A 57,671-nucleotide genomic window follows, 5' to 3' on the forward strand; every position below is an offset into this window, starting at 1 on the left:
TACCGTTTAACGACATTCCCGACTGGAGGGGAATTTTGCGTCCCTTGCTGTTGAGGTACTGTTGGTCAAGGGTGACTGTGGCGGGGAAGGTGTAGTATGGCTGAAGTTGGGTTGGGGGTAGGGTATCAGAACCAATCCAGGTTAAAGTACCTTTGATGTCTCCAAATTCGCTATAGGGAAAGGAATCAATGCGGACATCAACGTGCATTCCTTCTCTGATAAAGCCAATATCTTTGTTGGTGATGGAGACTTTTGCTACTAAGTCGGTTTGGGGAACGATTTTCAGCACAGGTTCGGTGGATCTAGCGACAAAACCGGGGGCGTTGGCTTTGAGGTCAAAGACTACTCCATCTACAGGCGATCGCACTACACTATATCTTAATGCTTGATTTGTTTGACTCAGTTGACTATCAATTTCGGCAATGCGTTTTTTGTTATCAATCACTGCTCTTGTCAATTGACTATCAATTTCGGCGATTCTTTGGCTATTATTGCCAATGCGGGTAGTTAAGTCTCTTCTGTCAATAGCTTTGGTATTTTTGACTTTAGCTTGAGCTTGAGCCATTGCAGCTTGTAATCGGATTTTTTCTTCTTGCAATTGTGCAATTTCTGCACGAATGGAATCTACTTCCTGCTGCTGGTTGAGGTATTGAATGCGGGAAATTCCCCCCTCTTCAGCTAATTGGGAAATATCTTCCAGAATCTTTTCATTAACGATTAATTTTTTTTCGTTGGATGCGAGTCTAATTTCTGCTTGGCTATATTGCTTTTGCAATTGCTCAATTTCTAACTCAGCCCCTGTAACTCGTGATGTCAACTCTTCCATCTCAGATGTTACTCTTTGTTGCTGTTGGGCAGTCAAAGTCATAGAGTCGGTGTTACCATCCATTTGCGCCTGAAACATTCGATTTTCGGCAATTAATACCGCCCGACTTCTGGTTAAGCTGAGAAATTGAGTTGGAATGGATACTGTGGGAAAAGTATCTTCATTACCACTTAATTGTGCTTGGTAAAATTGATTTTCTTGTTCTAAAGCTGTGCGAACTGTTTGCAGATAATTTTCTTGGGCTTGGGAAACGGTAGGATCAAGGCTCAGGAGTAAATCCCCTGCTTTGACTTTGTTTCCGTCTTTAACGTGAATAACTTTGACCACACCTTCAATAGGGATTTGTACCTCATTGACGTTATCTTGAGGTTCTAGTTTACCTTGAGCCGGAACCGCTTCTTCAATTTTGGCGACACTAGCCCAAAATACCGTCACTGTTGATACCAGCATCAAAGTCCATAAAATCCCCCTTGACCATACAGAGGATTGTTTGACCATCAGGGGATGTTGAAAAGAAGAAGCATGAATATTGGCTGTCTGTGGTTGTGTGGGGGTGATTTGAATATCTTCTGGTAGTGTTTTGACTCGACCGTTATTAGGACTCATAGTATTTGGGGATGGGAAAGGTAAAGTTTTTAGCGTTGCTGATTTTAAGTATGAATTAGTTTCACGCATCAGCGAAGCGAAGCACGAAGTGCGTTAGGCGCAAAGGCGCAAAGGTAGGAAGAAAAAGATAGAACTTACGCATAATCTACGTTTTCTTGGCGTTCTTGGCGGCTTGGCGGTTCAATAAATCAAGATTTTTGGCAATTGTTGCGTAAGTCCTGAAAGAAAGGTAATTTTGAGATTTCATATCTTAGTTCAGTAAGTCCAAGCTTTTAGCGATATTTTGATTTAGGACTTAAAACTCAAGCAACTACAGCTTCTTGCTGGCGATATAAGCAGTAATAAAGTCCTCTCATGGCCATTAATTCGTCGTGAGTGCCTTTTTCAGCAATTCGACCGTTCTCCATCATCAGGATGACATCGGCGTGACGAATAGTACCTAAGCGATGGGTAATGAAAAATACTGTACGTCCTTTGAGTGTTTGTTGGAGATTTTGACATACTTGGCGTTCACTGTTGTAGTCCAGGGCGCTGGTGGCTTCATCCATAATTAGTAGTTGGGGGTTTTGGAGGACGGTGCGGGCGATCGCAATTCTTTGTCTTTGTCCTCCAGAAAGCGCTGAACCCCGTTCCCCAACACGGGTGTTATAACCCATTGGCAGGCTCATAATAAAGTCATGAGCATAGGCTACACGGGCGGCGGCAATAATTTCTTCAGAGGTGGCTTCTGGGTTGTTGAGGGCGATATTTTCTTTCACTGTGGTATCAAACAAAAGCGTATCTTGTAATACCATGCCGATTTGTCGCCGCAGAGAATAAAGTTCAACTTTGTGGATGTCGTAGCCGTCAATCAAAATCCTTCCAGCTTCGGGATCATACAGACGAGTTAAAAGTTTGGTGAGGGTGCTTTTACCAGCGCCACTTTGTCCCACTACGCCCACAAATGTATTGGGAGGAATTTCTAAGCTAATATTATCGAGCTGCGGGCTGGGGCTTTGGGTGAAGCGGAAGGTGATATTCTCGTATTTAACTGCTCCTTGAATCGCTGGTAAAGGAATATCTTGAGGGACTGATTCCTCCTGGGGTGTGTCTAAAATATCACTCAATCTTTCTAAAGATAATGCTGTTGCTTGGAAGTTTTGCCACAATTGCACTAGCCGCAGTAGAGGACTTGTAGTATATCCTGCGATGATGCGGAAGGCGATTAATTGCCCCAGTGTGAGGGTTCCTTGTAATACTAAAAAGGCTCCGACCCACAGTAGTAATAACCCTGAAAGTTGGTTGAGAAATTTACTAATTGAACCCGCAGTTGTAGAAGTGATGGCATTTTTAAAGCTGTCAGCGACATACTTAGCATAACGGTCTTGCCATTGCCAACGCGATCGCAGTTCAATATTTTGAGCTTTGACTGTCTGAATACCAGAAACAACTTCTACCAAATAAGATTGGGTCGCGGCGTTGCTTTCGGCGCGGTTGCGGGTTTGTTGGCGAATGATTGGGGCAACAATTAAACCTAAAAGGGCAAATAATGGTACTGTAGCTAAAGCTACCAAAGTCAATAGCCAACTGTAGTAAACCATGACTACAATGTAGATCACGGAAAAGATGGAGTCTAAGACTACTGTTAAAGCTGTACCAGTCAGAAATTGCCGAATATTCTCTAGCTCATTAATCCGAGTTGAGAGTTCACCCACAGGACGCTTTTCAAAGTACCCTAGAGGTAGACGCAACAGGTGGTCAATGACTTCCGACCCCAGCGCCATGTCGATGCGGTTGGTAGTTTCTACGAATAAATTTGTCCTCAGAGTCGTCAGAATTGCTTCAAATACTGCGGTAACAACTAATAAAGTTCCTAAAACATTCAACGTTGAGGGTGAATTTTGAATTAATACTTTATCAATGATGACTTGGGTAATCAAAGGGTTCGCCAAGCCGAACAACTGCACAAAGAAGGAAGAAATTAAAACCTCACTCAAAACTCGGCGATACTGGGAAACAAAAGGCAAAAACCAACTTAAACCAAAGCGTTTACGGGGAGTTTGCTGGGTTTTTTGTAGCAGTAGAATTTCTCCTTCCTGTCCCCAAGTTGCGACAAATTCTGGGGTTTTGTACCGTTGTATGCCTTTTCCTGGTACAGCTAACACCAGTTCCCTCTCAGTAGCTTTGTAAAGCACAGCAAAGCGATTTTGCCATTGCAGCATTACTGGGGTTTCTAAGCGACTGATGGCGACGGCGGGAACCATTGCTAATTGCGCCCGTAAACCTAACATTTCTGCTAAAGAACCGCATAATTGTAAGGAAACACTACCTAATCTTTGTTGCTGATTTTGCAAAACTCGACGCACGACATCCCGACGAAAGGGCATATCCCAATATTGGCTCACCATTTGGAAACAAGCCAGGGTTTCATTTAATACGCCATTTCCACTCACGTAAGGATATTTGATGCGTTCAGCTTTGCTAGGTTCTAGGGCTGGGGGTCGTTCTGAGGCGTAGGGAATATCCTCTGTTTCTGGTTCTGTAACTATAACTGTGGGTGTAATCGGGGTAGGTTGAAAAGATACTGGGGGAATCCCTATTAACCGGGCTGTGCCGCTTTCTACCTTGAGGATTTGTTTGTCTGGGGATGGTTCTAAGCGATCGCCTATGGCGAAATTAGTATTACCACTACTTAACAACCAAAGACGATGGGGATCTAGTTGACTTAGAGGCGTTTTCCCTTTGGGTGCATCAAAAACAATGGTTTGGGGGAGAATTTCCGATACTAAGGCTGCGATGTCTATTTCTCCCAAAGCCCGACGCTGAATTTCTAAACTTAACAATTCAAATAATTCTGGGGTAGCGCAGCGTTTTGTCAGCGCTTCCTTAAAGGCTGGTTCTTTTGCCAGTAATGTCTGAAAATCAACAGAGGGAATAGTTAGGCATACTGATTCTATAGAGGCGATCGCAGTTTCACAAGCAACTCCCCGCAATAAACTTACCCAACCCAGAATTGCCCCTGGCTGGAGCAATTCTAAGGTGTCAGGTACAGCCGAATTATAAGTATATCCAATTAGCCGGGCTTGTCCCTCGTAAAGAATTGCTACATGAGCAGGCATTGTTTCCTTAACAACGATTGTGTGTCCCATACGGTAACGCAATAGTTGTGCTTTTTGTGTCAGTTGCTCAAGGGCAGAAGTAGATAGGAGGTTGAAGGGTGGCGTTGTCTTTAAGAACTGGGAAATAGCAGGTGTAGAAGTAGTAGTCATATTGGGTCTGTGGGAAAGACTTATGATTCAGGACACAGGGGAGTATCCCAGGGTTTAATTTTTTAACGCAAAGTAGCGCAGAGGTTCACGCAAAGGAAGACGGAGTGAGTTTTTTTGAAGCTTGATTGAGGGTTTGTTGTAAGGATTCTTGTAGCCATTGCTGAAATAAATCATTGAGCAATTTTTTTCTGGTAGAATCATCTAATTTGGCGTAAATCATCTGTTCTAACCGGACAATGACAATCCATTCTCCTAAACGTGTAGGAGGCATGATTTGTCCTGGTTGACTAGCCCGGAGTTTGGCTGCTAGTTGGGGGTGGGGTTGACTTAAAGGCATTGGTCCAATTAATCCCCCTGTTTGGGCTTCTGGCCCTTGGGAATATTTCCGAGCGATGTCAGCAAAGCTTTGTTCTTTGGCTTTAATCCGAAAGTATAGCTCCTGAGCGATCGCCATGTCACGAGTTCGCAGCAGAGAATAAGTCACCTGATCCAGTTGGGATTTTTGCGTGAGAAAATAAGACTCTAATTTATGTCCCCAAGTTGCCAATTTATATTTTTCCAGCCGCAATTTTCTAGTTGCTATTCCCTGTAGTTGCTCTGGGGCAATATTATTTAACCGTAGCCAGTTTTCTAGCTGTTGGGGATCAGTAATACTATGGGCAGTATAAAATTCCTGTTGTGCCTGTTCTACCTCTTCAGGGCTACATTCAATACAGGCGATCGCTTGGTCAACTAACAACTCACGATAAATCTGGGGCAGCATCTGATAACCTGCTAACAGAGATATCAACTCTGGCGCAGTGATGGTTTGCTCAGACAACTTTTCTAGACAAGAATCATTCATTGCAAAATCAAATTGACGATGGGTGTAATGTTTAAAACAAATAATCTATGATGCAAATTGATTGACCGAAAAGATTAGGCTGCAAGCTTGATCATTCAAACTCAAATTAATAATACTGCACATTACCGTAATTTTATCGAGAATCTTTATTAAAAACAATATACATTAAATTAGAGCAGTTAAATTATCAAAAAATTATGTTCTCATTAGTTCAGCCCATTTTTAACAAAAAAATCGCCACCAAGTACAGTATCTGCGCTAATTCATATGTAAACTTGAATACAATTTTTTACAGTTACTAACTATCTTATTGTCTGGACAGTTAATTTTTCGGGCTTTGACCAAGAAAAAATCCCTGTATCAACTTCTAGTAAAATCATCAATAATCAGTTATACTCAAATCCAGTGAAATTATTGTCAACCAAATTCTCTAAATACAGCAGTTTTCATGTATTTAGACCAAACTCTTGATTCCTCTCTGCGCCTCTGCGTGAGACAAAAATTTAGTTCATTTACGCGAAAAGCGCTGTAATTTAACTGCCCAGAAGCCCAGTTAAAAAGTGCAAATTTTTCACAAACCCTTTTAGCTAATTTTATTCCCCAAGGCGAATTAGTGCAGAATGATTAACCGCCAACGAGAAAGATTCTCAACAGAAACACATCAAGCTGTCACACTTGTAGATGTGTTACTCAGATGGACGCAACAAAAAGGTAACTCTGTCGGCTTTTCTTTTTTGCAAGATGACAAACAGGAAAATTTTACCTACGCGGAGTTAGACCAAAAAGCACGCGCAATAGCAGCGCATTTACAGACGATGCACTGGCAGGGAGAACGGGTACTATTAATGTATCCGCCGGGTTTAGAATTAATAGCGGCAATTATGGGTTGCTTTTATGCGGGTGTGGTAGCAGTTCCAGTTTATCCACCGCGTCGCAATCAAAACATGACTAGGCTATTAGCAATTACCCAAGATGCTGAAGCTAAGGGAATATTGACCACCGTATCCTTAGATGATTTATTAAAACAAGTAGCTAAAAATACAGTAATAGCAGAATTAAATAAAATTGCCACAGATAGTATGCTTTTATCTGTAGGCGAGGCTTGGCAAACTCCTCAATTAACAAAAGATAGCCTGGCTTTACTACAATATACTTCCGGTTCCACTGGCACACCAAAGGGAGTGATGCTCAGTCATGGTAATTTATTGCATAACTTGGCACAAATATATCAACGCTTTGGACATTCATCTAGTACCCAGGTTGTGAGTTGGTTGCCACCTTACCATGACATGGGTTTGATTGGAGGAATTTTCCAGCCCTTGTATGGTGGTTTTCCAGTGACGCTCATGTCTCCTGTGGCTTTTCTGCAAAAACCGCTTCGTTGGTTGCAAGCAATTTCTCAAACTCATGCTACCACTAGCGGCGCTCCTAATTTTGCATACGAGATGTGTGTCCGCAAGATTCGTCTGGAGGAATGCCAAGATTTGGATTTGAGTAGTTGGGATTTAGCATTTACGGGTGCAGAACCAATTCGTCAGGAGACACTAGAAAGATTTGCTACAGTTTTTGCACCTTATGGATTTCGACAAGCAGCTTTTTATCCTTGCTATGGTTTAGCAGAAGCGACTTTGTTTGTGAGTGGTAAAAATCAGGAAAATTTAGGATTAGATCATACTTCTCAAGGTTTAGTCAGTTGTGGTATTCCCAGTCATGACCAAACTCTAGTTATAGTTAATCCAGAATCTCAACAACTTTGTGCAGCTGGGGAAGAGGGAGAAATTTGGGTCAAAGGTGAGAGTGTAGCTCAAGGTTATTGGCAACGTTTTCAGGAAACAGCAGCAAGTTTTCGCGCCTCCTTAGCTTCGGGAGAAGGTGGTTTTTTACGGACAGGAGATTTAGGTTATTTACGTTCTGGTGAATTATATGTCACGGGTAGGATCAAAGATGTTATTATAATCAGAGGGCAGAATTATTACCCCCACGATATTGAAGCGACTGTTTCCCAATGTCATCCAGGTTTGAGTGCTTACTGGGGTGCAGCTTTTAGTGTGGAAGTCTCCGGGGAAGAACGGCTAGTGGTTGTTCAGGAGGTGGAGCGTAATGGTTGGCGCACGCTGGATCAAGATGCGGTAATTACAGCGATTCGGGCTGCTGTTTCTCTTGAGTTTGGTTTGCAGGTGTATGGGATATGTCTGTTGAAGCCTGGGAGTATTCCTAAGACTTCTAGTGGGAAGGTGCAGCGTTTCGTTTGTCGGGAGGGGTTTGTTGGTTCGGGGTTGGATGTGGTTTGTCGGTGGGAGTTGTCGGAGAATTTTTTTCGCGCAAAGGCGCAAAGTCGCAAAGAAGAGAAGGTTGTGGATGGTTTGATTGCTTGGTTACGGGTTTATGCTCGTGATCATGTTAATTCGCGGTTGATGGATGAACGGCGTTGTATTTCTCCCCATATTGTTTTGGATTTTGGGAATAAGGGTTTGTTGGGGATGCAGGTTCCTTGTTGTTATGGTGGTTTGGGTTTGGGATATACGGACACCATCAGGATTATACAACAGCTTGGGGCGATTGATCCGACTTTGGCTTTGTTTGTGGGGTTGAATAATGTGTTGGGGGTGCGTCCTATATTAATGTATGGGACGGATGCTTTAAAGGCGGAACTTTTACCTATTCTGGCTACGGGACGGGAATTGGCGGCTTTTGCTCTGACGGAAACGGGTGCTGGTGCTAATCCTCAAGCTATACAGTCTCAGGCTATTAGTGATGGTGATGGTTGGCGATTGCGGGGGGAAAAGATTTGGAGTGGTTCGGCTGCTTGGGCTGGTGTGATTAATGTGTTTGTTAAACATGAGTCGGGTATTAGCGGCTTTGTGGTGCGTCGGGGGACTCCTGGTTTGCGTCAAGGTGCGGAAGCGCTGACGATGGGAATGCGGGGAATGGTGCAGAATACGGTTTATTTGGAAGATATTCCGGTGACATCTGCGGATTTATTGGGTGAAGTTGGAGCAGGGATGAATGTTGCTCAAGATGCGATGATGTATGGGAGGTTAGCGATCGCAGCTGCTTGTGTGGGTGGAATGCAGCGTTGTGTACAATTAATGTGGCGTTATAGTGGACGGCGACAAATTGCTACAGGTAAATTACTCGATCATCCTGTGGTTTTATATCGTCTTCAAGAATTAACCAATGCCATTACTGCTGTCAATAGCTTGGTGATGCGGGTTGGAAAATTACTTGATCAAGGAGATACTGTACCCGCCGAAGTATATACAGCGTGTAAAATTTCTGCCCCGGAATTTTATTGGCAAGCAGCAGATTTACTGGTACAAACTTTGGGGGGAAGGGGTTATATAGAAAGTAATATTGCACCGCAAATTTTGCGAGATGCAAGGGTTTTACGGATATTTGAAGGACCAACAGAAACATTATGCGGCTTTTTGGGTGCGCGTGTTCTCAAACAAGGACAGACACTACAAAATTTTCTTTGTCAAACTTTGGGTGCTGTGGAAGTTGGAGAAAAGTTAGCTGATGCTGTAGAGCAAATTAGCGATCGCCTGTTTAATCACTCTAACATCAACTTCCAGCGTTGGATCTACCATCAACTAGGACAACTGACAACAGAAGCGATACTATGGGCAGTATTAGATGATCAATCAGCAATTGCTTGGGTAAAAAATCGGTTTAATCAACAACTCCAGCAAATCCTGACATTTAATCCCGACAACTTACTACATCTCAATTCCCAAAGCCTAGAAAATCACCTCAATCAATATACACAAAGCATCGGTGATATTGAACAAAATTTAGCAGGGGAAGAACAGCAATTAGATGAATTATTGCGTCAGTCTGTAGATAATTCCCAGACAGCAGCAAAAACTTCAGACTCCAACCCCCAACCCGAAGATTTCCCAGTGCAAAATACATCCGTCTCCCAAATCAGCAGTTGGTTAAAAACTTGGATAGCAAAAAAACTGCACATATCAACTTCCGCCATAGATACCAATAAAGCCTTCGCCGACTACGGGATAGATTCCATCACCGCCGTAGAACTAACCCAAGACTTGCAACAATGGTTAAATATATCCCAACCCTTAGATGCAACCATAGCGTGGAACTTCCCCACAATTACCGCCCTAGCCACCCACCTAGAAAAACTCACCACCGCCGAGACAAACAACTTAGACAACTTATCCACCATAGATATAGCACAACTACTAAGCCAAGAAATAGCGATCGCTCGTGATCGAAAACCTCAAAATAAATAATCACACAAACCCGCCAAATTTTTACTTAGATCATCTGCGTTCATCTGCGTTCATCTGCGTTTAAAAAATCCCATGACTCACTCACCCAACTACCAAAAATTGCTCACAGACGCACTCCTAGAAATGCGACACCTACGAGCCGAACTAACAACCTTAGAAGCAGAAAAAACCGAACCCATTGCTATAATTGGCATGGCGTGCCGTTTTCCTGGTAGCGCGAACAACCCCGAAGCATTTTGGCAATTGTTGCGAGATGGAGTCAATGCAGTTAGTGAAATTCCTTCCCCACGTTGGGATGTAGCGAACTACTACGATGAAAATCCCGATACTCCAGGAAAAATGTACACTCGCTACGGTCATTTTATCGACCGAGTAGAGGAATTTGATCCTCAGTTTTTTGGAATTTCCCCCCGTGAAGCCGTAGCAATGGACCCCCAACAACGGCTATTGTTAGAAGTTAGTCACGAAGCCTTAGAACGGGCTGGACAATCAACCCAAAAACTTAAAGGTAGTAAGACATCTATATATATAGGACTATGTTTTGATGACTACGCCAAATATAGCGTTTCGCATCCCACACAAATTGATGCTTTCAGCAGTTTAGGTAACACTCGCAGTATCGCCGCCGGACGCATTGCCTACGTGTTAGGATTGCAAGGAACAGTCATGCAACTAGATACCACCTGTTCTTCCTCCTTGCTGGGAGTACATTTAGCCTGTCAAAGTCTCCGTAATGGTGAGTCTGACATGGCTTTAGCGGGAGGAGTCAACTTAATTTTAGCCCCAGAAGCAATGATAGGCTTTTGTAAGTTGAAAGCCTTAGCAGTGGATGGACGTTGTAAAACCTTAGATGCGGCGGCTGACGGTTACGGACGAGGTGAGGGATGTGGTATTGTGGTGTTGAAAAAATTGCGAGATGCGATCGCTAACCATGATCCCATTTTAGCAGTGATTCGTGGTTCCGCAGTCAATCACGACGGCAGCAGCAACGGTTTAACCGCCCCCAACGGTACAGCCCAAGCAGCCGTAATTCGCCAAGCTTTAGAAAACGCCCAAGTAGAACCCCAACAAGTCCAGTATAGTGAACTCCACGGCACAGGTACAGTTCTCGGCGATCCCATCGAAGTTTTAGCACTAGCTCAGGTACTAGGTGAAGGTAGAAGTAAAAATCAACCCTTGTCCATTGGTTCTGTGAAAACCAACATTGGACATTTAGAAAGTGCAGCAGGAGTAGCGGGATTAATCAAAGTAATTCTAGCATTGCAAAATCAACAAATTCCTGCCCATGTCAACTTACAACAACCAAACCCCTATATTCCGTGGCAGAAATTACCTGTCACCGTCCCGACTCAGTTAACTCCTTGGCAAAGTGAAAACGGTAAACGCATTGCTGGTATTAGTTCTTTCGGGATGAGTGGGACAAATGTGCATCTGGTTTTAGAAGATTTTACCCCCGTTCAAAATTCCCAGAGGGGAGAGGCATATCATCTACTTACCATCTCTGCTAAAACACCCCAAGCACTGGGGGAACTTGTAGGAGAATACATCAAATACTTTGATTCACAGCCAGATAATAACTTTGCTGATATTTGCTTTACTTCCAACGTCGGGCGATCGCACTTTCCCTACCGTTTAGCGATGCCCGCCAATTCTTATAGTACAGCTTATGAAAAATTATTTAATTACTCAAAATCTACCCCAGAAATATTTTCTAGTCAAGTAGTTATCCCAAATTTGCCCAAAATTGCTTTTCTCTTCACCGGACAAGGTTCACAATACCTCAACATGGGTAGAGAACTCTACCAAACCCAACCTTATTTTCGCCAACAAATCGACAAATGTTGTGAGTTATTGCATCCCCACTTAGACATAGATTTACATTCAATTTTATTTGAGGAAAAGGCGAATCAGCAATTACTTTCCCAAACTATTTACACCCAACCAGCATTATTTGTTTTAGAATACGCCATAACTCAACTGTGGCTACACTGGGGAATTACACCTGATTTTCTCATGGGACATAGCCTGGGGGAATATGTAGCCGCTTGTATTGCAGGTGTTTTCAGTTTATCAGACGCACTGAAATTAATTGCTAACCGCGCCCGTTTGATGCAAGAATTTCCTGAGAATGGAAAAATGTTAGCTGTTGCCGCATCAGTTGCAGACATTACTAAATATATTCAACCATATGCTCAGAAAATTGCCATAGCCGCCATCAATTCCCCAAATAATACAGTTATTTCCGGTGAAAAAACAGCAATTGAGGAACTTGCAGAAATCCTCGCAAATCAGGGAATTAAAAATACTCCCTTATCAGTTTCCCATGCCTTTCATTCTCCATTAATGGAGTCAATCTTAGCAGAATTTAGACAAGTAGCTGAAAGTATTAGATTTCATCCACCCAAAACCCCAATAATTTCCAACATTACAGGTAAAATCATTAATACACAAATAGCTCAAGCTGAGTATTGGTGTAATCACATTTTACAACCTGTGCAATTTGCACTAGGGATGGAAACATTAGCCACAGAAAACTGCGAAATCTTCCTAGAAATTGGGGCAAAACCAACCTTATTGAGTATAGGTCAAACCTGTTTAAACTCAGCCGAAAAATATTCCTGGTTGCCCAGTTTACGCCCAGGACAAAATGATGTCCAAACAATATTATCCAGTCTAGCATCATTATATATGCAAGGTGTAGATATCAACTGGGAAAACTTCAACGGAGATGAACCAAATCAAAGAGTAAATTTACCAACCTACTCATTTCAACGCCAGAGATATTGGGTAGAAAACCTCAACTCACCCAAACCAACCCAAACATCTAACCTCCACCCATTATTAGGAGAAAGGTTACAACTAGCGAAAACAGAAAACATATATTTCCAAAATCCAATTTCTCAAAATTACCCAGACTACTTACATCAACATCAAATTCTTGGTAAAATAATCATGCCGGCTGCGGCTTATGTAGAAATAGCAATTGCAGCCGCAGAAAAAATATTTAAATCTAACTCCTACCAAATTCAAAATATAGAAATTCTCCAAGCCTTAGCAGAAACGACAGATATCACCTTACAAATAACTTTCACCCCCTTAGAAAACCAAACTTATAGATTTGAAATCCTCTCCTTCCATTCTCCTTCCCTTTGCGCCTTTGCGCCTTTGCGCGAACCAAAAACCCACACCACCGGAATCATCCAAAAATCACCCCCATCCTCACCCCCATCTCCAGACATTACCCAAATACAAAAAACGTGCAACCAAGAAATTAACGTAAATACCTACTACCAAACCTGCAAACAAGTAGGAATAGAATATGGAAAATTATTCCAAGCCATTCAAAAACTTTGGCGAGGAGAAAAACAAGCATTAGGACAAATAAAACTATCCCCAGAAATAGACATATCCCCTTATAAAATTCATCCTATATTATTAGATGCTTGTTTACAGGTAATGGGAGCAATTTTACTCGACTTCCAAACATCTACAGCTTACCTACCTGTAGCCATAGAAAAAGTGTCTTGGTATGACGAAAACTCAACATCCTCTCACATCTGGAGTCATGTACAACTGCGAGACACATCTGATTATATTGCTGATATACAAATCTTCCATCCAGATGGCAAATTAATTGCAATCATCAACGGGTTAAAAATTCAACCAGTCAGACAATTAAACAACTGGCATGATTGGTTATATAATATTGAATGGCAAGCAGAACCAATTCTGAGCGATCGCTTACTCACTCCCACTGCAATCAGTAACTCAAAATTACAACTATTACAGCAGTCAGATTTACAAAACTACATATCCTTATCATCCCAACTAGAAAAGCTGAGTTTTGATTGTATATTACAGACATTTCAACAACTGCAACTACCATTAACACTTGGCGAAGAGTTCTCTGCAACAGAAACAATGCAGAAAATGGGTATAACAAGCCAATATAAAAAATTGTATCAGCATTTATTACACATTCTCCAAAGCCAAGGAATATTACAACCCCAAGGAGAAAACTGGCGAGTCATAAAAACACCGCCCAGCATAACAACCGCCTCAGTTTTTCCCCAATTGCGTCAAGGATATCCCAACGCCACATCAGAATTAAATCTACTCCAACGCTGTACTAGCAATTTAGCAGCAGTTTTACTGGGAAAAACCGATTCATTAGAGTTATTGTTTCCAGGTGGAGACTTGATCGACTTAACCCAACTTTACCAAAATTCACCCATTGCTCAAATGATGAATAATTTGGTAAAACAAGCCATTATCACAGCCATAGCTGAAATACCATCAGAAAAACCCCTGAAAATTCTAGAAATAGGTGCGGGAACAGGGGGAACTACAGCACATCTGTTACCTGAATTGGCGCAAAGAGAAATTGAATATTACTTCACCGACGTTTCACCATTATTCTTGAGCAAAGCACAGCAACAATTCTCAGATTATTCTTGTGTAAAATACCAATTATTTGATGTAGAAAAATCGCCCTCTGCTCAAGGCTTCACAGAAAATAATTTTGATATTATCATAGCTGCTAACGTTCTCCACGCCACCCAAGATTTACAGAAAACTGTAATACACCTTAAGCAGTTATTGTCAAGGGGAGGCTTACTGTTTTTATTAGAAGGAGTGCATACTGTCTGGTGGCTAGATTTAATCTTTGGCTTAACTGAAGGCTGGTGGCGTTTCCAAGACTATGGCTTACGTCCCCATCATCCCCTGATTTCCAGCAGACAATGGCAAAAATTACTCACACAAGAAGGTTTTGAATCTCCCACGCTATTAAATGAAATTATCGGAAATCAGGCGCTAATTGTGGCGCAAGCTGCAATTACACCAGATAAATGGGTAATATTAGCAGATAAACAGGGAGTAGGACAAAAAATTGCCAGTCATCTCCAAGCCCAAGGCGCAACTTGCGAGTTAATTTTTGCTGACTCAGAACTTTCCACCCTTCCCACTCCAGCATCACACCTAATTAACCTCTGGGGTTTAGATGTACCTCTCCCCAACGAATTAACTACAGAACAATTGATGGAAACACAACAGACACTCTGCGAAAGTCTGTTGTATTGGCTACATAATAACGTAAAACATCAGCAATTATCGCAATTGTGGCTAGTAACTCAAGGAGCAGTAAATACAGGAAAAGATGCCTCCATAAAAGGACTTGCAGCCGCATCATTGTGGGGAATAAATAAAGTAATACAGTTAGAACATCCAGAACTAAACTGTCGCTGTTTAGACCTAGACCCAAACCGTACCCCCACAGAACAAACAGACATTATCCTCAAAGAACTCCTCACAAATTCCCCAGAAACAGAAATTGCGTGGCGTAACCAAACCCGATATGCTGCAAGACTCACTCAAACTCCTCTCCGCGCCTCCGCGCCTCTGCGTGAAAATCACCGTCTAACCATCAAACAAAGAGGAACATTAGAAAACCTCTCCTTCCAAACAGTTAATCGCCCTTCCCCAGAACCAGGAGAAATAGAAATCTGCGTTCAAGCAACAGGCTTAAACTTCCGCGATGTCTTAAACGCCTTAGACTTGTACCCAGGTGAACCCGGAATGTTAGGCTGTGAGTGCGTTGGGGAAATAGTAGCCATTGGTACAGGGGTAAAACACCTGCAAGTCGGACAAAGAGTCATGGCCTTAGCCAGTGGGAGTTTTAGCCAGTATGTCACTGTGAATGAGGCGATCGCAATCCCCCTACCCCAACATCTAAGTATAATTGATGGCGCAACCATACCCGCCGCCTTTCTCACCGCCTTTTATACCTTGCACCACTTAGCAAAAATTCGCCCTGGTGACAGAGTTCTCATCCATGTAGCTGCGGGTGGTGTCGGACAAGCAGCCATCCAAATAGCCCAACTAGCAGGGGCAGAAATATTTGCTACCGCTAGTCCCCAGAAGTGGGAAACTTTGCAAAACTTAGGCGTAAAGCAGATTTTCAACTCTCGCACCTTAGATTTTGCTGAAGAAATTCTCGCCCAAACTCAAGGAGAAGGTGTAGATATTATCCTCAATTCCCTCAGTGGAGATTTTATTACTGAGAGTTTAGCTATTCTCAAACCCCAAGGAAGGTTTGTAGAAATTGGCAAAATTGATGTGTGGACAGAGGAACAGGTAAAACAAATTAAACCAGATGCAAGTTATTTCTTGGTAGATTTATTTGATTTGTGCCACCAGCAACCAAAGCTTGTACAGAGTATGTTACAGCAATTGGTGCAGGAATTTGAGCAACATCGCTTAAAACCCCTAGCTGCGAAAGTATTTCCCATTACTCAAATAGTAGATGCTTTTCGGTATATGCAACAGGGTAAGCATACTGGAAAAGTAGCTGTGGACTGGGGACTGGGAAATTCTCCCTATCCTCTGAAAGAGAATTGCACTTATTTAATTACTGGTGGTTTAGGCGGTTTGGGGTTATTGGTGGCGGAATGGCTGGTAAAAATGGGTGCGAATCATCTCCTCTTACTGGGACGCAATGCACCTACACCTGATGCAGTTTCACGGATTCAGAAGTTAGAAGCTACTGGAGTGAGGATTGCGATCGCACAAATAGATGTATCCCAAACCCCAGCTTTAAGCAACATCTTGACAGAAATAGAAAAATCTGCATATCCCCTAGCTGGAATCATCCATGCGGCGGGAGTATTAGATGATGGAGCGCTGTTACAAATGAACTGGGAACGCTTTCAAAAAGTGATGGCGGCGAAAGTCATGGGGGCTTGGAACCTCCATACCTTAACCCAACACCAACCCTTAGATTTCTTCGTTTTATTCTCCTCAGCTACCGCCTTATTCGGTTCACCGGGACAAGCAAACCACGTGGCTGCAAATACCTTCCTAGATACCCTAGCCCATTATCGACAAACCCAAGGCTTACCCGCACAGAGTATTAACTGGGGAATTTGGTCTGAAATTGGTTCAGCTACCCAAGCTACCAACCAAATGCAGCAAAGAGGAATTGAAGCGATCGCACCATCAGATGGTATTCAAATTTTACAACATCTCATCACCCAACCCCTCACCCAAATAGGAGTAATACCCATAGATTGGCGAAAATTTGCCCAACAGGGAATTACCTCCAAATTCTTCCAGCATTTTTACACCACAAAAAACCGAGAAAATACCCAAAACACCCCCAATCAAACAGCCACCGCCAACTTACTAGAAAAATTATCCCAACTAGAAAAAGCAGCAGGTGATGAACTACTACAAACCTATATCAGTGAACAAATAGCAAAAATATTAGGTTTTACAGCCAATGAAATTAACCCACAAACCGGATTTTTCGACTTAGGAATGGACTCACTCACAGCCATTGAACTCAAAAATCGCCTCCAAACCGACCTCAAACTCACCCTCCCATCAACAATAGCCTTCGACTATCCCAACATACAAACATTAGCCCACCACCTCAACAACGAACTACAAAAAACCCCAGAACTCTCCACAGCAGAAATCGCCGAATTACTAGCCCAAGAACTCAACTCTTAACACTCTTTCCCTTTGCGCCTTTGCGCCTTTGCGTGAAAAAAAACACCATGACACAAGACTACCGCACCCTAATGCAAAACGCCCTCAAGCAAATCCAAGACTTGAAAGGCCAACTCAAAACTCAAAACGAACCCATAGCCATAGTAGGAATGGGCTGTCGCCTTCCTGGTGGTGCAGACACCCCAGAGGCATTGTGGCAATTAGTACGCAACGGACATGATGCAATTACAGAGATTCCAAGCGATCGCTGGAACATCAACACCCTTTACCACAACAATCCCAGCACACCTGGAAAAATGTCCACCCGTCACGGTGGTTTTATTAAACACCTCCAAGAATTTGACGCAGACTTCTTCAACATAGCACCGCGAGAAGCCATATCTCTAGATCCCCAACAAAGGCTATTATTAGAGATCACATGGGAAGCCCTAGAAAACACAGGCATCTTACCCGAACAACTTATAGGTAGTCAAACAGGAGTATTTATTGGCATCAGTAGCAATGATTACTCCACCCACTTATTGCAACGTCCCATTACAGACATTGATGCCTACCTAGCAACTGGTAATTCCCACAGTACAGCATCTGGTCGTATTTCTTACATATTAGGATTCACCGGCCCCTCCCTAGCAGTAGATACCGCTTGTTCCTCCTCCTTAGTCGCCGTACATCTCGCCTGTCAAAGCCTACATCAAGGAGAATGTCAACTCGCCATAGTCGGTGGTGTAAATCGCATCCTATCCCCAGAATTTACCATCAACTTTTCCCAAGCGCGGATGTTAGCAGCAGATGGAAAATGCAAAACCTTTGATGCTAAAGCAGATGGCTTCGTGCGCGGTGAAGGCTGCGGCGTAATCATTCTGCAAAAACTTAGCGATGCCTTAGCCGCCAAACATCCCATCCTAGCAGTAATTCGGGGTAGTGCCGTCAACCAAGATGGACGCAGTAGCGGCTTAACAGTCCCCAATGGCCCCTCACAACAAGCAGTCATCAGACAAGCATTAAAAAACGCAACATTACAACCTAGTGATATTACTTATATAGAAGCACATGGAACAGGTACAGCCTTGGGAGATCCCATAGAAATTGGCGCATTAGGGGCTGTATTTCGGCAAAAACAGCCAGAATCGCCGTTATTAGTAGGTTCACTCAAAACCAACATCGGACACTTAGAAGCAGCAGCCGGAATAGCCGGGTTAATCAAAGTCGTACTGGCGTTCAAATATGGAGAAATTCCCCCTCACTTGCATTTTCAACAACCAAACCCTCATATTCCCTGGGAACAGTTTCCGATTCATATTCCCACCACTTGCACACCTTGGCATGGTAAAAAAATAGCTGGGGTAAGTTCCTTTGGTTTTAGTGGAACTAACGCTCATATTATTTTGTCTGAAAATGACTCCCTCCCTTTGGTAAGGGGAGGGTTGGGGAGGGGTTCGGAACGTCCTTTGCATATTTTGACTTTATCAGCTAAAACTGAAACAGCCTTAAAACAACTAGCACAAAACTATATCAGCCACCTCAATCAGCATCAAAATATTGATTGGGCAGATATTTGTTATAGTGCCAATACTGGGAGAAGTCAATTAGAACATCGTTTAGCTATTATTGCAGATTCCCTCACCACAGCCCAAGAAAAACTAAATTGTTTCATTAACAGTGAAACAACCGCAAATATCTTTACAAATAGAGTAAATTATCAATCTCGTCCGAAAATTGCCTTCCTCTTCACCGGACAAGGTTCACAATACCCACAAATGGGCTTTCAACTATATCATACTGCCCCCTTATTTCGAGAAACAATAGATAAATGCTGTCAATTATTATTAGCTAACTCAGGTTTAGATTTACAGCCGTTCTTCTGGGCAAAAAATAACCAAAATAGTAACGAATTACTTTCCCAAACTCTCTACACACAACCCGCATTATTCATCCTTGAATATGCACTTTGTCAACTGTGGCTATCTTGGGGAATCAAACCTGATTTTCTCATAGGACATAGCATTGGTGAATATGTAGCCGCTTGTATTGCTGGAGTTTTCAGTTTAGAAGATGGGTTAAAAATAATTGCCAACCGCGCCCGTTTAATGCAACAACTACCCCAAGGTAAAATGGTAGCAGTAATAGCCAGCGCCTCTGAATTAGAAAAATTAATATTACCCTATAATCAACAGGTTTCAATTGCTGCAATTAATGCACCTAATAATACAGTAATTTCCGGAGAAACCTCTGCAATTGAGCAAATTATAACCGTTTTAACAGCAAAAAAAATTAAAAGTATACCTTTATCAGTTTCCCATGCTTTCCACTCACCCATGATGACAGAGATGTTAGGAGAATTTGAGGAAATTCTGCGTACTATCAATTTTCATTCTCCTAAATATCAGATCATCTCTAATGTCACCGGGAATTTAATTAATTCAGAAATCGCCACTCCTGAATACTGGTGTCGTCATATTTGTGAACCAGTCCAGTTTTTTCCAGGAATAGAAACTTTAATTCAGCAAGATTGTACTGTATTTATAGAAATAGGTGCAAAGCCAACCTTACTACAAATGACACGTTCAATTATTGCCAATCAAGAAAAAAGCAATATAAAATTATTACCAACATTGCAACTAGGACAACAAGACTGGCAAGTCATACTATCAAGTATAGCCGCACTTTATGCAAAAGGAGTCAAATTTGATTGGCATGGCTTCGAGCAAAATTACCAACGACAACGCCTAGAATTACCAAATTATCCGTTTCAGAGAAAGCGGTATTGGGTAGATATTAATCCAAAAAATAAAACTTCTCATTCAACCAATAATAGTATACATCCCTTATTAGGACAAACAATAAACTTAGCTAAATCTAGTGATATATATTTTCAGCAAAAAATCTCTGATAGTTATCCTGTCTATCTCCAACACCATCGCGTATTTAACCAAATTATCTTACCTGGGGCGGCTTATTTAGAAATGGCCTTGGCTGCGGGAAAGGAAATATTTAAAGATGATAAAATTTGTTTAGAAACTATTTCTTTTCAACAACCTTGTATTTTAAATCCAGATACTTCCAGAAATATACAACTTATCCTCAAGAATAATCAGGAATTTGAAATTGTCAGCGCCGAAATCAACCCAGTCGAAAATAACTGGATAACTCATGCTACTGGTAAAATAAAACCTCACAGTGATATTCCTCAAAATCAGGTTATTAATTTTGTAGAACTGCAAAATCAATTTACTAAAATTACAGATATTCCTAACTTCTATGAAAATCTCAAACAAGTAGGAATTAATTATGGTGAAACCTTCCAAAGTATTACCCAAATTTGGCATCATGAAAACCAAGCATTAGCCGAAATTTACTTACCATCAGCTTGTAATTGCCGTCATAATTATCAATTTCATCCTATTGTTTTAGATGCTTGCTTGCAAACCATAGCAGCAATTTTTTACCATCAAATTACACCCTCTATTTATTTACCCATTGGTGTAAATAAATTGACAATTTGGCAACCCATTGGCGAAAAAGTTTGGAGTTTAGTTAAATTAATTCCGCAACAAACAACCTCCCCAATTTTAATCGCTGATATCCAAATTTTCACCCCAGATGGACAAGTTATTGCTGTATTAGAAGGATTACAACTCAAAGCATTACAATCAGAAAATCTCTTAGAGTGGAAAAACTGGTTATATGAAATTGAATGGCGACTTCAACCGTTAACTATTAATTATAAATCTGATTCTTCCCTGACTTCTCCGGTAGAAATTGCCGAAAAAATAGCACCTCAGTTTACCCAACTTTTAACAACAGATGAAATTCAACGTTATGCCCAATTTCTGCCAAAATTAGAAAAATTAAGTCTTGCATATATTATCCAAGCACTGCAAATTTTTAGTTCATCTTCACCGCACAAAGGACAAGTTGCACCACAATATCAACAATTATATACACATCTATCTACCCTACAAAAGCAACATGATCAGAATTTTGAAAATCCGCAAAATCTCCAAACAGAACTAAAAACCCAATACCCAGAAACAACAGCCGAATTAACTTTAATAGAACGTTGCGGGACAAACTTGGCTAAAGTTTTGCAGGGAGAATGTAATCCTTTAGACATATTATTCCCCAACGGAGACTTAACAACCCTTACCCAATTGTATCAAAATTCTCCTGGTGCAAAGGTAATGAATACCTTAGTACAACAAGCGGTAAACTCAGCTTTAGAAAAATTACCACCAGGGGAAAAGGTGCGAATTGTAGAAATTGGTGCTGGTACTGGGGGAACAACAGCTTATGTATTACCGCAACTTGCTAACAAATCTGTAGAATATGTATTTACAGATATTTCACCTGTATTTATAGCAAAAGCACGTCAGCAATTTTCAGATTATGGGTTTGTGAGTTACCAAACTCTAAATATTGAACAACCATTAGCAAATCAAGATTTTAATGATCATAGTTTTGACATAGTAATTGCGGCTAATGTCCTACACGCAACCGAGAATTTAACCCACGCAGTTACTAATATTAAATCCTTACTTAAAAATCAGGGACTGCTAATACTTCTAGAAGGTACTCGCCCCAGTGCTTGGATAGATTTGATTTTCGGCTTAACTGAAGGTTGGTGGCGTTTTCAAGATAAAGATTTACGCCCTCATCATCCCCTGATTTCTACATCTACTTGGAAAAATTTACTCCAAACCAATGGATTTACCAACGTTGTTAATATTACTCCCGATGTAATTCTCCCAGAAGTCTTAGCCGCACAAAGTGTAATTATCTCCCAATTCATCAAGGAAACTAAAAGCCTCAAAGAATGGTTAATTATTGCAGATTTACCAGAATTGGCAGCAGGTATCGCCCAACAATTACAATTACAACAGGAATCTGCTATTATCCTTAAACTCTCTGATAATATTCGAGAATTTCTCCATCAATCATCTTCTCAGTCTATCAAACACATTATTTATATCGCTGGTTGTCAAGACAATATAAATGAATGTAATCATGTTCTTCATCTCGTCCAAACTCTCATTCAAACCCAACATTACCCTATTAATCTCTGGTTAGTGACTCAAGATGCTGTCAATCCTCACACTATCACAGGATTAAGTCAGTCTTCTCTATGGGGTATGGGCAAAGTAATCAGTTTAGAACACCCAGAATTAAATTGTCGCTGTGTTGATTTAGATCCTACACAAGAACTGATTACTCAAATTCAAAACCTCGTTACCGAAATTACTCATCCTGGGGAAGAAAAACAAATTTCTCTACACACATCTGGACGCAAGGTAGCAAGATTAACTCGTTTTACTGATCAAAGTCTTCCCAATCAACCGTACCATTTAACAATTGCCAAACGGGGTGTACTTACATCTTTAAAATGGGAACCTTTCCCCCGTCGTCAACCCGAAGCTGGAGAGGTAGAAATTCAGGTAAAAGCCACAGGATTAAATTTTATTGATGTTCTGGATGCTTTGGGATTATTACCTTTTGAACGTAACTGGTTTGGTGTGGAATGTGCTGGGGAGGTTGTCGCCGTTGGTGAGGGTGTAACTCAGTTCGGTATCGGTGATGCTGTGGTGGCTTTGGCTGCTGATAGTTTTAGTCAATATGTGACAACTAATGCTAATTATGTGATTGCAAAACCCAATTCCTTGAGTTTTGCCGACGCAGCGACAATTCCTGCCAATTTCCTGACTGCTGCATATAGTTTGTGGGAAGTTGCGAAAATTCAACCGGGACAACGCATTCTCATTCACGCGGCGACTGGGGGAACCGGAATGGCGGCTTTACAAATTGCCCAAGAAGCTGGGTTAGAAGTGTTCGCTACAGCTAGTCCGGGAAAATGGGAGACTTTACGCGGTTTAGGTGTACAGCATATTTTTAACTCTCGTACCTTAGATTTTGCTGAGGAAATTCAAGAAATCACCCACGGAGAAGGGGTGGATATTGTGTTTAACTCTCTGTCTGGTGAGTTCATTCCTGCTAGTTTATCAATACTCAAACCTCAAGGACAATTTATCGAAATTGGGAAACGGGGAGTTTGGAATGCACAACAGGTTGCTGAAGTCAAGCCCCAAGTTTCTTATCATCTTGTGGATTTGATGAGTTTTGCTCAACAAGAACCAGGGAAAATCCAAACTTTGTTGTGTCGTCTTATGGAGAAGTTTAACACCGGACAACTGCAATCGCTTCCTCAAACTATTTTCCTCGCCACCAAAATAGTAGAAGCGTTGCAGATGATGCAACAAGCCAAACATATCGGTAAAATCATTATTACTCACACACCAACTGAGTTAGTAAAACCCCAAGCTACTTATTTAATTACAGGGGGAATGGGCGGTTTAGGTTTGCGTGTGGCACGTTGGCTAGTAGAAAAAGGTGCAAAATATCTTGTGCTTTTAGGACGTAACCAGCCAAATACGGAAGCACAAGCACAAATTCAAGCTTTAGAAGCAGCCGGAGCTACAATCATTACTGCCCAGGTTGATGTGAGCCAAAAAGCAGAATTAGCAACAGTGCTGGCAGACATTCACCAAAACTATCCGCCTTTACGTGGTGTAATTCATGCCGCAGGAGTTTTAGATGATGGGGTTTTGCAGCAATTAAATTTAGAAAGATTGCAGGGTGTCATGAGTCCCAAAGTTACTGGGGCTGAGAATCTGCATCTATTAACCCAAAACATTCCTCTGGATTATTTTATCATGTTTTCCTCGGCTGCTTCTCTACTGGGTTCTCCAGGACAGGCAAATCACGTAGCTGCAAATACATTTTTGGATGCTTTAGCCCAATATCGCCGTCACCAGGGATTACCAGCACTGAGTATAAATTGGGGCGTATGGTCTGATATTGGTGCAGCCGCTAAAAGACAAGTTTCTAATCAAATGAGTTTACGGGGTATCGGTGAAATTACTCCCGACCAAGGTATAGATATTTTAGAACTTCTCCTCACTCAATCTTCTACACAAGTAGGAGTAATTCCTATCAATTGGTCAGAACTTCTTAAGCAAAAATTATATTCCTCTTTCTTTAGCGATTTTTACCACCAAAAGTCAGCAACCATTAATGAAAATCAAACTTCTCAATTAATACAGCAAATCCAATCTTTAGGCGTAAAAGAACGTATTTCATACTTAAAAAATTATCTGCAAACAGAAGTTAGTCAAGTCTTAGGTTCTTCTTCTGCTCAATTACCAGATGTAGAGTTAGGGTTTTTTGATATGGGTATGGATTCACTGATGATGGTAGAGTTGCGTAGTCGTTTAGAAGCAGGTTTAAACCAAACAATTTCTTCTACAATGTTGTTTGAGCATCCCCATATTAATGCTCTAGCTGAATATATTGCTACGGAGTTGTTAGCGAAAAATAGTGTGATTTCCCCCACAATTGAACAGAAGTGTGTCACCCCTTTAAATAATTTTTCCTCTGAAGAGGGTGTGGGATCATCTATTACAGCAGAATTAGAAGCTTTAGAAGCTCTATTAAACGGGTGTGGTTAAACCGGATAATCCGGGTTAAATCACATTGTGGGTTCGCAGACTAATTAAAAAATTAGGAACGCAAGAATAAGGTTTTTGGCTGATGTTTTCGCAGACTAATTGAAACAATCCTACCAAATTCGCAGATTATTTATGTAAAACATCAGATGCCTTTTGACTTTTCCTTAACGGGTGACAAGAAGGCTAAACAGCTTGTTTTATCAGGGATAGAGCCTGAAAACCACGTTGGAAAAAGAGGCGTTTATGAGGCTTGAGAGCGATTAAATTCAGAGCTAAATCAGCCCATAATTCCATGCCATACATCCATAGTTGTCCGTAGAGAGCAAAGCTAAAATCACTCTGACGTGGGTACTTATCCTGATGTTGTTGAATACGTCCGGCATAAGTCTCTATACTTAATTGTTTCATCCGTTGACCGTGCATAGTGGCTAAACTATAAGCAATTACAATCAATAAAACTAAGGCTAAAAAACGAGTCTCATTAACTTTAGTATCTTCTAGATTATAGCCACCAGTTTTACAATCCTTAAAGAACTGTTCAATTCCCCATCGGCATCTATAAAGACATAAAGTTTGTTTCAAAGTTGGTAAATTTGTTAGGATGTACCAAGGTTCTTTGGGTCCTTTATTTTTATATTTTCTCTTCCAATAAATAGCGATATTAAATAAGCCTAATTCATCTCCTTTACCACATCTAACTTTCTCATAAAACTTCGACATTCCTGGCTGAAATCCTTGATTTTTAAGAACTTGATATTCTTGTCCTAATTTTTCCTGGAAATAGAGGTTTTTCTTCTGACGTAGAGCAAAGTATACTCCTTGCTCCTCAAGCCATTTAGCCAGCTTGGGGCTATGAAATTCTCTATCTGCTAACACCACAATCCGACATTTTTTCAATAACTTTATTGCCGTCTTTATTAATCTTTTCTGTGTTTGTAAATTACTATTTCCCACATGATTTAATGTTTCCCAATACAATGGTAGGGCATGAGTACCCCATACTAATGTCACCATAAATATGTTCCGCCCTTTCCACTGAGTTCGGTCTAGTGCTACCATCCAATAACCATATTTTTGATACTGTTTTTTGTGAAAGTAACGGCGCTGTTGTCGATTCAGTTGCTTTGGTGTTAACGATTGTCTAATCCAATATTTTATCAGTGGAAACCATAATAATTTTACGCAGAGTTTACCTATTCCTAAAAATCTTTGTAAATTGCGTTTCCTACTTTCATATCTAATCGGTTGCGGAAATAAACTGGCTAATTTTGACAGTTTGACTTGGCGATGAGCTTGTATCAATAACAACAATATCTCCAGTGTTAGATACTGCTGCTCTGTCAAATGCTTTCGGAAAATTGTTTGATATGATTGTGGCAACATTTATTTTTTTTCTTGGGGGGCAATTTACCCCTATTTTTTACCACTTTATTTTCTCAAATTATTGCCACATCTCATCTTGAGCCACCTTGTCACCCGTTAAGTTCTTTTTAGCCTTAATTCTTTGGTTACTAGCGCCTACATCTATTAAATATTCTGGACGAATCATGCCATTTTCTATATCTAAAAGATAATCCTAATTAGATATCTTGCAGAATTGATTTTGTGTTATGATGTTTAATTTTCTTAATCTTAAGGGGATGGGATGAGATAACTAAATTGACTCCTGGGGTATTTGTAGCGATAGTTGTCATCGCCGAACGTCTGACAGAAAAAACATCACACACTCAAAAGCCAATTGATTATTAATCAAGAAATCAGGAGAAATTATTTGTACTTTTTTTGGTAAAGGGCGCTGCCATGATTTCGCCTTATTCAAAGCTAGTGGAGTTCATTTTCATCCTGAAATACAAGGTTTCCACGATAGTGGTTATCAAGGAATTAACCAATATCATAGCAACAGTTATACTCCTAAAAAAAGCCTAAAAAGAGAGAAATTTCAACTTTAGAAAAAGACTATAATCGGGCTTTAGCAAAGGCAAGAATTGGCATTGAACACGTCAATCGCCGCCTAAAAATTTTTAAGATTTTTGGTTATACATCTCGTAATCGCCGTCGTCGTTATGGTCTGCGTTGTAACTTACTAGCAGCAAGCCCTAAGTAAATTTGTGGAATAATTCAATTGGAAAGCGATCGCAAAAAGAAGCTCCCATATCCCACCTCATGATGTCTTTCACTAATGCGCTTTCTAACACAAAGGTAGCAAAGAAGGCTAAAACCGTCTCCAGTTGGTTTAAGTCTTCATCCTGACGCAAAATTTGCAGTGCTTCCCTAATTGTAGACTCATTATCTCCTCCTTTGAGAATGGGAACAAATGGCAGCAATGATGGTAGAGATTGCCGAAAAGGAATATTAACATCAATTTCCCACAGGTGAATCACACGGTAATCTTGGGTTGCGGTTAATCCCACAATACTTGATTCGTACCTGGTGGGTATTATGGTATCACTCGTTTGCAAGATATTAATTAGTACCGGGTAAGTAGGTATTTTGATTTTTACAAATGAAGGTATGATTGAAAGTTTAATTTATTTGGTAGATGATTTCAATAAACTAGCTCTCATAAATCCGTCCTTTGTGAAATGCTAAATTAAAAAATCCAAAATTCAGACATTTTTCTGAACTCTGGATTTCAAGTGTTTATTTTCAACTTGGGAATTTTGACTACACAATATTCCTAGTCACCACTTCCCGAATGCACGGTTTTCACCCATTTTAAGCGCTTTGGTCTCATGGACATCCGCGCTGTAGTACTACTCATCACTACTAACCAATGCAACATATATAAAGAGCCACGTACTGTTTGTAGCAGTAACTCAAAAGATGTAGAAATATTAAATTTCCGATCTTTCCCTATGCGCTTCAGTCCGGCAAACATTCCCATAAAAGACATAGTTACCGAAAGTGTAGTTACTGGAGCTAACATTGGTACACGATGCCGAGCCAGCGCCATTAATATATCTGGAACGGCTGCTGTAGGTAGGATATACATACTGAACATAAACATCAGCATATCCCAAGTTTTGCGTACACCCATGCGGTTTTTGCAGATGAGATCCCAGTAATCTAAATAACGTTGATAACCCCCTTCTGCCCAGCGATTACGCTGATGCCAGAGAGCGATCGCATTTGTCACACCTTCTTCCTGCACAAAGGGGAAAAATGTACATTCAATGTCCCATTTATCCAAATGTAGGCGTAAAGTCATATCCAAATCGTCAGTGATAGTCTCTTCATTCCATCCGCCACAACTTTCTAAGGCTGTACGTCGAACAAATTGACCATTACCTCGGAGTTCACCAATACCACCAATGGCAATACGTTGTTGTTGAAACCACGTATCCAAAGCCATTTCTGCCATCTGCCCCTTAGTCCAAAAATTTTCTTTGGCGTTAGCGATCGCTTTTCGCACCTGTACCGCCCCCACCTTTTCGCGTTGGAATAAAGGTGCTACCTGTAGCAGTAAGTCTGGTACTACTTGAGCATCAGCATCAAAAACTGCGACAATTTCGCCCTTTGTCAAGGGTAATACCTGATTTAATGCTCCTGATTTGCCACCACTAGCTTCAGTGGAACGTCTGAGAACCTTAAGTTGTTTATATTCAGGCTCTAGTGCGGCTAATAAATCCGGTGTGCTGTCGGTGCTGTTATCGTCAATAATCCAGACTTCATACTGTCCATCTGGATATTCGAGACTACAAAGATTTTTAACTAATTTACTAATAACGGCTTCTTCATTTTTTGCTGCTACTAAAAGAGATACAGATGGAAAATTCCCCTGCATTTCTTTGGTGTAGCGTCGGGGTTTGGCAAATACCACCACTAAAGCATGAAATCCCAGGAGAGTAGTCAGTCCTAGAATAAATATGGAACCCCAAGAAGCTAGATGTAAAGCGATTGTACCGCTCCACACCACAGTTAAAACTAGAGCAGCTTTGCGTCTACGTCCTTGAAAACGGGATGGTAGAGACATAGAATCTACCTCTACCACTGTTTCCTCCTCATCTGCCGATGGTTCGGATAATAGGGAGTTAAGTTGGTCAAGCTCGTCGTAATAATTGTTTTCAGGCCAGGGATTCGCTGGCATAGGTTACCTAATTCAAAACTATTTCAGCAGAATTTTGATGATTGCGTAGGAGTTTCACCTTGGCTTGTTCATTTTAGCATTTCACTACTGCATAAATAATATTTTGATGGTGTGGGTCAACTTTTTCCTCCTTTAAAGGGATGAAGAATTTCGCAAATTTAGTTGAAAAACTGGAGATCAGGCTAACTTTCCACACTGGGGATTCAGTGAATTAATCTAGCTGAGTGTGAGTAAGAGAGATTTTGTGGGAAGAATATTTACATCTATTCATAATCATCAATCACCTGGGAAATATTCAAATATGACCATTGATAAACTCCAGCCGGCCAATCCACAACAAGCAAGCGTTTACCTACCTTATATTCAGAGTGCAAAGCGTAATTTTTTACCATTAGCCCTGGGTCTGTACCAACAAGGTATTTTGGAAGGAGAGCGCAAAATAGAAGGTGGTGAGAGCATTCCCTTTGTCGCTTCTTGGAATGTTGCCACTTTACCTTCCGATTTAACACGTTGTCGGATACAGTTTGACGGTAATGCTGACCTCAGCTATGAAGTGATGATGGCCAGTTTTGAATTTATGAATTTTTTAATTGAACTGATGGAAAACTATAAGCGTTATCGTTTCACTGATTTTTCACAAGTTTTTTACCGCAAGGTTTTACGGGTAGAGGAATAAACCTGCAACAGCCTTGACACTCCCCGCGATAAATCGACGGGGATTCTTGGTTCAACGAAACCACTTAACCTAGAGTCCTTGCGTCATCTAGACCAGAGGTGGGATTCTCCCCAAGCGTTAATTCGGGTATGCCCTACCCTATTTGCATTAGTGCAAGTCCTGTTTTGTTTGAAACAATTTGTTTCAAAATGCTGATTCGTCTAGTCCCTATAAATCTTTTACCTACTGCTAGGAGGAAACTAGAATAATGCAGTAGAACCGCATAGATTCAATTATCAAGGTTCAGTGCTTTGTCTTTCGACGGCTAGGTTTTTTAAGTGGTTGATTACCTTTCCACTACAATTACTATAGCAGAATACTGGTACACTAATGAATTAAAAGCCGTCGTAGAACTACGGGGCTTTAAACCCAATCTTTCGGTAAACAAGAGGCAAAATCTCCTCAAAAAAAAAGGACTTTTGGCAAAACTGACTTGGTTAACACTCCAGCCTGTTGCCGGAACCAACTAAAATTAGGGAACACCTAGCTTGGTTCTACTTCCTTTTGCAATTAGGAGTGCATGCGTGCCAAAATCTGCTAAATGTTTGCTGATTGGCTCAACCGAGACTTATAGTGGTAAATCTGCAACGGTTTTGGGTTTATCTCATCAGCTACAGCAAAAAGAACTAGATATTGCCTACGGTAAACCGCTAGGCACTTGCTTTAGTGCATCTGGCGGCTCCGTAGTTGAGGAAGATATCCAGTTTATTGCCGATAGTCTAAATTTGCCAACAAACCGTGTGGCTGCCACAATACTGGCTTTGAATGAAGTCAATGTCCAAAAACGCTTGCGCGGTGAGGATAAAACTGATTATAGGCAGCTATTAAAACAGCAATATTTACAAGTTTCCCAAGGAGATTTAGTGTTGCTGGAGGGGCCTGGTGATTTGACGCAAGGACATCTGTTTGATTTGTCTTTGTTACAGGTGGCTGAGGCTTTGGATGCGGCTGTACTTTTGGTAGGTCGTTATAATTCACTGCTGTCTGCTGAGGCTTTCTTGTCTGCTAAACAGCTGGTAGGCGATCGCCTAGTGGGAGTTGTGATTAATGATATTCCTCCCGAACAGTTAGAAATTGTTAACGCTGAATTATGCCCATTTTTAGAAAAGCAAGACATTCCTGTACTTGCCACCTTGCCGAAAAGTGATTTGCTCCGCAGTGTCAGCGTTGGTCAACTGGTTAACCAGTTAAATGCTGAAGTTCTTTGTCGCGGCGATCGCTTGGATTTGATGGTTGAGAGTTTGGCAATTGGGGCGATGAATGTCAATTCGGCTGTGAAGTATTTCCGCAAACGCCGGAATATGGCAGTAGTCACAGGAGGCGATCGCGTGGAAATTCAACAAGCCGCTCTAGAAACTTCTACACAATGCCTAATTTTAACTGGACAACTACCACCACCTCCATTTATTCTGAGCCGTGCTGAAGAGCTAGAAATCCCCATTTTATCGGTGGATTTAGATACCCTCACTACTGTGGAAATCATTGACCGGACTTTTGGGCAAGTACGAGTACATGAACCAATTAAAGTTCAGTGTATTCGTCAGTTAATGACCGATAATTTTGACATTGATCGGTTGTTATCTAAACTAGGTTTGACTCCCGCAGGGAGATTATCTTAGACGCACCGGAGGGAAGAGGCAGGGGAGTGTGGGGAGTGTGGGGAGTGTGGGGAGTGTGGGAGGTGTGGGGAGGGTGGGGAGAAAGATTTTTAGTCCTCAATACCCAGTTCCTAGTTTCTAGTCCCTAATTCCCAGTCCCCAATCCCCAATCCCCAATCCCCAATCCCCAACCCCCAATCCCCTGAAAGGCATGATCTGCGAAACTAATTGCATCAATTGTTGCGCCTTAGATATTCCACTTCTGAAGCCAACATCAGGAAAATGTAGCAATATGTAACTCAAGTTGGCTTTTCACCTACACTCTGTTTGGTAGAATAGCTGGGTTGTTTCATCTGATTACGACCATCTTTGAGCCAATCAACAGACCTTACCAAACTCGATACATTAGCGCAGGAACTGGCGACCATCCAGCAAACGGGTTCTAAACGAATCGCCTTACTGGGTTCTCGTCATGTGCCAATTACGCATCAAAATTTGATTGAAATGATGACCTATGCCCTGGTTTTATCAGGTAATCGGGTCATCACCTCTGGGGCTACAGGTACAAATTCAGCTGCCATTAAGGGAGCAATGCGTGCTGATCCCAATTTATTGACGGTGATTTTACCCCAAAGTTTGTCACGCCAGCCCCATGAGTCACGTCAGCAATTAGAGCAGGTGATGCATCTGGTGGAAAATCCCAGTAATGATAATCTGTCTTTAGCCGAAGCTAGTTATATTTGTAATAAGGAGATTATTTCTCGCTGTCAGCAACTGATTTGTTTTGCATTTCACGACAGTCGCACCTTGCTGCAAACTTGTGGAGATGCAGAAGAACAAAGAAAAGTGGTAACGCTTTTCTATTTTGACTGAAGTGCAGTAAATCCTTGCCCAGGTCATGATAGATATAGGAAACTGCGAATTGGTAATGGGTATTTGGGTTAGCCAATTTACCTATTACCTGTATCGAAGCTATGTAACAAATACTACAGATTGGTTTAATGATGCTATCGGCACTGCCTGTATCTACTATTCTTTTGTATTCTATTGCTGCTGCTGTGCTGTTGGTTTATCTGCCGTTTTTATTGGTAGCTTATGCCCGTGTGCAGATTGGCTATGAAGCGCTGGCTACTCCTCGCGCTCAGTTTGATAAATTGCCCCCCTATGCTCAACGAGCAACTTGGGCGCATCAAAACTCCTTTGAAGCATTTACGTTGTTTGCCACCGCAGCATTGATGGCGTATGTAACTGGTGTTAATTCTTCTACAGCAGCAGTGGCGGCGATCGCCTTTGTTGTGGCGCGTTTGCTATACTCAATTTTTTATATCTTGAATATACCCCTATTGCGATCGTTAATGTTTGCCACTGGCTCTCTTGGCTCTGCTACTCTCATAGTTTCCAGCATTATTCAAGCTACTAGTTAAGAATTAGGGAGTAGGGACTGGGTACTGGGGACTGGGGATTGGGGACTGGGGATTGGGGATTGGGGACTGGGAATCTTTCTCCCCACCCTCCCCACACCTCCCACACTCCCCACACCCCTCTTCTCCCCCCTGCACCCCTGCCTCTTCCCGCCACACTCCCCACTGTAAAATCTGAAATCTAAAATTGTTTATGGCTTCTACATATTCCTTTGACGTTGTGAGTGACTTTGATAGACAAGAATTAGTCAATGCTGTCGATCAAGTTGTACGAGATATCAAAGGTCGTTATGACCTCAAAGATACTCAAACTACTCTTGAATTAAAAGAGGAAAGCATTAATATCAGCACTGACAGCGAGTTTACCTTAGATTCAGTTCACAACATTCTGAGGGAAAAAGCCGCCAAGCGTAACCTTTCTCAGAAAATTTTTGAATTTGGCAAAGTTGAATCAGCTAGCGGGAACCGTGTACGTCAAGAAATTACGCTCAAAAAAGGTATCAGTCAAGAAATTGCTAAACAAATTTCTAAATTGATTCGAGACGAATTTAAAAAAGTACAAGCCTCAATTCAAGGTGATGCAGTGCGGGTTTCAGCTAAAGCTAAAGATGACTTACAGGGTGTAATGCAGCGTCTGAAACAAGAAGATTTTCCTGTAGCTTTGCAATTTACCAATTATCGTTAATGCTGAAATTGAGTAATTGATAGCTGGGCATTGCCCAGCAATTAACTAAGATCCTCCGCCCACGCTTTTTTGAAAGGCTGGACGCTCAGACATACGTTTGATATAATTCAACACTCCTGGATAGGCGCTGAGGTCTAGTTTCAGCATGATGGGAATGTAAGCCAACATAGAACCTACTGCCACATCAGCAACGGTAAATTCATCACCCAAAAGAAAAGATTGTTGCTGAAAAATTTCATTTAAGGGAGTCAATAAGCGGGGCATTTCCCGCTCTCGATTTGCTTCTACAAAAACTCCAGGGCCAAGGGTAGCATTAGCAAACAATACCCATTGGGAGAATATACCCCGCTCTTCTGGAGAAACTGAGGTTTTGCTGTATTTATCGGCGAGATACAGTAAAATTGCCCCTGATTCCCAAAGCTGGAAATTACCATCCACAATTGCGGGTACTTTACCCATTGGGTTAATTTTCAGGTACTCAGGCTGCTTGTGTTCCCCCGCTTGCATATCTAGCATGACAAATTCATAAGGAACTGCTAGTTCTTCTAAATACCACTGAATGATTGAGGCTCGGCTACGAGCGCCACCGTAAAGTTTTAGCATAATTATTTGAGATCAAAGAACTTTGTGAGTGTGGGAATGCTGTTTTACGTTGTCTTCTTTATTGACAACTCTAGTGGCATTGAGTACACGCTTACGCTCAGTAGAATAGTTAAAATCTGTGTAGGTTGTACCTAGAGGAATCAGGGTTGTTGCTGTTTGACGACGCTTGTAGGTGCGAGCCGCAGCAAATACCCGTGGTGCAAATTCTTCGGCAAACTGAGCCGATTCTGGAAAGCCCTGTGGTAATAGGGGTTTATCGCCATCCAAGACAGATCCTAGTGTGGTAGCACAAGCTAACTTATAGGAAGTGGGAATCCCTTTGTATAAGGCTTCTAAAGCAGCAGAAGGAATTGGTTCTACAACTTCAACTTGATAAACTTCCCCATCTTCTTTGATGAAGCAGGTTGATAGACCTATAACTATATAATCGTCAGCAGCTAAATCAGGTGCGTGTTGATCAGAAATTGCTGTTGTCATCAAAAATTTTCTCAATACTTAAAAATTATCGCCATTCATCCTTAGCCTGACTGAAGTAGTTACTGAGTTGAGGCTTGTTGGCATTCTACCAATTTGTCGCCCCCTCAATGATTACTCTTTAAGATTGATTTTTATTATTTCTGGAATTTAACTTAGGGGTGACGTATTAATTATTAAGTTCGAGCATTAATTATTTAAGTAAGGCGAGTTCACTTTTTCGCTGGTTGTCTATGGGATCTAAAATTCGGCTACCATACGGATGCTAAAGTAATCATAGACACCTTATTAAGTGACACAGGGGCGCAATTACTATCACTAAAAAAACTGTAATTTAATTGGGAAGAGCAAGTAGCTCACGCAAAATAATATGAATAGCCATTCATTTTTAGCTTCTGGTAAGCAGCAAAATAAAAGATATAATTTTGTATCACATCGCTCTTTTGATGCTTTTGGGCAGAAAAATCAGGGTCGTAGTGGGTCGGCTTTAGGAGATAACTGCTTGCGCTCTTGCGCTTTGAGTTCAGCTCGTCAAGGAGATTATGCTGAGGCGATCGCCTTACTGACTGAATTAATTGAACGTCGTCCCCAAAATTCCGTTGACTATAACAACCGGGGATTGATTTATTTTCAGAGTGGTGAAATGCTAAAAGCTTTGGGAGATTACAACACAGCAGTGCTATTGAATCCCAATTTAGCTAGCGCTTATAACAATCGAGCTAATTACCATGCAGCGCGCTCAGAATTTACCGCCGCACTTGCTGACTACGACCGAGCGATTGATGTGAATCCGGGTTATGTCCGGGCGCGGATTAACCGAGGGATCACCTTACGTGATTTGGAGGAATACGAAGAGGCTATTGATAGTTTTGAGGTAGCAATGCTTTTCGGTCAATTAGAAGGGCATATTTGGGCAGAAAGGGGCAGAACTTATCATCTTTGGGGTGATTGGAATTGTGCGATCGCCGATTATCGTCGCGCCCTGACTAAACTACCCAAATTAGCTGGACAAGGAGATATGTCTGGTTACAGATTACGTTTACAACTGGAAAATTGGTTAAACGAGCTGTTATGTCCCCAAAATCTCTATTAATAGAATCTTGTTAGGGAATCTACGGGTGTTGAAGTGTTTTAGTGCTAACAGAGAGAAATGACAATTAAAAATGCCAAACAAGAGGAATTTCTAATTGTCAATGGGAGTATGGTGATTGACCATCAGCCAATCGCACTGCATACAAAAATTCAGTATGTATAGACAATCACGCCCGTAAGCAAATTTGATTTTTCCATATAAATTCTGAATATTGTTCTTAGGGTAATAACTCTAATACTTCAACTTCCTTACCATCTTGATGCACAAATACTACTGGAAGTTGATGAGGGTCAAATCTATAGGCTTGCTGTTGTCTAATACTCTGAGCTTGATGGGGATCGAAATTACGGTTAAATTCGCTTTGCAAATTCTCTACCCGTGTTTGCATCAGCTTTACTTCAGTCCCAACTTCTCGCAATCGGTCTTGCTGTGTCAATTGATAAGGCACAAGTTGCACGAGAGCAGATATTGCTGCGGTGGATATAGCCAAGTTAACCGCTATTTTTGCAGTGGTTTCCAGAGCCATAAGCTGGTAAGAACGTTGACGAAGATGCCGTTTTGGGCGAGGAACAGCCCGGCGTTTTTGTATGGGTTGTAGCGGTGGTCTAGACGGTTGACTCGCGTTCATTATGCTAAAAAAACCTTACTGATTGAATGGCAACATCATAGAAAGCACACTGATACTATTAAAGCTGGATTTAGCTGTCATATTACTTCATTTTTCGCAAATTGCTACACGTGTATCTTAAGTTAAATTGTGACAATATCTACTTAGATGCTCGGTATTCAAAAGTTTTCAGCCTTCACCTGTCACTATCCGGTTTGTTGGACAATTATGTTTCTAATTACCAGTTATGGTGATTATTGATGCAAAAACTGTTGTTAGCCGCCATTTTTCAGCCTGTGAGTAGAATTATGTGGCTAAAGACTTATTTTGTTTAACTTGTAACCTGTGGGCATATTGGTATTTATGCCAGATTTGCGCCTATATAAACCGTAATTTACACAAATAAATAGTTTTTTAATATACTAAAAGCGGAAACTCAGAATATAGCGGCGAATTTAAAGGATAAATACAACAACCAGGACTAGCCTGATTGTTGCGTGAAAGTGGAGCGATGTTAAATATGCCCCACCTACCATGTCAAAACATGGCGTTATTTATAAAGTTCTGTGGCTAAACGCCAAGCCAAAATTCCGGGAATTAGGGCTACAGCTAGAGCAATGTACACTTGAGTGTCTGAGATAGGCACGGTTGGAACCCTCCTGAGCTAGAAATGAATATTGAACAGTTCGTTTACTACTTTTCACTGTTTTACCAAGAATGGGGAATATCTTGTAACAAGATGCAACAAAAGCAGTGATTAAGCAGTACCTATTAGTCATTTTGCGTTAAAAAAATTTATAAAACTATGAATTTTTATTTGGGGATCGATTTCGGCACTTCTGGCGTTAGGGGTGTTGTGATTAATCAAGAAGGTTGCACCCAAGCCGAAATTAAGTATCCTTGGCCAGATGAGGCGGTTTCTGACTTAGCAACTGCTTGGGAGACGGGTTTATTTTGGCTGCTGAGACAAATACCTGAGAATTTGCGCCGAGAAGTCAAAGCGATCGCCATTAATGGTACTTCCTCTACAGTCTTGCTGTGTGATGCTGCTGGTAAGCCGATAGATGCACCTTTACTGTATAACGATGGGCGGGGATCAGTGATGCTGGAGCAGTTGAGACATATTGCACCACCGCATCATAATGTATTAAGTGCTACTTCTAGCCTCGCCAAATTGTTATGGATGATGCAACAACCTACTTTTAGCAAAGCCAGATATTTTCTTCATCAAGCCGATTGGTTAGGATTTCTGCTGCATGGTTATTTGGGTTTTAGTGATTATCACAACGCTTTAAAACTAGGCTATGACGTGGAAGAGCTAAAATATCCAGCATGGCTGGAGAAACTGCAATTACCGATTCAGCTACCGAAAGTTTTAACTCCTGGTACTCCTATAGCCAAATTGCGCCCGGAAATAGCCACTCAGTTGAATTTTCCTGCTGATTGTTTGGTGTGTGCGGGGACAACTGATAGTATTGCGGCTTTCTTGGCTAGTGGGGCTAAATCGCCAGGGGAAGCTGTGACTTCTTTGGGTTCGACGTTGGTAGTTAAATTATTAAGTCGGACGCGTGTGGAGGATGCACGATACGGTATTTACAGCCATCGTTTGGGTAATTTGTGGCTGACTGGGGGAGCTTCTAATACTGGGGGGGCGGTGCTAAAGCATTTTTTTAGTGCGGCTGAGTTGGGAAGGTTGAGTGGTGAGATTGATGTTACTCAGGCTAGTGGGTTAGATTATTATCCTTTGTTGCGGGCGGGCGATCGCTTTCCGATTAATGATCCCGATTTACCGCCACGATTAGAACCACGTCCTGATGATCCGGTGGCGTTTTTGCATGGGTTGTTGGAAGGTATGGCGCGGATTGAGGCGCGTGGGTATGGTTTGTTGCAGGAAATGGGGGCGGATAGGTTAATTCGTGTTTATACGGCTGGTGGTGGGGCGGGGAATAGTGCTTGGTGTGCTATTCGGGAGGGTGTTTTAAGGGTTTCTGTGGTTTCTTCGGTGCAGACTGAGGCGGCTTTTGGTTCGGCGCTTTTGGCTATGCGGGGGGTGGATGGATTTGATTAACGAACCGCAAAGGGCGCAAAGTACACGTTCGCGTAGCGTCTCCCCTTGGGAGAAGGAAGATAAGAAAGAAGGAAGGTTAAGAGGAGAGGATAATGCGTTTGATGCCGTCTTTGAGGAGAGGGACGTTAAAGTTGATGAGGAGGGCGAGGGGGTGTTTGGTCATTTTCAGGTACGAGAGGACTTGTGCTTCGTGTATTGGGGTGGGGCTAGGTTTTGGACGGCTTTCAATTCGATAATTAGCGAGTTTCCTACTAGAAAATCTAATTTACCTTCACCGACTGGACGACCTTTGTAGTGTACTTTGACTGGATACTCAGACTGGTGAGGTATCTCGCGCATCAGAAATTCTTCCCTCAAAGCCTTGTGATATACCTCCTCCAAAAACCCAGAACCTAAAATCCTATGTACCTCAATCGCCGCCCCAATCACTTCATAAGCCAGATTTTCTAGCTGACCATTTGGCTGTCTCATCTTTACTTTCCTCCTCTTCCTTTGTGTACTTTGCGCCCTTTGCGGTTCGTTTCCATCAAACCCTATGGCAAAATTTATTAAAGTCCCTCCAAACTTAATATTCCCAGCATGACCGCAAACATTACCAACCTCCCCAGCCTTTACGACCCATTCACTACCGAAGCCAAATGGCAAAAATTTTGGCAAGAAAACCAAGTTTACAAAGCCGACCCCAACGACCCCGGTGAACCTTACTGCATCGTCATTCCCCCTCCCAACGTCACCGGCAGTTTGCACATGGGTCACGCCTTTGAAAGCGCCTTAATTGATACCCTCATCCGCTACCACCGCATGAAAGGGCGCAATACCCTATGGGTTCCCGGAACTGACCACGCTAGTATTGCTGTTCACACGATGTTGGAAAAGCAACTTAAAAAAGAGGGTAAAACTCGCTACGAACTGGGACGCGAACAATTTTTAGAACGGGCTTGGCAATGGAAAGCCGATTCTGAAGGTACAATTGTGAATCAGTTAAAACGCCTGGGTGTCTCAGTTGACTGGACACGGGAACGGTTTACTTTAGATGCAGGTTTATCAAAAGCGGTTCTGGAAGCCTTTGTCAGTCTCTATGAGTCAGGTTTAATTTATCGTGGCGAATATTTAGTCAACTGGTGTCCCGCTTCTCAGTCTGCGGTGTCTGATGTGGAAGTGGATAATCAAGAAGTTGATGGTCATCTTTGGCATTTCCGCTATCCTCTCAGTGATAATTCTGGGTTTGTGGAAGTGGCGACGACTCGACCAGAAACTATGCTTGGTGATACAGGTGTGGCTGTTAATCCCAATGATGACAGATATAAACACTTAATTGGTAAAACCTTAACTCTGCCAATTATGAATCGGGAAATTCCGATTATTGGTGATGAGTTTGTTGACCCGAAATTTGGGACTGGTTGTGTCAAAGTGACTCCAGCCCATGATCCCAATGATTTTGAAATGGGTAAGCGTCACAATCTACCATCAATCAATATTATGAATAAAGACGGGACTCTCAATGATCAAGCTGGGGAGTTCCAAGGACAAGACCGCTTTGTGGCTAGAAAAAATGTGGTTTCTCGTTTAGAGGCCGATGGTGTACTGGTGAAGGTGGAGGATTATAAGCATACTGTTCCTTATAGCGATCGCGGTAAAGTCCCCGTTGAACCATTACTATCTACTCAGTGGTTTGTCAAAATTCGCCCAATGGCTGATAATGCCTTAGAATTTCTCGACAATCAAAATACGCCGGAGTTTGTTCCCCAACGCTGGACTAAGGTTTATCGTGATTGGTTAGTCAAGTTAAAAGATTGGTGTATCTCTCGTCAATTATGGTGGGGTCATCAAATTCCGGCTTGGTATGCTGTCAGTGAAACTGGTGGTCACATTACCGATAATACGCCGTTTGTCGTTGCTAAATCAGCAGATGAGGCTTGGGAAAAAGCTAAATCACAGTTTGGTGAAAATGTCCAGCTAGAACAAGACCCAGATGTATTAGATACTTGGTTCTCTTCTGGACTCTGGCCGTTTTCTACTTTAGGCTGGCCAGAACAAACTCAGGATTTAGCGACTTATTACCCTAACAGCACTTTGGTAACAGGCTTTGATATCATCTTTTTCTGGGTAGCTAGAATGACGATGATGGCGGGACACTTTACTGGGAAAATGCCATTTAATGATGTTTACATCCACGGGTTAGTGTTGGATGAAAACGGTCAAAAAATGTCAAAGACTAAAGGTAATGGTATTGACCCACTGTTATTAATTGACAAATATGGAACTGATGCGCTGCGTTATACCTTAATTAAAGAAGTTGCGGGTGCTGGTCAAAATATCCGCTTGGAATATGACCGCAAAAAGGATGAGTCTGCATCGGTGGAAGCATCTCGGAATTTTGCTAACAAGTTGTGGAATGCCGCCCGGTTTGCGATGATGAATTTGGATGGACAAACTCCGGCACAACTGGGTCAACCAATCCCTACAGAGTTAAGCGATCGCTGGATAATTTCCCGTTATCATCAAGTTATCAACCAAACGAGTAATTACATTGATAACTACGGTTTAGGAGAAGCTGCAAAAGGTTTGTATGAGTTTATCTGGGGTGATTTCTGTGACTGGTATATTGAATTAGTTAAATCCCGGTTACAAAAAGATGCAGATCCCGCATCCCGCAAGGTAGCACAACAAATTATTGCATATCTGCTGGAAGGAATTTTAAAATTACTCCATCCTTTAATGCCTCACATTACTGAGGAAATTTGGCAAACTTTCACCCAACAACCTGCGGATTCTTTACAAACTTTAGCTTTACAATCCTATCCTGAAGCCGATAATAACCTGATTAATCCAGAGTTGGAAGCACAGTTTGATCTACTTATTGGCACAATTCGCACAATTCGCAATTTACGCGCTGAGGCGGATATTAAGCCAGGGGCAAAAATTACCGCAAATCTGCAAACTGATAATCCCCAAGAACAACAAATCCTCACTGCTGGACAGGCTTATATTCAAGATTTGGCTAAGGTAGAGAATTTCACGATTGTTTGTACTGAGCGCCAAAGTGCTGGTGTTCAAGAAGCATCTAAAAAAGTGGAAATAACCCCTAAAGTTGTGGAGAAAAAACCGCAGAGGGGTTTGAAGACCATTGGTTGGATAATTGTGGCGCTTGTGTTTGCAAGGATAGGTTTAGTTACAGGAAATACGGTTTATCGAGTTCCTTTAATTGGGACATTTTTTGAAATAGTTGGTTTTGGGTATGCGTGTTGGTTTGTTGTGCAAGTTCTTCTGAAAGCTGAGGCTAGACAAAAGTTATTATCTCAGTATTTCCCCCAACTTAATGGTGAAAAAATCTTACCAACCGAATCACCAAAAGCCCCAGCACCAGAAAATGCGATCGCCGGAGTTGTCGGTACTGTACAGGTCGTAATTCCTTTGAGTGGTGATGTGGTAGATATTGCTACCTTGCGTGCCAAACTGGAAAAAAGCCTGAATAAAGCGGAAACTGAGGCTAACTCTTTGCGTGGACGGTTAAGCAATCCTACATTTGTGGATAAAGCGCCAGCAGAGGTAGTGAAGGGGGCGAGAGAGTCTTTAGCGGAAGCGGAAAAACAAGCGGAAATTTTGCGCGATCGCCTGCGTACTTTAGTGTAACTGTAATGGGTAACAGTTGAGTTACAGCACTTTGTAAGTGAATGAAGTACACATACATCTTAAGATTATAAATCTTGTGGGGTGGGCATCTTGCCCGCCCTGTACTTAACTCAGATGAAATGTGAACTTAAGCAATATTTTGGCAATTCAAATCTGAAGCTAAAGCCATGTTATATCTAGCTCAAGTCCATAAAAATCAATTTTCAGACAAGTATCAGTTACGCTTATTAGCACGTCAGGAAACTGACAACTTGTGGGTAGTTATGGCGGAAGAAACTTTAATTCCTTTGGAAACAGAAACTACCGTGAGTGAAAAACTGCTAGTTTTAGTGCAGCTTTCTCCCACAGGTGATATTGAAAGTTTAGAAGATGCTAGTAGCTGGGTAATAAATTTAGTTCAAACTTATCTGACCATTGGGATCACACCAGCACAGTTGCAACAAGAAGCAGAACGGGCGGAAAGTTGGCGACAATCTCTAACTTTACAAAATCAAGATTTAGCCCGTCGTTCTCTAGAATTGGAAGCCCGTCGGGAACAGATTCAAGCCTTAGAAGAAAGTCTGAAACGTTACAAGAATCATCCCCAGAAAAATTCAGGTTGATGATTCAAGTATTCATTTTTTTCTTAATTAGGACTTACGCAAGAACTCTCTAAAACCCTATTAACTTTGTGTCCTTTGTGTCCTTTGTGGTTTGTTTTTTCCTGATTTTGCGTAATTCCTGTTAATAAGTCTTAAATCTAGAAACTTTTTGAGGTAGTATTTTGAGCTTGTTCAACTGCTAATAACTCCCGAATTAAACGGGCGAGGGCTTTTTGAGTTAAACGATTAGTAACTTGCTGACCTAAACGCTGTACATCTGGATTTACTAACAATTGCGCCATTTGGGGTGCTAACTTCATAGGGTCAAAACCACCAGTTTCTCTGAGAATATTTAAAATGCGTTTAATATGCTCCAATGTTTGTTCTTGTTCAACTGTCGCCTTCGGGGTTTCGTTAATTGCTGTTAAACCTACCCTTTCTCGCAGTACATAAGTAAAATTGTGGAGAACATTTTTACCTACAGCATTGATTCCATTGAGAAACTCATCTACCATTTTGTCACGAATAAATGCACCACGTTCAGATGAGAGGAAATCTACTCCTTGGTTCAACACTAAATTTAAGTCATAATCCTGATTTCTCTTGGCATTCTTTAACAAGTTTTCTAAACGATTCCACCGGAATTTTTCATCTTTAAACAATAAATTTTGCAGAGATGTCCTTAACTGTGGTGCTTGGTCGGTTAACAGGCGTTTAGCAACATAGGGATAGGCTTCGTTGAGAACTTTAAATTCGGGATCAATATATATAGCAATACCTTCCAAAGTTACCAAGGAGCGAATAATTAAAGCGTAGTAGGGAGGTACTCGGAAAGGATATTCATACATCAAAGCCGAGAGTTCATCAGTAATACTTTTAATATTTAAGTCAGCGACACTGGCTCCTTGAGCATCAGCAAAGACTCTGGCAAATGCAGGTATAATTGGTGTTAAATCTGTCTCTGGGGAGAGAAAATCTAGCTTGACGTAATCGTTAGCTAAACCTTCAAAGTCACGGTTAACTACGTGAACGATCGCCTCAATTAAACCATAACGCTGGGGTGGCTGTACCTCACTCATCATCCCAAAGTCGAGATAGGCTAATTTACCTTCTGGTGTGGCTAATAAGTTACCTGGGTGGGGGTCAGCATGGAAAAACCCATGTTCTAATAACTGGCGTAGGGAGCATTGTACACCCACTTCAATTAGATAACGAGCGTCTATACCTTTGGCGTTAATTTCGGCGGTTTGGGTTAATTTTGTGCCGTTGATCCACTCCATCGTCAGTACCCGACGGTTGGTATATTCCCAGTAAATTTTGGGGACGTAAATGTCTTTTATATGACCATATAATTCAAAGAAGCGTTCGGCATTTTCTCCTTCATGAATATAATCCATCTCTTCAAAGATGCGATCGCCTAATTCATCGAGGATACCAACCAAGTCACTGCGGATTCTTTTAACTCTATTTTGTACCCAAGCCGCTAGTTGACGCAAAATAAATAAATCAATGGTAATTTTGTCTCTTAAATCCGGGCGTTGGACTTTAACTGCGACTTCTTCACCAGTTTTGAGTTTACCTTTATAAACTTGTCCTAAAGAAGCCGCAGCAATGGGTTGAAGTGAGAGTTCAGCATAAATTTCTGGAGGTGGTGCGCCTAATTCTTCTTCAATAAATTGATAAGCAATTTCGTTGGGGAAAGGTGGTAATTGGTCTTGTAATCTGGTTAATTCTTCTAGATATGCGGGGGGGACTAAATCCGGTCTAGTGGATAAAGCCTGTCCAATTTTGATATAAGCAGGCCCCAGTTGTGTCAGTAATTCTCGTAGTTGAACGGCGCGACGGTGATCTTTTTTCATCTCTATTCCCCGGCGGCTATCCCACCATAACCCCAATACAAAGGAAAGAGTCGGCCTTAAAACGGCAACAATACGCTGAAAAACTTGTAGGGGTCGATGACGATAATGTTCCCTGATTTCTGCGGCATCGTAAAGTATGGCCTCAGTCTCTAAATGTGGCTGAGTTATGTACTTTGGTGAACTCACAACCAAGGTTGATTGGCCATTTTCTGTTACTACTTCAGTCACTTGTGGTTTGTCCTCTGTTTTTCGGGAAGTCGGGGGAAATGTCTTAACAATCATGAAGGCAGCCACGGGTTCCATTGAGTATGTAAATTATTGTAACAATTAAGTTTACATATCAACATCTATCGTCGGCAGATAAATTACAGTTTTTTCACTGTGTCTTTAGTTAAATCGTATCTCGATATCATGTTAATTAAGAGAAAAGCGTTGTATCATAATTGTGTCTACCAATGGTTGGTAACAAAAATAAAGTCTCGGCATCTGCCCTCACGGAGAATTTGGCTTGATGTTGCTTTACCTGAGAATTGAAAATTTTGCCCTCATTGACCAATTGGAACTAGAATTTGGCGCTGGATTGAATGTTCTCACGGGTGAAACCGGCGCGGGAAAATCAATTATCTTGGATGCCATTGATGCGGCTTTGGGTGGTAAAGTGTCTAGTCGAGTGATTCGCACCGGAACAAGTCGCTCTATGGTAGAGGCTACTTTTACATCTCATCCGGCTTTAACGGCTTGGTTAACTGAACAGGAAATTGATTTAACTGAAGATAATTGTGTGATTGTGAGCCGAGAAATTACGGCTACTGCTAGTAATATCCGCAGCCGGTCACGGGTAAATGGGGTGTTGGTAAATCGGCAGATTATGGGGGGATTGCGCGATCGCCTGGTAGAAATTACAGCCCAAGGTCAAACTGTGCAGGTGGGAAAATCGGCTCAAGTCCGGGAATGGTTGGATGTATACGGCGGCGACTCTTTACTACAACAGTGTCAAATTATTGCTACGGCTTTTAGTGCTTATCAACAAGCCCATCAAGTATTAGAAAAACGCCGGACATCAGAAAGGGAACGGTTACAGCAACTGGATTTGTTGACCTATCAAATACAGGAATTGGGCGCTGCTAACCTCAATGATCCCCAGGAATGGGAACAACTGCTGCAAGAACGGGAACGCCTCAATCATGTTGTGGAATTGCAACAGATGAGTTACAAGGTGTATCAATCCTTGTATCAAAATGATCATGAAACCCCAGCCGTCGCTGATTTATTGGGGGACAGCGAAGGGACATTAACTGACATGGTGGAGTACGATTTCCAACTACAACCTCTGTTAGATTTGGTTAGGGATGCTCAAACGGCGATGATTGAGGTGGGCAGACAAATTAATGCTTATGGTGGTAGTTTGGAAGCTGATCCCCAACGATTGCAGGAAGTAGAGGAGAGGATTCAAGAATTAAAGCAAATTTGCCGCAAGTATGGTCCGACTTTGACAGAAGCGATCGCATATTATCAACGCATCCAAGGGGAATTAGCAGACCTGAATGATAGCGAACAATCTATTGAAAATTTAGAACAGCAGGAAGCAGCCTGTGCCGCACAGCTAACTCAATCTTGTGCCAAGTTAACTAAATTGCGTCGTCAAACCGCAGCACATTTAGAATCTCAATTGTTGGGTGAACTCAAGCCTTTAGCAATGGAAAAGGTAAAGTTTCAGGTGGAGATAGCGCCGATTTTTCCCACCGCCACAGGTGCAGATAAAATTACCTTTATGTTTAGTCCTAATCCTGGGGAACCACTACAACCTTTGATTGCGATCGCCTCTGGAGGCGAAATGAGTCGGTTTTTATTAGCACTAAAAGCGTGTTTTTGTCAAGTAGATGCCGCCGAAACAATGGTATTTGATGAAATTGATGTGGGAGTTTCTGGAAGAGTTGCTCAGACGATCGCCGAAAAATTACATCAGCTCAGTCAAAATAACCAAGTATTATGCGTCACCCATCAACCTTTAGTGGCAGCAATGGCTGATCGACATTTCCGTGTAGATAAACAAACAATTACCCAAAGTAATAATACTGAGCAGCGTACAGTAGTCCGAGTCACGAATTTAGAAAATCTCAGCCATCGCCGCGAAGAACTAGCGCAATTAGCTGGTGGTAAATCTGCCACAGATGCGATCGCCTTTGCAGAGTCATTATTATTACAAGCCGCCAATCATCGTCGCCAAGAAATAAATTAGTGTCTTTGCAGTTTTGGTTCTTCGGTTAATTTTATGGAGAATTAATAGACCTCTTGCAAAATCAATACAGTTCAGTTAAGCCTCTCTTTCTGTCTTTCCTTCTTCTCTTTGTGTCCTTTGCGTTCTTTGTGGTTCGTTCAAAAAATTGATTTTAACCAAGAGTTTTAGCCTTAACTGAACCGTATTGGTTTATAAGCTCCGTAATCAATAAAGCTCAAATTTTACAATATCGCACAGAAAAACTTCCTCTTTTTAGGCATCAATCCTTACTCATTCCCAAACTGATAAAAATACTAGCGATTTATACTGATTCCTCAAAAACAATATCCTCATAAACCGACTCAATGGGAAAAGTTAAATCAATACTTTTTAGCTTGATATTATCCCCAGGTTGATAATTAAAAATCTCCCAATTACCGCGCTCATTTTTGCCGTATAAATCAATCGCTATTTTCTCAGCATCAACCAAAAGATAATCTTGTAAACTAGGATTGCGACGATATAATCTAAATTTATCCCCTCGGTCATAACTGGCTGTACTTGGAGATAAAACCTCAACAATTAGACAGGGATATTGAATTGCTTGAATTGCAGTGCGATCGCGCTCATCGCAAGTAACGCTTACATCAGGATAAACATAATCTTTCGTTTCAAAAATATTTACACGACAATCAGAATTACCAACCTGACAACCACCACCTCGTAAATGACCTTTAACAATGAAAATAATATTACTAGCAATTCTTCCATGATTTTGAGTCCCCCCAGTCATAGCGTAAACTTCACCATTAAGATACTCATGGCGAAGCAATTGTTTTTCTTCCCAAATGAAATATTCTTCGGGCGTTAACTTAGGAAACTTACCTTTTACAGCAATCATTTTTTGTTACCTCATGTGCGATCATTTTTACTCATAACTCAACCCACACGTTTAAACTAACGAATAAAACTATAGGAATCATATTTGATTTCTGAAAAACACGTAGGGTGCTGTATAGCCCAAGGGGCATGGCTCCGCTAAAGCGAAGCGTAACGCACCATCCTGAAAGCCTTTCGTGCGTTACGACGTTCCGTCTAACACACCCTACAACACCTAGATTTTTTCAATAATCAAACCGTAGTCCTATAATTTAACAAATATTAAGAGGAACAACAGATATATCTCAATTAAATTGCACACCCACAGACTCTAAATCCGTAAGCATATTTTCAGCATCGGCCTCTTCAGAACTCCGCAAAAAATTATAATAGGTTTCAGAAAGATTGATCGAGTGAATCAGACATTGAAAACCATCATCTAATAGATGAGCAGGTTATTTGGCACATATTAATATTGAGAAGTTCTCACACAAGCTGCTTCCCCAGCTACAGGATCAGGATAAATAGCTAAAGTGTGATAATCAGGAGCAGTGTCTTCATATAAAACTCTGAATGTATAAAGTTTACTTCTACTTTCCTCTTGAGTAATTACTGTTAAAAGTGTATTCTCCATTTGAAGTAATCCGGGAATGTTCAATCTGGGAATACGCCGCAGATGAATCACGTTTGCACCTGAGTTTTTACAATCTCCTGAGTTCAAGTTACGTTCTGCACCGAACTGCATACACATTGGTCCATCAAAATCCATAATTACCTGTGATGGGTCGTTTAACCAGACTTTTTTGATTGTTTCTCCAGCTGGTAAAAAGCTTAAATTTGTCCCTTGCTGATAGGAAACTGTAATGGTGGGTACTACTCCCCCTAAACCTTGTGCTTGGCAAGAAAACATAGAACGCAGAACAGCATTCCTACCAACAGCACGACCTGCAAATAACAAGATTGCAACTGCAAAAATGAAAGAAGTTAGAGGTAATAAATCAGGATATTTTAGTTTCATGGCTGCAAAGGAAGAAGTGTTGATATCAAAATAATTCGTAATTGATAATGCCTCTTTTTCTGCCGAAGGCTTTACTTAATCCGTAGTTATAATCTCTGGGTGCTTGTACCCATTTAATTACGAATTACCTTAGCGTAGCGGGGCGTAGCCCATTACGAATTACGAATTACAACTGCATGGTTCTATTGATGTAGATTTCCACTTCTTGACCAGCTGGTAGTAGCCAAAGGTTGGTGCGTTGCAACATTTGGGATATGGCCTGTTGGTTGCGTTGGGAAATTTGGGGAACTACCGACTTTAAGCCACCTTCTAAAACCCCGGCTGGAATATTCCGTCTATTGTTGACGTTACTAACGATGGTGCTACTACCTTCGATGGTAACTTGGGATTCTGTGCGATTAAATAATTCTGCCCCTCTACTAATACCGCCTAAAACAAATACTCCTAAGTCCATTCTTGCTATGGATGAGCCTTCATTGGGATATTGATTTGCTACTAAAGGTTTACCTTGGGGAGCGCGTACCGTTATGGAATTGTTGGGTAAACTCTGTTCTACTAGTTGCCCATTTTCCTCAGAAATAACGGTGATTACTTTCAATTCCACTAGTCCTCGTTCCGAAATAGAACTAATTTCAGCTAATAGTTCCGTATTCACTGGTAGGGCGATCGCACCATCTATTGTTTTTAAAGGACTACTCAAACGCAATACAAATACATTACCATCCTCATGAGCCTCATTACCCCTGGAGCGGGTAGTTTCCCCAAATACAGCAGTTGCTAAAACCGCTTTCGCACTAGTCCCAACTTTCACAGCTTTCGGGCTTTGTGACCGGGTTTGGCTGACTAAAATATCTGCTTCTGGTGGCGTTGCTTCTGGGGGAGAATTACTTAACTGCGCTGGTAAATTAGCATTAGTTTCTGGTGCAGACAAAGCGGTACTCACGCGAGATTCACCAGTAGTATAAACCTGACCATAGCTACCTAACTTGGCTAATCTTGTCCATTCTTCCAGGGGATTAGGTGGAGATGGGACAGATGGAGGTGATGGGGGTGATGGGGGAATTGTGACTGGGGGAGCAGACGCAATCGGTGTCGGTAATCGTGCTGGCGGAGGTGCGATCGCAATGGGTTGGACGGGATCTGGCGCTGGCCTTTCAACAATGCGCTCAACAGTAACTACCCTGGGAGCTGTAGCAGTCTGCATAGGTCTCGGTATGCTTTCCCTCACTGAAGCAGTTTCCATCTGTGGAACTACTCTATTTCTCAGTTGTTGTTGGGCTTCTGTAATTGTCTGGGCTTGTTCCGCCAAAGCTAATTTGGTTTTGAGTATCTCTACTTCTTGTGCTAAATTTTGTTGTGCAGATTCAATGGGTTCTGGTGGTTGTGCAGGTGCGGAAACCAGATTATTTGTCGATCGTTGACTACCAGTATTCATCACCTGAGATAAAAATCCACCAGCTACCAGCACCAGAGCTAAGGTAGCACCACCGACTAAAGCTAATTTAGCGAAGGGATTTGATGAGAGAGACTGGTCAGTGGAGATTTGTTCTGGCTGAGACTGGTAAGGCTGCAAACTGGCTGATTCTACTTCTCTTGCATCAACGTTAATTGGTGGTGATTCTTCTTTAAACCCAACCAATTGTGCCATTCTCGAATCCCAATCATGAGGATCTACTTTTGGTGCTGGCTTCTGAGAGATTGATAAATATTGGGGAGAAATTTCTGGATGAATTGAATATGAAGTCATGGTGTATTACTTGGGTTTAATTTTAAGAACAGGTATTATCTGTGATGTCACATATCTGATAAATTTCTAGTCTAGCCTCTCCCAAACGATAAGCTGCTAAATGCCAGGGTAGGGGTTTACTAGGAATTGCTGCTGCTGGTTGATCTATGGTTCTAACAAATATTTGTTTGTTAAATTCTGTTGAGTTTCCTAGATTATTAGCAGGACTGAAATTTAAGTGATTAGCTAACATTTCAACTTTCCATCTACCATCACCTATTTGAGTGGGTTGAGAGATTTTTTCTATGACTAATACATACTCAGTTTGCCGATTAATATTTGCTAATTGTCCGGTGGGATTTAAGTTAGTAATTTCTGCCTGAAATTTAGGTTTCAAATCACTGGCTAATAGTTGAGAACTAATTTGCCACACTGTGAGTGGTGGTTGTTGCTGTGACCAAGTTAGCATTAAGGTCATAGTTTCACCGACAAAACGGCGGATTGTCTCTGGATGTCTGTCGTCACTTTCTTGCGGGTCTACAGTAATAGCCCGTCCATCTATCAGTTGCACCAAGCTTTGGGGTGTTAGCTGTCTTTGTAAAGCTTGAATCATGGAATTATGGAACAAAAGCAACATTAAGGTAAATAGATGTAAGCCAAATGTGACTACAGCTAACAGTGGGAGGATACTAGTGTTTTTGCTTTCTGTTTTGACTAGTTGCATAGATGCTTGAGTATATAAATTATAATTTAACTGTACGGAAATAAAATTTATCTGATAAAACTCTGAGGATTTTCACAGGGGTTTGATTTATCTGTGCTGGGGTTGCTATATTCTTCTAGTAAACATAAATCCCGAATTTCGTAAATTTCTAATCTATCAGTACGATTGCTATAAATGGCTTTTTGGATGTCGGTGCTATTATTGGCTAGGGGATAGGGAAAATAATCCACTGCACGCACTAATACATCTTTATTAAAAGGTGTAACTGTCCTTCTATTGTCATCTTCTCTTTTTTGAATGAGGTCGGCTACCATCCCGACGCGCCACTGACCGGGGGCGATTTGTTCTGGAGGATAAAGGCGTTGGATGATTAATTCTCCTGATATTTTTTGAGTGGGATTGTTGGAAAAAACTTCTGGTGGTGTCATTTGGGCGATCGCACTTAAAAAACCTTTGCGAAAATCTTCTGAAATGGCAAAACTTGCTACCCAACTGCTGGTTGTGACTCTTTGAGTTCCACTTTCTGGGGTTCTAATTTGGATTCCTGTATCTGATTGGGGTGTTGCTGCTTCTGCAATACTCTGTGGTGGTAAAGTTCCCGACCAGTTAAACATAGATGTCATAGTTTTACTGATAAATTGGCGAATGGCTTCGGGATCTCTGGCTAAATCATCCACAGCAGCTATGGTTTGACCGTCCGTCATTTCCACAAAGCTAGGTGGTTCTCTCTGACTAAGTTGGCGAATTTTTAAGCCTTGTAAGATGAAAAAGAATAATACTGCGAGATGGAGGCTAAAGGTGGCGATCGCAAAGATGGTCAGAACGCTTGTGGTTGGTTTTCTTTTTTGCAGTAAATTTGTCATCTTGTAATTTTTAGTTAATGAACAAATCCGAAAATTTATATTCTATTTCTCACCACATCAGTAGTATTATTAATAGCACTAAAAACCGCAAATCCTCCCGCACCTGCTACCGCTAAAGATAGCAAAGGAGCTAAAACTCCCAGAAAAATTATGAACCACATTAAATCAGGATTAGCACTGGGATTTTCTCCCGGCCCATTAATAATTACGGCGGCGGTGACAGCAGCAATTATATTAAATGAAATCTTGGCAATTCCAGCACAAAATAACCCCGTAACCCAAGCATAAATTGGTTTACCAGCTACAGGTAACAAAGATGCACCCACAGCCAAAGGTCCCAAAGCGGCTATCAGTAACATTGTCGCCTCAATTAAATTTTGAAAAGCATATTGTAAAGAGATTAAAAAATTTTTAATACTAGTTTGGGTGGTATTTCCTACTAAGGCGTTAAAGCTAGTTTCCGATAAATTTCCCGTGTTAAACTTCAGTGCAAACACTTGAGCTTCCAATCTATCAATCCAAACTCTATTCCCATACAAATTCCTATATTCTCGCCACAAACTATCTATTTGATCACTAGCTTTTTCAAAACATTGAGTTTGTTGTTCCCCCGTCAGTGATTGACAAGGACGGAGCAAAGAACCAGCAACTTCTTCTGCTAAACTCATATTCAGAGCTTGTTGATAGGATTGTTCAGCATCTGCTGTGGTAATGACTTGTTGATTCACGGTATTAATCAAGTTTCTCACCCCCAATGTGAGACTAGAAAGGATGCTCCCATCTCCTGTATTACTTAATAACAATACGACAATAAACGGCCAAATTAAACCTGTAATGGGACGAGAATATTCACTGTAAATAACATCCTTGAGCCATTGCATCATAAAAAATAAAAGAGTCCCCACAGCAAAGAACACCCCCAGATTTGTCAGCGCCCCATATAAATTATTACTGCTATTATTTTGTAATAAATCTAGCCATTGATTATCCCAACTTTCAGCCATACTTCTGGCTGTAGCCGCACCGCTATCAAAAGTTTCATTGATACCAGTTTCTGGAAAGATTTGCAAAATATAAAGCTGCATTTTAATTCACAATCATATTAATTTTCTTCTCGACTAAACAAATCTACCTGAGAAGTAGTGCGGATCAGTCTTGCTGTTTCAGTAGCTGCATCTACTCGCCGGGAGCGATTAATTTCTGACATCTGCTGGGAAATATTTACTAAATTCAAATTAGAATATTGCAAAGATTGATTTGTTTGAATTGACTGTCCTAATGTTTCAGCCATAATTTTGGCTTGTTCCTGTTGAATTTTAATAGCTTGTAATTGCAAATTGCCTTTTTCACTTTCTATAGCGACTAAGGGATTTTGTGGAGCGAAAGTCTCAACAAAATTGAGAATACTCCGAAAAATATTATCAGAGGATTCCGTCAAAGCCTCAATACTATCCAGACTATTTTCCGTAGTTTCCAATTTAGACTTTAACCGTAATTGTCCATTTTCCCCCATAATGCTTTCCACAGAAGCACGAGTAATTAACCGATTCAGTTCATCACTAATGGCTTGAGAATGAATTACCGGATTGTTTTCAAATTTATCAGTTGTGGGGTTAAAAAATATATCCTGGCGAAAACTTTTTCCCGCTTCCACAGGATTTGGGATATTCAACTCACCAGTAGAATTATTCAGAGCATTTTGGCTTCTAATTTCCAGAGAACTTAAACTTTCACTGAGATTATTCAGCAAATAATTCTGCATATCTACAGAATAGAATTGAAATTCCGTCCAAGCATTACCTAACTGTCCCATTGCGGGTAAAACCAACAAGCAAGAAAAACCCAAAGTCAAAACAGTAACCTTACGCATATTGAACCTCTAAAAAACTCCAACTCTCTGCGACTCTGCGACTCTGCGTGAGATCATCATCCCCCCCGCAGCGAAGCAATTAACTGACGAGCAAACACAGAAATAGCCTCATACTTATCACTATGTTCTCCCATAACTTGTTGACGTGCAGTTTGTTCATTGGGGTTATTAGCCACCACCGCTAATTGTTCGTAACCTGGATAGTAACGACAAAAACTATAAATGCCATTATCATCTAATAGCCATTGACTATAAATACCTTCCTTGCGGGGAAAAAAGCTTTCCGTTGCATTACGAGAAATAATATCACGAGGATATTTTAAAATACTCACAAAACTATCTACAGCCACTGGTTGAATCCGACCAATTAATCTAGTAGATAGGTTTTGCAAAATTTTTGATGATGCCTTAGATTTAGCTATAGTATCGGGGTCTTGGGCTGATAGAATCACTCTAATACCGGCTTTTGCTCCATTGGCGCAAATTCTCCCGACTAAATCGGATATTTGGTCAAATTCAAATAAAATTGGGGCTTCATCAATGAAAAAGATGGAAGCTGGACTACTTAAAGCTCGGCGCAAGGCTGCGGAATAAGCACTGAGAGACAGGACGGCTGCATCTTCGTTGTCTGAGAGGTTCCGCAGTGCAAAAACTAAAAGTTGAGCGTCTGTAGGAAAGCTAGAGGGTGCAGAAATTGATTGTCCCACGCGACTAGAAAGCCAAAACCTTAACCTGAGTTGAATTTGACTGAGTGCGTCATCTACCCGACCACTGAGAGAGTCTAGTTGCAGATGTTCTGGGGAACAGAAATACAAAAAGTCATGCAGGGTGGGGGTTTTATCCCAAGCTAAACTACCAAATCCATCGGCTATGGCTTGTTGATATCTTTGTTTAATCCCTGAGTCTGCAAAGAAAGCAGTTAAGGCGAGGTTGAGGAGGGAACGGACGGTTTGAGACAGCAGTTGGTTTTCGGTGGATGACCCTAAAACCATTGTCATTAAGGCTGATTCTAAGAATCCAGTATAGTCCAGTAGGCGATCGCGTTGTTCTTCTGGTGAGAGCGATCGCAAATCTGGTTGTTCAAAAAGATTATTGGATTCTTTAGAAATATCAAAATAGGCTCCATTCCCCTCCATAAACTCTGTATAGTCAGTAAAGGTAGATGAGCCATCAGGTTTAGGAAAATCCAAAGCCACAACGGGAATCCCATGCGCTAAAGCCTGAGTTAAAATTCCCGATACTAACACCGATTTACCAGCACGAGTAGTCGCAAACAAAGCCAAATTTTTATGCTGGTTAAACAAATCTAAATGTATCGGAGTTCCACCCTCCTCGGCAATCAATTCAAAACCGTGACTATCTCCGGCTTTAGTTAAAACTAAAGGCATTAATCCGGGAACTTCACTGGTTAAATATAATTGACGACGGTTAAAAGGTTTGACTAATAAACCTTCCCAAACTACGGGTAAAGATTGTAGCCAAATTTTCCAAGCGTACTCTATTTCTCTAATTACCTGCGCTGGTCTTTGAAAACAATTTTCAATATATCTAGTAGCTGTATCTAATTCTGCCACAGTGGGACGATGGACAAAAATAGCTATACCCGTATATATCGGTACTGCACCCTCATATAATTGTTCTTGCGCGGCTACAGATTTTTTCAACTTTAATTGAGCGCTAACATCAATAGTTTTACTTTTTTCTTGCGCCATCAGTGCTGTCATATTTGACTGTTTTAGCACTCGTTGTAAAGTTGTTTTCACTAAAGCCGGATTCGCCGCCGTTAATTCGCAAAAAATTTCTGTATCGACTACAGTTTCTCTCGCTAGTAATTCCCACAAATAACGTAACTGAGCAAATTTATTTGACCAACCGCCGGGTTTTTCGAGAAATGTTAACGCGCCAATATAACGATTTTTCACATTTACCCAACGGCGGTCAGCACAGGGTACATTAGATTCCATTAGCAAAGTTGTACTGTGGGTATTTTCTAACAGTAATTTGGTACTTGCTAAATCCGAATTAACTTGCTCATGTAGTCCAGTTTCATCTAAAACCAGTAATTGAGGAATCTCTATAGCTGGTGTGTCATTAAATCTTCGCCAAACTTCTGACCACAGTTCCTCAGCATTCAAAGGTTTAACATCTAAACCCATTTTGTTAGATAACAATTGTTCCCAACGAGAAAACCCTTGTTGGTAAGCATTAGTAATTAAACTTTCAATGCGTTGGTTTTGAACTTCTGTTAATTCTCCTTTAAACTGTAACCACCATCCCTCAGCTTGCGCTAAAAGCTTTTCAATCCAATCATCAGCTTGAGTGGCGTTAGGTTCAATGGTATAAGTGACATATATTCGCAGAAACTTGGGTTTACGCACCCCAGAGTGAGTTAATTCTTGGATTCTGGCTCTTTCGGCTGTTAATAAGTATTTAATATCCCGTGATGGCGTGCGTTTTACTAAGTCTCCTAATTCTATTTGTCGTTGTTTATCAGAACTAAATGACCCAATGTGCAAGGTCATTTTTTCACCTTCAGGAATATCTTTTAACCCAGATTCAATATTATTAAATATGGTGTTGATTTGTTCCGCGCGTAAAGTAGTATGGATTCCCCGACATTCAAACCCAAAAACAAAGCAAAATCTATCTTTTTGGGTTTCTTTGTTTAAGATGTAAGCACCGATATCACGACCATCCAACGCCACCCTTAACATGGTCGCCAAATGTAGCGCATCCTCAAATGGTGTTAATCTACTTTCTTTGCCGGCGATGCTTAGGCTTTGTTTTCCGATTTTTTGCTTCATGGTTAATTTCTAACAAGCTTTGATAACGTGCAAAGCCTCTTGTCCAAGTGGGAACTCCCACGAATTTGCTTAAAAAGCGCCAACTTCTACCACCAGTTAAAATCCACCAAGTGGCGATTCCCCAACCTGCAATTAATGCTGTCCACAACCAGCGCTGAAAATCATCTGCAAATATCCCTCCAAATACGCCATTAACCACAAAGTAGGTAGCGAGAACAATTACCAGCCAAGGAAAAATTTGGTCAGCCGGAATTGGCCCTAATGATGGTTGTGAACCGAGAATTTGATTAACTGGGCGAAATTCTTGATCTCGTTCTTCAGCCATAAAAATAAATCCAGATTAATTACTGGTATCACCTATAACAAAACCTGTCAAGACATCGGCAACGGTGACAGCCACAACTACTAACAGGGGTATTCTAGCGATACTTTGCCAGTCTTCATCTTTCCGCACGGCGTTAATTACACCAATGAGAGAAACAGCGATATAAAGTAAATAAATGGCTCTTAAAACGTTAAAAATTAGGCTAACTGCTGTTTGTCCGTTGGCATCTCCCCCAGCATCTTGTGTGAGTGTGTTCCTAAAAAAGTTTTCAGCTCTGCCAAAAAATTGAGCATGAGCAGCAAGAGCAAAGTAGTCTAACCAAAATATGCTGAGAATCACAGATATTGCCAATATTTGTAATGTGATTACCCAGCGCTTAGACAAATGCAATTGCTGTCCGATTTGTTGCAAGATCATTGATATTAAGCCACTAGCTAGCAAACAAAACAGCAGCATGGGACTTGTGAAACTAATAACGCTGAGAAATACAGCACCAGCTAATAAAAACGGTAGGGATAGAAATAGTTGCTGTAACCATGATTCCCCAGGTATTTTTTTGCTCCTAACAGTTAAATCTTGCTCTAGTTTTTTCACGCTATAACTTTTCGGCATATCTTTATGTCCCTGATCATTGATCCAACATATTAGTGATGTTGGTGCTTAAAGGTTTTACTTTAGTTTTAAAGGTGTCACCTGTCATCTGTATTTCTCCAGGGATTTAATGTAATTTATATTGTATGGTGATGTTATATTTTCCCTGTATCACCTTGTATTAAGGTTTCATTAATTAGTTTTTAACATTTAGTTAAGTTACAGCAATTCTTTGGGGATTTTTTTTAACCAATAATTGTCTATAACTCTTACCTGCTCTTGCTCTTTGGGGTATACTGTTGGCGAAGTTTTTCTCATGCTTTTGCGTAATACCTGTATTAATAAATACAAAAATATTATATACAGCCACTTGATTATACCACATATTTACTAGAGGTGAGTTGAAGTAGCGTATATCTTGCTTAAAATTAGGGGTGA

The 57,671-nt window shown here is 41.2% G+C and carries 34 protein-coding genes and 3 pseudogenes (1 of these 37 cut by a window edge); 15 read left to right on the top strand and 22 right to left on the bottom strand.

The genetic code is table 11. The annotated features are described in order from the left end of the window. The 3 genes from ACM0OP_RS01195 to ACM0OP_RS01205 all read right to left on the bottom strand — a co-directional run. Window positions 1-1,432: the 5' portion of an HlyD family efflux transporter periplasmic adaptor subunit gene (locus tag ACM0OP_RS01195; protein ID WP_414526561.1), read on the bottom strand. Its footprint begins 86 nt before the window's first position; only the first 1,432 of its 1,518 coding nucleotides appear in the window; the start codon lies at window positions 1,430-1,432; its stop codon lies off the left edge, out of view. A gap of 302 nt (window positions 1,433-1,734) precedes the next feature. Beyond that, a complete protein-coding gene (locus tag ACM0OP_RS01200; protein WP_414526562.1) occupies window positions 1,735-4,680 on the bottom strand; it encodes a peptidase domain-containing ABC transporter in 2,946 nt (981 codons plus the stop codon). Window positions 4,681-4,765: 85 nt separating this feature from the next. After that, a complete protein-coding gene (locus tag ACM0OP_RS01205; protein ID WP_414526563.1) occupies window positions 4,766-5,524 on the bottom strand; it encodes a peptidylprolyl isomerase in 759 nt (252 codons plus the stop codon). Window positions 5,525-6,144: 620 nt separating this feature from the next. Between ACM0OP_RS01205 and ACM0OP_RS01210 the strand changes: the two genes are divergently transcribed. The 3 genes from ACM0OP_RS01210 (at window position 6,145) to ACM0OP_RS01220 (ending at window position 24,791) form a co-directional block, all read left to right on the top strand. Continuing rightward, window positions 6,145-9,780: an AMP-binding protein gene (locus ACM0OP_RS01210; protein WP_414526564.1), complete on the top strand. Its 3,636-nt coding sequence runs from the start codon at window positions 6,145-6,147 to the stop codon at window positions 9,778-9,780. A gap of 72 nt (window positions 9,781-9,852) precedes the next feature. After that, on the top strand, window positions 9,853-17,292 hold the full coding sequence (locus ACM0OP_RS01215) for an SDR family NAD(P)-dependent oxidoreductase (RefSeq protein WP_414526565.1): 7,440 nt from the start codon (window positions 9,853-9,855) through the stop codon (window positions 17,290-17,292). A gap of 47 nt (window positions 17,293-17,339) precedes the next feature. Beyond that, window positions 17,340-24,791 carry an SDR family NAD(P)-dependent oxidoreductase gene (locus ACM0OP_RS01220; protein ID WP_414526566.1) on the top strand — a complete coding sequence of 2,484 codons (7,452 nt, stop codon included), beginning with the start codon at window positions 17,340-17,342 and terminating at the stop codon, window positions 24,789-24,791. Window positions 24,792-24,974: 183 nt separating this feature from the next. On the opposite strand, the gene ACM0OP_RS01225 is transcribed toward ACM0OP_RS01220, so the two are convergent. After that, window positions 24,975-26,174, bottom strand: coding sequence for an IS4 family transposase (locus tag ACM0OP_RS01225; RefSeq protein WP_414526567.1), 1,200 nt, complete (start codon window positions 26,172-26,174; stop codon window positions 24,975-24,977). A gap of 325 nt (window positions 26,175-26,499) precedes the next feature. Between ACM0OP_RS01225 and ACM0OP_RS01230 the strand changes: the two are divergent. Then, window positions 26,500-26,895, top strand: a pseudogene (locus tag ACM0OP_RS01230) (transposase family protein); the annotation flags it as partial. A gap of 46 nt (window positions 26,896-26,941) precedes the next feature. On the opposite strand, the pseudogene ACM0OP_RS01235 reads toward ACM0OP_RS01230, so the two are convergent. Together ACM0OP_RS01235 and ACM0OP_RS01240 are read right to left on the bottom strand one after the other, a co-directional pair. Next, window positions 26,942-27,289 (bottom strand): annotated as a pseudogene (locus tag ACM0OP_RS01235) (RpnC/YadD family protein); the annotation flags it as partial. Between the two features lie 179 nt (window positions 27,290-27,468). Then, window positions 27,469-28,878 carry a glycosyltransferase family 2 protein gene (locus ACM0OP_RS01240; protein WP_414526568.1) on the bottom strand — a complete coding sequence of 470 codons (1,410 nt, stop codon included), beginning with the start codon at window positions 28,876-28,878 and terminating at the stop codon, window positions 27,469-27,471. 301 nt (window positions 28,879-29,179) lie between these two features. Here ACM0OP_RS01240 and ebsA point away from each other — a divergent pair, with 301 nt between their 5' ends. From ebsA to ACM0OP_RS01270, 6 genes are all read left to right on the top strand, one after another. Continuing rightward, window positions 29,180-29,554, top strand: a complete 375-nt coding sequence (ebsA, locus tag ACM0OP_RS01245) for a type IV pilus biogenesis protein EbsA (protein WP_414526569.1) — start codon at window positions 29,180-29,182, stop codon at window positions 29,552-29,554. Window positions 29,555-29,871: 317 nt separating this feature from the next. After that, window positions 29,872-30,063 carry a hypothetical protein gene (locus ACM0OP_RS01250; RefSeq protein ID WP_414526570.1) on the top strand — a complete coding sequence of 64 codons (192 nt, stop codon included), beginning with the start codon at window positions 29,872-29,874 and terminating at the stop codon, window positions 30,061-30,063. 54 nt (window positions 30,064-30,117) lie between these two features. Beyond that, the gene (locus tag ACM0OP_RS01255) at window positions 30,118-31,212 is read left to right on the top strand and encodes a phosphotransacetylase family protein (RefSeq protein WP_414526571.1); all 1,095 of its coding nucleotides are present in this window, start codon (window positions 30,118-30,120) and stop codon (window positions 31,210-31,212) included. Between the two features lie 348 nt (window positions 31,213-31,560). Continuing rightward, entirely contained in the window at window positions 31,561-32,064 is a 504-nt protein-coding gene (locus ACM0OP_RS01260; RefSeq protein ID WP_414526572.1) for a DNA recombination-mediator protein A, read from the top strand. 128 nt (window positions 32,065-32,192) lie between these two features. Then, on the top strand, window positions 32,193-32,615 hold the full coding sequence (locus ACM0OP_RS01265) for an MAPEG family protein (protein ID WP_462362458.1): 423 nt from the start codon (window positions 32,193-32,195) through the stop codon (window positions 32,613-32,615). A 190-nt stretch (window positions 32,616-32,805) separates the two neighbouring features. Continuing rightward, the gene (locus ACM0OP_RS01270; protein ID WP_414526573.1) at window positions 32,806-33,297 is read left to right on the top strand and encodes a YajQ family cyclic di-GMP-binding protein; all 492 of its coding nucleotides are present in this window, start codon (window positions 32,806-32,808) and stop codon (window positions 33,295-33,297) included. Between the two features lie 45 nt (window positions 33,298-33,342). On the opposite strand, the gene ACM0OP_RS01275 is transcribed toward ACM0OP_RS01270, so the two are convergent. Both ACM0OP_RS01275 and ACM0OP_RS01280 read right to left on the bottom strand, forming a co-directional pair. Next, a complete protein-coding gene (locus tag ACM0OP_RS01275; protein WP_414526574.1) occupies window positions 33,343-33,900 on the bottom strand; it encodes a glutathione S-transferase family protein in 558 nt (185 codons plus the stop codon). 12 nt (window positions 33,901-33,912) lie between these two features. Beyond that, window positions 33,913-34,377: a hypothetical protein gene (locus ACM0OP_RS01280; RefSeq protein WP_414526575.1), complete on the bottom strand. Its 465-nt coding sequence runs from the start codon at window positions 34,375-34,377 to the stop codon at window positions 33,913-33,915. 367 nt (window positions 34,378-34,744) lie between these two features. Here ACM0OP_RS01280 and ACM0OP_RS01285 point away from each other — a divergent pair, with 367 nt between their 5' ends. Further along, window positions 34,745-35,467: a tetratricopeptide repeat protein gene (locus ACM0OP_RS01285; RefSeq protein ID WP_414526576.1), complete on the top strand. Its 723-nt coding sequence runs from the start codon at window positions 34,745-34,747 to the stop codon at window positions 35,465-35,467. 217 nt (window positions 35,468-35,684) lie between these two features. On the opposite strand, the gene ACM0OP_RS01290 is transcribed toward ACM0OP_RS01285, so the two are convergent. Next, window positions 35,685-36,095 (bottom strand): slr1601 family putative cell division protein, encoded by a 411-nt coding sequence (locus ACM0OP_RS01290; protein ID WP_414526577.1) that lies wholly within the window; start codon window positions 36,093-36,095, stop codon window positions 35,685-35,687. A 529-nt stretch (window positions 36,096-36,624) separates the two neighbouring features. Continuing rightward, the gene (psaM, locus tag ACM0OP_RS01295) at window positions 36,625-36,720 is read right to left on the bottom strand and encodes a photosystem I reaction center subunit XII (protein WP_006196319.1); all 96 of its coding nucleotides are present in this window, start codon (window positions 36,718-36,720) and stop codon (window positions 36,625-36,627) included. A 159-nt stretch (window positions 36,721-36,879) separates the two neighbouring features. Between psaM and ACM0OP_RS01300 the strand changes: the two genes are divergently transcribed. Then, window positions 36,880-38,142 carry an FGGY-family carbohydrate kinase gene (locus ACM0OP_RS01300; RefSeq protein ID WP_414526578.1) on the top strand — a complete coding sequence of 421 codons (1,263 nt, stop codon included), beginning with the start codon at window positions 36,880-36,882 and terminating at the stop codon, window positions 38,140-38,142. 76 nt (window positions 38,143-38,218) lie between these two features. Here the strand turns inward: ACM0OP_RS01300 and ACM0OP_RS01305 are convergent. Then, window positions 38,219-38,613, bottom strand: a pseudogene (locus tag ACM0OP_RS01305) (GxxExxY protein). 108 nt (window positions 38,614-38,721) lie between these two features. On the opposite strand from ACM0OP_RS01305, the gene ACM0OP_RS01310 reads away from it, so the two are divergent. Both ACM0OP_RS01310 and ACM0OP_RS01315 read left to right on the top strand, forming a co-directional pair. Further along, window positions 38,722-41,775: a valine--tRNA ligase gene (locus ACM0OP_RS01310; RefSeq protein ID WP_414526579.1), complete on the top strand. Its 3,054-nt coding sequence runs from the start codon at window positions 38,722-38,724 to the stop codon at window positions 41,773-41,775. Window positions 41,776-41,942: 167 nt separating this feature from the next. After that, a complete protein-coding gene (locus ACM0OP_RS01315) occupies window positions 41,943-42,377 on the top strand; it encodes a hypothetical protein (protein WP_414526580.1) in 435 nt (144 codons plus the stop codon). A gap of 137 nt (window positions 42,378-42,514) precedes the next feature. Here the strand turns inward: ACM0OP_RS01315 and ACM0OP_RS01320 are convergent, their stop codons facing one another. Further along, window positions 42,515-44,497 carry an ABC1 kinase family protein gene (locus tag ACM0OP_RS01320; protein ID WP_414526628.1) on the bottom strand — a complete coding sequence of 661 codons (1,983 nt, stop codon included), beginning with the start codon at window positions 44,495-44,497 and terminating at the stop codon, window positions 42,515-42,517. Between the two features lie 229 nt (window positions 44,498-44,726). On the opposite strand from ACM0OP_RS01320, the gene recN reads away from it, so the two are divergent. Beyond that, window positions 44,727-46,454 carry a DNA repair protein RecN gene (gene recN / locus ACM0OP_RS01325; protein WP_414526581.1) on the top strand — a complete coding sequence of 576 codons (1,728 nt, stop codon included), beginning with the start codon at window positions 44,727-44,729 and terminating at the stop codon, window positions 46,452-46,454. A 301-nt stretch (window positions 46,455-46,755) separates the two neighbouring features. Here the strand turns inward: recN and ACM0OP_RS01330 are convergent, their stop codons facing one another. From ACM0OP_RS01330 to ACM0OP_RS01375, 10 genes are all read right to left on the bottom strand, one after another. Beyond that, window positions 46,756-47,334, bottom strand: coding sequence for a Uma2 family endonuclease (locus tag ACM0OP_RS01330; protein ID WP_414526582.1), 579 nt, complete (start codon window positions 47,332-47,334; stop codon window positions 46,756-46,758). A gap of 447 nt (window positions 47,335-47,781) precedes the next feature. Then, entirely contained in the window at window positions 47,782-48,330 is a 549-nt protein-coding gene (locus tag ACM0OP_RS01335; protein WP_414526583.1) for a hypothetical protein, read from the bottom strand. A gap of 166 nt (window positions 48,331-48,496) precedes the next feature. Next, complete coding sequence (locus ACM0OP_RS01340) at window positions 48,497-50,077, bottom strand: TrbI/VirB10 family protein (RefSeq protein WP_414526584.1); 1,581 nt, start codon at window positions 50,075-50,077, stop codon at window positions 48,497-48,499. Window positions 50,078-50,099: 22 nt separating this feature from the next. Beyond that, on the bottom strand, window positions 50,100-50,780 hold the full coding sequence (locus ACM0OP_RS01345; RefSeq protein ID WP_414526585.1) for a hypothetical protein: 681 nt from the start codon (window positions 50,778-50,780) through the stop codon (window positions 50,100-50,102). A gap of 47 nt (window positions 50,781-50,827) precedes the next feature. Then, the gene (locus tag ACM0OP_RS01350; RefSeq protein ID WP_414526586.1) at window positions 50,828-51,643 is read right to left on the bottom strand and encodes a hypothetical protein; all 816 of its coding nucleotides are present in this window, start codon (window positions 51,641-51,643) and stop codon (window positions 50,828-50,830) included. Window positions 51,644-51,678: 35 nt separating this feature from the next. Then, window positions 51,679-52,728, bottom strand: a complete 1,050-nt coding sequence (locus ACM0OP_RS01355; RefSeq protein ID WP_414526587.1) for a hypothetical protein — start codon at window positions 52,726-52,728, stop codon at window positions 51,679-51,681. Between the two features lie 17 nt (window positions 52,729-52,745). Continuing rightward, window positions 52,746-53,513, bottom strand: coding sequence for a hypothetical protein (locus ACM0OP_RS01360; protein WP_414526588.1), 768 nt, complete (start codon window positions 53,511-53,513; stop codon window positions 52,746-52,748). 56 nt (window positions 53,514-53,569) lie between these two features. After that, entirely contained in the window at window positions 53,570-56,317 is a 2,748-nt protein-coding gene (locus ACM0OP_RS01365) for a hypothetical protein (protein ID WP_414526589.1), read from the bottom strand. Beyond that, window positions 56,265-56,642, bottom strand: coding sequence for a hypothetical protein (locus tag ACM0OP_RS01370; protein ID WP_414526590.1), 378 nt, complete (start codon window positions 56,640-56,642; stop codon window positions 56,265-56,267). The genes ACM0OP_RS01365 and ACM0OP_RS01370 overlap by 53 nt, the downstream gene beginning before the upstream one ends. Window positions 56,643-56,657: 15 nt before the next feature. After that, the gene (locus ACM0OP_RS01375) at window positions 56,658-57,254 is read right to left on the bottom strand and encodes a hypothetical protein (RefSeq protein ID WP_414526591.1); all 597 of its coding nucleotides are present in this window, start codon (window positions 57,252-57,254) and stop codon (window positions 56,658-56,660) included. Window positions 57,255-57,671 lie beyond the last annotated feature (417 nt).

The sequence above is a fragment of the Nodularia chucula CCY0103 genome (assembly GCF_963923915.1).
GTDB classification, from domain to species: domain Bacteria; phylum Cyanobacteriota; class Cyanobacteriia; order Cyanobacteriales; family Nostocaceae; genus Nodularia; species Nodularia chucula.

Excerpts from the sequence above, each read along its gene's own strand:
- ACM0OP_RS01215 (WP_414526565.1), top strand. The coding sequence starts at position 9,853 with ATGACTCACTCACCCAACTACCAAAAATTGCTCACAGACGCACTCCTA.
- ACM0OP_RS01280 (WP_414526575.1), bottom strand. The coding sequence starts at position 34,377 with ATGACAACAGCAATTTCTGATCAACACGCACCTGATTTAGCTGCTGAC.
- ACM0OP_RS01320 (WP_414526628.1), bottom strand. The coding sequence starts at position 44,497 with ATGATTGTTAAGACATTTCCCCCGACTTCCCGAAAAACAGAGGACAAA.
- ACM0OP_RS01275 (WP_414526574.1), bottom strand. The coding sequence starts at position 33,900 with ATGCTAAAACTTTACGGTGGCGCTCGTAGCCGAGCCTCAATCATTCAG.
- ACM0OP_RS01300 (WP_414526578.1), top strand. The coding sequence starts at position 36,880 with ATGAATTTTTATTTGGGGATCGATTTCGGCACTTCTGGCGTTAGGGGT.
- ACM0OP_RS01220 (WP_414526566.1), top strand. The coding sequence starts at position 17,340 with ATGACACAAGACTACCGCACCCTAATGCAAAACGCCCTCAAGCAAATC.
- ebsA (WP_414526569.1), top strand. The coding sequence starts at position 29,180 with ATGACCATTGATAAACTCCAGCCGGCCAATCCACAACAAGCAAGCGTT.
- ACM0OP_RS01265 (WP_462362458.1), top strand. The coding sequence starts at position 32,193 with ATGATGCTATCGGCACTGCCTGTATCTACTATTCTTTTGTATTCTATT.
- ACM0OP_RS01205 (WP_414526563.1), bottom strand. The coding sequence starts at position 5,524 with ATGAATGATTCTTGTCTAGAAAAGTTGTCTGAGCAAACCATCACTGCG.
- ACM0OP_RS01315 (WP_414526580.1), top strand. The coding sequence starts at position 41,943 with ATGTTATATCTAGCTCAAGTCCATAAAAATCAATTTTCAGACAAGTAT.
- ACM0OP_RS01365 (WP_414526589.1), bottom strand. The coding sequence starts at position 56,317 with ATGAAGCAAAAAATCGGAAAACAAAGCCTAAGCATCGCCGGCAAAGAA.
- ACM0OP_RS01330 (WP_414526582.1), bottom strand. The coding sequence starts at position 47,334 with ATGATTGCTGTAAAAGGTAAGTTTCCTAAGTTAACGCCCGAAGAATAT.
- ACM0OP_RS01360 (WP_414526588.1), bottom strand. The coding sequence starts at position 53,513 with ATGCGTAAGGTTACTGTTTTGACTTTGGGTTTTTCTTGCTTGTTGGTT.
- ACM0OP_RS01345 (WP_414526585.1), bottom strand. The coding sequence starts at position 50,780 with ATGCAACTAGTCAAAACAGAAAGCAAAAACACTAGTATCCTCCCACTG.
- ACM0OP_RS01370 (WP_414526590.1), bottom strand. The coding sequence starts at position 56,642 with ATGGCTGAAGAACGAGATCAAGAATTTCGCCCAGTTAATCAAATTCTC.
- ACM0OP_RS01310 (WP_414526579.1), top strand. The coding sequence starts at position 38,722 with ATGACCGCAAACATTACCAACCTCCCCAGCCTTTACGACCCATTCACT.
- ACM0OP_RS01225 (WP_414526567.1), bottom strand. The coding sequence starts at position 26,174 with ATGTTGCCACAATCATATCAAACAATTTTCCGAAAGCATTTGACAGAG.
- ACM0OP_RS01350 (WP_414526586.1), bottom strand. The coding sequence starts at position 51,643 with ATGACAAATTTACTGCAAAAAAGAAAACCAACCACAAGCGTTCTGACC.
- ACM0OP_RS01335 (WP_414526583.1), bottom strand. The coding sequence starts at position 48,330 with ATGAAACTAAAATATCCTGATTTATTACCTCTAACTTCTTTCATTTTT.
- ACM0OP_RS01355 (WP_414526587.1), bottom strand. The coding sequence starts at position 52,728 with ATGCAGCTTTATATTTTGCAAATCTTTCCAGAAACTGGTATCAATGAA.
- ACM0OP_RS01285 (WP_414526576.1), top strand. The coding sequence starts at position 34,745 with ATGAATAGCCATTCATTTTTAGCTTCTGGTAAGCAGCAAAATAAAAGA.
- ACM0OP_RS01375 (WP_414526591.1), bottom strand. The coding sequence starts at position 57,254 with ATGCCGAAAAGTTATAGCGTGAAAAAACTAGAGCAAGATTTAACTGTT.
- ACM0OP_RS01200 (WP_414526562.1), bottom strand. The coding sequence starts at position 4,680 with ATGACTACTACTTCTACACCTGCTATTTCCCAGTTCTTAAAGACAACG.
- ACM0OP_RS01240 (WP_414526568.1), bottom strand. The coding sequence starts at position 28,878 with ATGCCAGCGAATCCCTGGCCTGAAAACAATTATTACGACGAGCTTGAC.
- ACM0OP_RS01290 (WP_414526577.1), bottom strand. The coding sequence starts at position 36,095 with ATGAACGCGAGTCAACCGTCTAGACCACCGCTACAACCCATACAAAAA.
- recN (WP_414526581.1), top strand. The coding sequence starts at position 44,727 with ATGTTGCTTTACCTGAGAATTGAAAATTTTGCCCTCATTGACCAATTG.
- ACM0OP_RS01270 (WP_414526573.1), top strand. The coding sequence starts at position 32,806 with ATGGCTTCTACATATTCCTTTGACGTTGTGAGTGACTTTGATAGACAA.
- ACM0OP_RS01210 (WP_414526564.1), top strand. The coding sequence starts at position 6,145 with ATGATTAACCGCCAACGAGAAAGATTCTCAACAGAAACACATCAAGCT.
- ACM0OP_RS01340 (WP_414526584.1), bottom strand. The coding sequence starts at position 50,077 with ATGACTTCATATTCAATTCATCCAGAAATTTCTCCCCAATATTTATCA.